Source organism: Amycolatopsis sp. (assembly GCF_025464955.1).
GTDB lineage: Bacteria > Actinomycetota > Actinomycetes > Mycobacteriales > Pseudonocardiaceae > Amycolatopsis.
In genome coordinates this window covers 1-51,214 of record NZ_JAODNM010000111.1, presented here as the reverse complement: position 1 = coordinate 51,214, position 51,214 = coordinate 1, and the positions used below count along the sequence as shown (strand labels likewise).

Here is a 51,214-nt window from a genome sequence, read left to right as displayed (position 1 = left end):
GATCTCAGCGAACTTCGCCGCCAGCGCGGTCCTGAACTCCTCGGTCATGCTCATGTCATCAGCATGCCACCCTACTCAACATATCCACGGTTAATTTACAGGCGAGCCCTTAGGGGTGTCGGGTGGTGTGGCGGGCTCGGCTTTACGGCAGCAAGGACCGGGGCGAGTTGGTGCATGCGCAAGGGGTCCGAGGGCCTATCGCGTCATGTCGGGTGACTGGCGGGGCTGATGTGGCAGGTGTGGCACTGCGGCTGGACGTGAAGGCCACCTTCACGGCGTAAGGCGTACTCAACTAGGCCTTGACGACGTCTCTGCCCTGCCGAAAGTGCTTTCGGGAGTCCCAACAGTCACATCGCCATCACCGGCGCCACCTGCACGGCGTGACTGGCCTTCAGTTCCGCTACCAGCACCCGTTCGCCCCGGTCCTTGCTGCGTCAGTCCTCGACGAGGCCGGCGGAGGTGATGCGGTGCAGGGGGTAGCGCTCGTTGTCCGTGCCTTCGAGGATGCCGCCGCCGACCCGCACCGGGGTCACGACGCGCTGGCTCGCGGTGCCCCTCGAGTCAACGAACCCGATCCACACCTCGCGCTGGTCCTGTGCGGCCGTCGCCAACAGCGCCAGCGTCGCCGAGGTGTCCGAGCCGCCGGTGCCAGGCTGCCGCACCACGGCGGCACCTCGACGCCGGCTGGCTGCCAGATCGCCCGCACGAAGGTGCGCCACCACCTGCCGGACCTGGTCCGCGCTCATTCCGTTGTGCTCGACCGGGACCCGCCTCGCGGGCCGCGGACGCGCCGGGAGCCGCCTGCCGCTGGGTCGGATGTCCAGCACCCGGCCGTCCGGGCCCTCCGCAGCCGGGGCGAATCCGGCCGCGCGCAGGCCGTCGAGCACCTCGCTCAGCGGGAGCGGGCTGACCAGGACGGTCGGCGCGATCAGCCTGAGCTCGTACTCGGCGGCGGCCGGGCTGCCGAGGACCTCCGCCAGCAGCACCTCGTCGTCGCAGCGCAGGAACGATCCGGCCACCCCGCCGCGCAACCGGCCGTGGCGTCGGGCTACGTCGTCGATCAGGTAGGTCAGTGACTGCGGGACGGACGTGGCCGAGCGGCTCGCGAACAGCGCGTGCAGTTCGCCCGCGGTGCGGCCGGTGTCGAGCGCGCGGCGGACGGAGGTCTCGGTGACCCGGTAGACCGTCGCGTGGCCGGCGGACTCGATGTCCGCCACGGCGGCCATGTCGGCCGCCAGCTCGGGCTCCAGCGGCCCCGGCGCGATGACCGTGAGGTCCGCCTGCACGAGCACCTTGTCGACCGGTTTGGGCAGCGCGTCCATCATCGCGACCACCGCGCCCGCCCGGTCGTCGGCGAGGAGCGCCTTCGCGGCGGTGGTGAGGCTGCCGAGCGCGATCAACCCGAGTGCCGAGCCCTCCGCCATCGTCCAGCGCACGGTCTCGTCGCGCAGCCGGCCGCCGCGCCGCGGGGCGCGCCAAGCGAGTACGGACACCAGCTCGTCGGTGCTTTTCACCCCTGTTCCGTCCGGCAGGTCGGCGAGTGTCTCGAGCACACGGCGGCGGGCGGCCGGGGCGAGCGGCCGCCGCAGTTCGTCGGCGAGCGGCGCGATGGGCTTGTCCTTCGTGTCGCGGCCGCCGGCGAGACCGGGCAGGCGCGGCAGCTCGAGCCAAGCCTGCGCGAGCGTGATCCACCGCTGTGCGGGCGCCGAGGCCGTCCAAGAGTCCATCAGCGTGGTCGGTGTCCACTCCGGCGTCGCCGTTTCGCTGTCGGCGACCAGGCCGGCGCCGACGGCCAGCTCCACCAGGAAGGTCGCGCGGACCTCGTCGATGTCGTAGTCCTTGGACAGCTTCCGTAGTTCCCGAACGCCGAGGCCGCCGGACTTCAACGTCGGCGCGGGCTGTTTCGCCCAGGCCACGAGCAGCGACTCGGTCTGCCGGAGCAACTCCATCGCCTCGCCGGCCGCGGCCTCGTTCACCGTCGACGGCTGGTGCGGGTGCGTGGGTAGCTTCGGCTCCCGCAGGCTGCCCGGGGTGAACACGTGCCCGCCCCGGAGGTGGATGCCCAGCTCACGGGGAAGCTCGACGGTCTGATCGTCGCGGCGCAGCAGCAGCTCGCGCGCGAGGAGTCGTTGGACCGGGGTGGTCGCCCGATCGAGTGGAACATCGATCCGGGCATCGCGGGTGCGGCCGACCGGCGGGCCGGCGGCCAGCGTGGCCAGCAGGGCCCGTTCGTCCTCGCCGATGGCCACCAGCACCGCGTCGAGATCGACGTCGGCGAGCGCTGCCAAGGAACCGCCGAGCCCTGCCGGGAACGCGCCGAGCGCGTCGCGGACCGCACGCGGAACCCGAAGCTCGTCCTCGTCGCCCCAGACCAGCGCTCGTCCCCGCAGCCGCTCCAGCGCAGCGGAAATATCCTGCTCGATCAGCGCCTCGACCGTTTTTCCGGTGACGGGGCCGGAGTCGGCGCCGGCCAGCAGCAAGGCGTCGAGAACGGCGAGAGTCAACGTGTCGAGGTCCTCCGAGGCGCGCACGACAGAGCCGGTGGTGCCGGCTCGCGTGGCGAGCACGGTGGTGTCGGAGGGCGCGGGCGTCGCCAAGTCGCGCCGGGAGCGCAGAAGCTCGGCGAGTGCGTCGTCGGACGCTGCGCGCAGCCAGTCCGCCAGAGAGGTCGCGGGCATCGTTGTCCCAGGATACCGGGCGGGTGATCGGCGGTGGAGGGAAGTCGGGCAGACTATGTGCGAACCGGCTGATTGCAGCTTCACGCAGTACCTAGGAGGGCGTCGTGGCGAAGGGCGAGAACGGCAAGACGAACAGGGTCGACCCGACCTGGCCGACGGGCGCCGAAGGCGAGCACCCGGTGACCGAGCTCGCCGCGGACCGTCAAGGTGCGTTGTCGCCGTTCGGTGATCTGACATTCCCGCTCGAAGCGGTGCCGTACACGCACCCCGAGACCGAGATCAACTGGAAGTAACCGGCCGCTGTTGTTACTGGTCAGTCACCCCGGCGGACCTCGGGTGGCCCCCATCACGGCGCTAGGGTTCTCGTTGTCCTAGTCGCCTCACTGCGGGGGTTCATGCCATGCCGGTTCCCGGTCCCGGATACTCGATCACCGTCCGGGTCGAGGCCCCTGCCTCGTCGAGCGCCGCGGGTGACCTCACGACCGCCGTCGGACGCGTCGGCGGGGTGCTTACGGCGTTCGACGTCGTCGAGTCGCACACCGAATCGATCGTCGTCGACATCAGCGTCAACGCGTTGTCGGAGAACCACGCGAAGGACATCACGACCGCGCTGGAGACGTTGCCCGGCGTGGTTGTCCGCAAGGTCTCCGACCGGACGTTCCTGATCCACCTCGGGGGCAAGATCGAGGTCACCCCGAAGGTCGCGCTGCGTAACCGTGACGACCTCTCCCGGGCGTACACCCCCGGCGTCGCCCGCGTCTGCCAGGCGATCGCCGCGAACCCCGAGGACGCGCGCCGCCTGACCATCAAGCGCAACACCGTCGCCGTGGTCACCGACGGCAGCGCGGTGCTCGGGCTGGGCAACATCGGCCCCGCGGCGGCGCTTCCGGTGATGGAGGGCAAGGCGGCGCTGTTCAAGAAGTTCGCCGACGTCGACGCCTGGCCGGTCTGCCTGGACACCCAGGACACCGAAGAGATCATCCGGACCGTGCAGGTGCTCGCGCCGGTGTACGCCGGGATCAACCTGGAGGACATCGCCGCGCCGCGCTGCTTCGAGATCGAAGCCCGGCTGCGTGAACTGCTCGACATCCCGGTGTTCCACGACGACCAGCACGGCACCGCGATCGTCGTCGTCGCGGCGCTGCGGAACGCGCTGCGCGTGGTCGGGAAGAACATCGAGGACTGCAAGATCGTGATCAGCGGGGTCGGCGCGGCCGGCTCGGCGATCATCCGGCTGCTGCTGCGCCGCAACCCGGACGACATCGTCGCCGCCGACATCAACGGCATCGTGCACGTCGACCGCGACAACCTCGACGACAACCTCCGCCACGTCGCCGAGACCACGAACAAGAAGAACGTGTCCGGCACGCTGCACGAGGCGCTCGTCGGCGCCGACGTCTTCATCGGCGTTTCGGCGCCCAACCTGTTCGGCGCGGAGCAGGTCGCGACCATGAACGACAAGGCCATCGTGTTCGCGCTGGCCAACCCGGACCCCGAGGTCGACCCGATGGAGGCACAGAAGCACGCCGCCGTCGTCGCCACCGGCCGCAGCGACTTCCCGAACCAGATCAACAACGTGCTGGCGTTCCCCGGTGTCTTCCGGGGACTGCTGGACGCGCACGCCCGCAACATCGACGACAACATGCTTCTCGCCGCCGCTGACGCGATCGCCGACGTCGTCGACGCGGGCAGGCTCAACGCGTCGTTCATCGTGCCGAGCGTGTTCGACAGCGCCGTCGCCCCCGCCGTGGCCGAAGCCGTCAAGTCGGCCGTCCGCAAGGAACGCGCCGCCACCTGAGCCCCACGCAACTCGCCGTCGAGTTGCGGTACTTAGCGTCCACAACGATCGCAACTCGACGGCGAGTTGTTCAGGGCGTAGGGAGTACCCAGGCTTGTACGCCGGGCAGTTCGTCGAATCGGGCTTTGCTGTCAGTGGTGACCAGTAGTCGCCCGGTGGCGCAGGCCGTTGCGGCGATGATGAGGTCGAGTGCTCCGCGAGGCTGGCCTGCGATGCGGACGTGCCAGGAGTTCAGCGTGGTGTTCGGCGATCGCCGGTGTGTAGTCCTCGACGGGAGTGACTTCGAGTAGGCGATCCAGAAAGCCGCGTTGCGCTGCCTGTCAAACGGTATCGCCGTCGCCGAGAATGCCGGACAGGAACTTGGCGATGACCACGGCGGGCAACGCGACGTCATCGTCGGTGTCGATCGTTCCGGCTGCGAGCCGGCCCCTTGCTGCCCTCACGAGTACGCCGGTGTCGAGGATCAGTCTTGCCACGGGTCGCTGTCCAGTTCGGTGGCCTCGATGCTGGCCGCTTCAGCCACTCGTGTCGCGAAGTCCTCGTCGAACTCGTTCCGTCCTGCCCAATCCTGGAACAATGACAGCAGGGCGCTGCCGTTTGCCCGTGGGGCAGGAATGATGAGAGCCACGCGGCGGCCGTTGCGGGTAACCACGATCGTTTCGCCGTGCTCGGCTTCGTCGAGCACGGCGGAAAAGTTACGCGACGCTGGCGTCGTGGTGGAAAGGGTGCCTCGTGTCGTCGGGGCGGATGGGGTGCCGCGTAGCCTTTGCGCGTGAGTGAACTGAGCCACTTGGACGAAGCGGGCGCGGCCCGCATGGTGGACGTTTCGGCGAAGACGGCCACCTCCCGGACGGCGCTGGCGGGCGGTACGTTGCGGACTACGGCCGAGGTGCTCGGGCTGTTGGTCGCCAACGGGCTGCCGAAGGGTGACGCGCTGGCCACCGCGCGGATCGCCGGGATCATGGGCGCCAAGCGCACGCCGGAGTTGATCCCGCTGTGCCACCAGATCGCGCTGTCCGGGGTCGACATCGAATTCGAGCTCGGCGAGGCCGAGATCCACATCCGGGCGACCGCCCGCACGACGGATCGCACCGGGGTGGAGATGGAGGCGCTGACCGCGGTCGCGGTCACCGGACTGACCCTGCACGACATGATCAAGGCCGTCGATCCGGCCGCGACGCTCGACGCCGTCCAGCTGATCCGCAAGGACGGCGGGAAGCACGGTACGTGGACGAGGCCAGAGGGAAGAGAACGCGCATGAAACGCACCGCGAGGGTGATCGTCGCCTCGAATCGCGCGGCGAGGGGCGTCTACGAGGACAAGACCGGCCCGGTCATCGCCGCTTGGCTGGATGCACACGGGTACGAGGTGCCCGACCCCATCGTCGTCGAGGACGGGGAGCCGGTCGGTGCGGCGCTGCACGCGTGCCTGGCCGACGAGGTGCGGGTGGTGATCACCACCGGCGGCACCGGGATCTCCCCGACCGACCGCACGCCGCAGGTCACCGCGGCCCTCTTGGACTACGAACTGCCTGGGGTCGCCGACGCGATCCGCGCGGCCGGAGTCGCCAAGGTACCGACGGCGGTGCTGTCGCGGGGCCTCGCCGGCGTCGCGGGGCGGACGCTGGTGGTCAACCTGCCCGGCTCGACAGGCGGCGTGAAGGACGGACTCGGTGTGCTCGACGGCATCCTGGACCACGCCGTGGACCAGTTGGCGGGTGGAGACCACCCGCGGGTGGCCGAGTCGGACGTCCAGGTGCGGGTGGCGCTGGTCAGCGTGACCGACACGCCGATCTCAGTGGACGAGCACGCGCGGTTGGTCGACGACGCCGCTGCGGGAGCCGTAGTCACCTTCGGCGGTGTCGTGCGTGACCACGACGGTGGACGGGCTGTCCACAACCTGTTCTACGAAGGCCACCCGAGCGCGCCCGAGGTGCTCGAGACCGTGGTGACCGAGCTGGCAGCACGGTGGACCGGCGTGCGGGCCGTGGCCGTGAGCCACCGGATCGGCGCGCTGGAGATCGGCGACGTGGCGCTGGCGTGTGCCGTGGCCGCCGAACACCGCGGGCAGGGCTTCGCGGCCTGCGCCGAGCTCGTCGACGAGGTGAAGGCCCGGCTGCCCATCTGGAAGCACCAGAAGTTCACCGACGGCACCGACGAGTGGGTCAACTCGCCCTGAGCCGCTGGAGAACGTGAGGAAGCCCCGCCGGGATCCGGGGGAATCGCGGCGGGGCATCCACGTCAAACGTGAAGCGCCTGACTCATGCTCTCAGTGAGCAAGGGTCACTTGGTGGCGAGCTTCTGGCCGACGAGAATCAGGTTCTCGTTCGGGACGTACTGGGCGTTCAGCTCCTGCAGCTTGTGGAAGCCGCCCTGGACGTTGAACTGAGCGGCGATCTTCGACAGGGTGTCGCCCGCGATGACGGTGTAGTCACCGTTCGGGTTGGACGAGGTCACACCAGCAGCCACGGGGGCGGCAGTGGTGGCCTTCGGAGCGACCTGGGGGGTGCTCTTCTTGGTCGAAGTGCTCTTCTTGCTCGAGCCCTGGGTGTTCGAGCTCTTGTAGCTCGAGGTGGAACCGGCGTGCTTGCTGCACACGGGCCACGCGCCGGGGCCCTGGGCCGCCATGACGCGCTCGGCGACGGCGATCTGCTGTTCACGCGACGCGCTGGACGCGCTGCCGGAGCCGCCGTACGCCTTCCAGGTGCTGGCCGTGAACTGCAGGCCACCCTGGTAGCCGTTGCCGGTGTTGATGGCCCAGTTGCCGCCACTCTCGCACTGCGCGATGGCGTCCCAGTTGGTGGTGGATGCCTGCGCGGGGGTCGCAGCGATCGCCAGTGGGGCGCCGACCGCGATGCCTGCGACAGCGACGCGGGCAATGTTGCGGGTGGCAGCGGACATCTTGCGGTGCTTGCCTCGGTAAGACATGACTGATTGAGTCTCTCCTCCTGCGCCGGCGAGCCTGAGCTGCGGGTCAGGCCGCATGGGCCTGGCCGACCGTGAAGCCGGCTCACTTTCGCGTCGCACGTCGCTCCGCGTCCGTTCCCTCGTCCCTGTCCAGAAGTGCTTTCGCTCGGGGTATGGGTCCGGGGATCCGCTGGACAGGTATTGGCGCTTCGGATTCCCGGTGTTGCGTGACTGGTCGGGGCCAGCCGAAAAGCGACGCTACGTAATTTCGAGCTTGATCGGAAATTAATCGGCCTGTGACCTACATCACAGTAACAGCACGCAACCTATAACGATTGGGTCCTTTCCGCAGGTCAGAGCGCCGTTATCAGACCGTTTTCTTCCCGAGATATTTCACTGATTGTGAGGCTTGGATCACGTGTCGGACGAGCGACTGACCCATTCGCGAGGCGCCCCTAAGTGAAGAAGCGGCGCACTCTATTGATCAGTGCCGCTCTTCGCCACCGGAAAAGCACGTTAAGGCCAGCTCAAGAGTGTTGCACTCGGTGTTCTGACTGTCACTCAATACACGCAATAGCAGTTCGCGTATAGCTGAATCATTAGCCTTTTGTCGCCGAGTTGCGTGCGAAAGGCATCAGAAAGGCGTCTTTCCGCAGGTCACGACCGCGACTTCAGCCGCCCGCGAAGGGGGGCAGGACGTCGAGTTCGGCGTCGTTGGGAACGGCGCGGGCCAGGTCACGGACGGCGACGCCGTCCAGGAGCAGGCTGACGGCGTCCAGGATGCGGGGGAGCGTGTCCGGGTGTAGGCGCCTGAGCTCGGTGACGACGTCGCTGACGGACGCGCCCGCCTCGAGCTGGACCTTCTCCTCTTCTACCCCGGCCGCGGCGCGCGCGGACGCGAAATAGCGGATCAGGACCGTCGTCGTGCCCGGTTCCGTGCCGTCTGGCGTCATCTCAGCCACCGATCGCACTCATCGGCCGGATCGGCTGCGCGAAGCCGGCCTCGTTGATCTCGTGCCCGGCGAGTTTGTCCCACATGGTCCGCCGCCAGGCGTCGGCGATGACCTCGTCCTCCGCGCCGGAGCGCAGCAGCGCCCGCAGGTCCGTTTCGTCGTTGCTGAACAAGCATGAGCGCACCGAACCGTCCGCGGTGAGCCGGGTCCGCTCGCAGTCGGCGCAGAACGGCCTGGTCACCGACGCGATGATGCCGACATCGCCGGGTCCGCCGTCGACGAGCCAGCGCTCGGCGGGCGCCCCGCCCCGCGCGGAAGGATAAGGCGAGAGCTCGAACTCGGTCTTGAGCAGGCCGAGGATCTCGTCCGCGGTGATCATGTCCGCGCGGTTCCAGCCGTGCTGGGCGTCCAGCGGCATCTGTTCGATGAACCGCAGGTGGTAGCCCTCGGCCAGGCAGAACCGCAGCAGCGGGACGGCCTCGTGGTCGTTGAGCCCGCGCATCAGCACCGCGTTGACCTTGACCGGCGTGAGCCCGGCGTCGCGGGCCGCGGCCATCCCGGCGAGCACGTGCGGCAGCCTGTCCCGGCGGGTGATCGTCTTGAACGTCTCGGGGTCGACGGTGTCCAGCGAGACGTTGATCCGGTCGAGGCCGGCCGCGACCAGTTTGGGGGCGCGCTTGGCGAGCCCGATCCCGTTGGTCGTCATCGACAGCCGCGGGCGCGGGTTCAGCCCGACGATCTCGGCTACGAGGTCCTCCAGCCCCGGCCGCAGCATCGGCTCGCCGCCGGTCAACCGGATGTCGGTGACCCCGAGGAGCTCCACCGCGATCCGGACCAGCCGCAGGAGCTCGACGTGGTTGAGGACCTCGTCGTCCGGTTGCCAGTCCAGTCCCTCGGCCGGCATGCAGTACGTACACCGCAGATTGCACCGGTCGGTGAGCGAAACCCTGAGGTCGGTGGCGATCCGGCCGAAACTGTCGACCAGCTCCGGGCGGTCGGGCCTGGGCACGCCGGAGGAGCCTCGTGTGCCGGGGACGCGAGGAAACCCGAGATCTACCGCTGTCATTGGGCCCAGCTTAACCCCGCCTCGGTAAAACGGGCCGAATGACTAGAATGTGCGGGGAGAAAATCGCTCAGTCAGTTCCAGACCGGTGAAAGGGTTTCCCGATGTCCGTCCGCGAAGCCGGGAAGTATCAGGTCGGCAACGACGTCCTCGCGCGGTTCGCCGCGCTTGGCCGTGAAACCGGCAGCCTCACCGCTGTCCGCCAGACCAGGCTCGCCGAACGGCTGGGGCTCTCCGGCACCGAGTACCGCACGCTGGACCTCGTGGCCCAGTCGTCCGGACCGCTGACCGCAGGCAGGATCGCCGAGCTCACCGGCCTGTCCACCGGCGCGGTCACCGGGGTCGTGGACCGGCTGGAACGCGCCGGTTTCGCCCGCCGCGTCCGGGATGCCGGGGACCGGCGCCGGGTGCTCATCGAGGTCGTCCCGGTCGAACTCGCTCGTGACGAACCCGCCGCCGACGCGCTGGGCAGTGTCCTTTCCCGCTTCTCGTCGGAGGAGCTGGAAGTGGTCGAGCGCTTCCAGGAGTCGATGCTCGCCGCGTTGCGTCGTGAAGTCCTTGGTGATTCAGCTCACGTATAGGCGGACGAACGGTCCGTTCGCTCGGGCCGCCGATGGAGTTTTTTCTTCCACAAAAGGTAAGAAGAGTTCCGTTCCAGTCACACCGGCCTCTGCGAATGGCTTTTCCTCATCTGCGGCGATAATCTTCCCGGCATGCCGCAATTCCGGTTATCCGAAGCAGCCGGCCTGCTCGGTGTCAGTGATGACACCGTCCGCAGGTGGGTCCGCGCGGGTCAGCTGACGGGGAGCGAGGACGCGGCCGGCCGGAAGGTCGTCGACGGCGCCGAGCTCGCCGCGTTCGCCCGCTCCCAGGCCGATGAGGCCACGGACCCGTCCACGGTCGGCAGGTCGGCCCGCAACCGGTTCGTCGGGCTCGTCACCGAGGTGATCGTGGACAAGGTGATGGCCCAGGTCGAGATGCAGTGCGGCGGACACCGCGTGGTGTCACTGATGAGTGCCGAAGCCGTCCGCGAGCTGGGGCTCAAGCCCGGAGTGCTCGCGGTCGCCGTCGTCAAGGCGACCACGGTCGTGGTCGAAACCCCTGAAGGAGCCCGATGAAGAGAACACTGCTCGCCGTCGCCGTGGCCGGCGTGGCCCTGGTGTCCACCGCGTGCAGCGCGAACGACACCGCTGCCCCGGCCAACGCGCCCCAGTCCTCCTTCCCGGCCCCGACGCCGGGCGGGAGTTCGGCGACGCTGACCGTGTACGCGGCCGCTTCGCTCACCGAGACCTTCAACGTGCTCGAGAAGCAGTTCGAAGCCGCGCACCCCGGCGTCACCGTCAAGTTCGACTACGAGGGCTCGCAGGCGCTGGTGCAGAAGCTGGTCAACGGCGCGAAGGTGGATGTCTTCGCCTCCGCGGACCAGGCCAACATGACCAAGGCTGTCACCGGCGGGGTGATCGACGGCCAGCCGACCGTGTTCGCCACGAACAAGCTGGCCATCGCGGTGGCCAAGGGCAACCCGAAGAAGATCAAGACCTTCGCCGATCTCGCCAAGAGCGGGCTGACCGTGGTCACCTGCGCGCCGGCGGTGCCGTGTGGTTCGGCCGAGCAGAAGGTCGAGACGAGCACCGGGGTCAAGCTGAAGTCGGCCAGTCAGGAGCAGGACGTCAAGTCCGTGCTGGCGAAGGTCGAGTCGGGTGACGCCGACGCCGGCGTCGTCTACGTGACCGACGCGACGTCCGCCGCGGACAAGGTCGACCAGGTGGACTTCCCCGAGTCTTCGGGCGCGATCAACAGCTACCCGATCGCCGTGGTCAAGGACGCCCCGCAGGCCGCGTTGGCCAAGGAGTTCGAGGACTTCGTCCTGGGTGCGGCCGGCAAGGCGGAGCTGAGCAAGGTCGGGTTTGGCGCGCCGTAAAGAGAACCAGCCGCAAGCGCGAGTGCCGTGGGTGCTGTGGATTCCCGCAGTGGTGGCACTCGCGCTTGTTGTGCTGCCGGTCGTCGGGCTGCTCACGCGGTCCGATCTGACCCGCTTTCCAAGCCTGGTCACGACGTCGGCGTCCTTACACGCGCTGGAGCTTTCACTCGAGACGGCTGTCATCTCCACGGTGTGCTGTGTCGTGCTCGGGGTCCCGCTGGCGGTCGTACTGGCCCGGTCACGTCTTCCCGGCATCCGGATGATGCGCTCGGTCGTGCTGCTGCCGCTGGTCCTGCCGCCGGTCGTCGGCGGGCTCGCGCTGTTGTATCTGTTGGGACGTAAGGGTTTCCTCGGCTACCTGATCGGCGTCACCACCGGGTACCAGGTGCCGTTCACCACCACCGCGGTCGTCATCGCGCAGACGTTCGTCGCGATGCCGTTCCTGGTGGTCAGCCTCGAAGGCGCGCTGCGCGGTTCGGGGGATCGCTACGAGCAGATCGCTTCGACGCTCGGCGCGCGGCCGTGGACGGTGTTCCGCCGGGTCACCATGCCGCTGCTGCTGCCCGCGCTCGGTTCGGGCGTGGTGCTCAGCTTCGCCCGGGCGCTGGGCGAGTTCGGCGCGACCATTACGTTCGCGGGCAGTCTCGAGGGCGTGACCAGGACATTGCCGCTCGAGGTCTACACGCAGTCCGAGGTCGACACGGACAGCGCTGTCGCGCTCGCGCTCCTGCTGATCATCGTCGCGATCGTGGTGATCGCGGTCGCCCGGCCGCGGGCGCTCGAAGGGGTCCGGTCGTGACGCTGCACGCCGAGATCGAGCTGACCAGGGACACCTTCGACCTGTCCGTGGCCTTCGACGTCCCGGCCGGCGGGGTGCTGGCGATCCTCGGTCCCAACGGCTCGGGCAAGTCCAGCGTGCTGAGCTGTTTGTCCGGGTTGCTCAGCCCGCGGCGGGCCGACATCCAGCTCGCGGGGCGCGTCCTCGTCGGCGGCCGCGTCGACCTGCCGCCGTACGCCAGGGCGATCGGGCTGCTGTCGCAGGACCCGATGCTCTTCCCTCATCTTTCCGTGCTGGACAACGTCGCGTTCTCGCCGCGGTCGAAGGGCACGTCCCGCGCGCGGGCCAAGGCGATCGCGCAGGACTGGCTGGGGAAGGTCGACGCCGCCGAGTTGAGCGCGCGCAAGCCTTCGCAGCTGTCCGGCGGGCAGGCCCAGCGGGTCGCGGTCGCGCGGGCGCTGGCGGCGGAGCCGGACCTGCTGCTGCTGGATGAGCCGTTCGCCGCGCTCGACGTCGGCTCCGCGCCGGCCATCCGAGGGCTGTTGCGCCGCGTGCTGCGGGCGCAGACCGAGCGGGCGACCGTCCTCGTCACGCACGACCCGCTCGACGCGCTGTCGCTGGCGGACCAGGTCGTAGTGCTGGCCGGTGGCCGGATCATCGAACGCGGGCCGACCCGCGAGGTCCTGTCCGCGCCGCGCGCCGCGTTCACCGCGCGGATCGCCGGGCTGAACCTCGTCGCGGGTACGGCCGTCGAAGGCGGCCTGCGCACCGGAGAAGGCCACCTGGTCGCCGGAATCCTGGCGGACGACGTCGTGCCGCACGAGCCGGCAGTCGCGGTGTTCTCGCCCAGTGTCGTCGCGATCTACCCGGACGACGACCACCACGGCAGCCCGCGGAACACCGTCGAAGCCGTGGTCGGCGCGCTGGAACCACACGGCCCGGTGGTCCGGGTCCGCGCGATCGGGGCCGGCTGGGCGAACGGGCTCGCCGCCGACCTGACCCCGGCGTCGGTCGCCGAACTCGCCCTCGAACCGGGCAGCCCGGTCACCCTTTCGGTCAAGGCGACCTCGGTCGCCGTGCATCCGGCGACCCGGTGATGAGCGCGACGATCGGCTTTCCTGGTGAGGATCGGGTGGTCATCGACGACCTGGATCAGACTCACCTGCCGGAGCTCATCGATGAACTGCGCGAACTCGAGCGCGACTACCCGGTGATCGGCACTCCGTGACCGCCGTGGCTACTGCGAGCGAGCCCGGTCATCTAGTCTTCGGCACATGACCGAGTCGAACGAGCGCCGATGGACCTACCTGACGGACATGGACGGCGTCCTGGTCCACGAGGAGCACCTCGTGCCGGGCGCCGACGAGTTTCTCAAGGAGCTCGCCGCCAACGAGATCGACTTCCTGGTGCTGACGAACAACTCGATCTACACCCCGCGCGACCTGCGGGCGAGGCTGCTGCGCACCGGGCTCGACGTGCCGGAGACGCGGATCTGGACCTCGGCGCTGGCCACCGCGAAGTTCCTGTCCTCGCAGCGGCCCAACGGGTCGGCGTACGTGATCGGCGAGGCCGGGCTCACCACCGCGCTGCACGAGGTCGGCTATGTGCTGACAGAGCGTGACCCGGACTACGTCGTCCTCGGAGAGACCAGGACGTACAGCTTCAGCGCGATCACCAGGGCCATCCGCCTGATCGAGGCCGGTGCCAAGTTCATCGCCACCAACCCCGACGCGACCGGTCCGAGCCTTGAGGGCTCGATGCCCGCCACCGGTTCGGTCGCGGCGCTGATCGAGCGCGCCACCGGCCGTTCGCCCTACTACGTCGGCAAGCCGAACCCGTTGATGATGCGCGGGGCGCTTCGGAGGCTGGGCGCGCATTCCGAGACCACGCTGATGATCGGCGACCGGATGGACACCGACGTGCACTCCGGGATCGAAGCCGGGCTGCAGACCATTCTCGTGCTCACGGGCATCTCGACGAGGGAGTCCGCGGAGCGCTACCCGTACCGCCCGACCCTGGTGATCGACTCGATCGCGGACCTGATCGGGCGTACCGGTGATCCGTTCGTCGAGGCCTGAGGGCCGGCGGGGACGAGGAAGGGCTTATCGTCGCGTGGTGGGTGAAGAGCAGCTTCCGGTCGAGGTGACAACCTCGACGTACGTCGTGGGCGACGTGCACGGCCATCGTGACGGCCTGGCGGAGGCTTTGCGCGCGAAGGGCCTGCTCGACGATTTCGACAACTGGGCGGGCACGTCCGACGAGCTGTGGTTCCTCGGCGACTTCGTCGACCGCGGGCCCGACGGTATCGGCGTGATCGACCTCGTCATGCAGCTGCAGGAGCAGGCCTCGGAGGCCGGTGGCGCGGTCCACACGCTGCTCGGCAACCACGAGATCCTGTTGCTGGGCATGTACCACTTCGGCGAGACCGAGGTCCCGTCCGATTTCGGGCCACGCAGCTTCGCCCGCAGCTGGGAGATCAACGGCGGCCTGCTGTCCGACCAGGACGGCCTGACCGACGCGCACGTCGAGTGGCTGACGTCGAGGCCGCTGGTCGCGATCGCGGCCGACAACCTGCTGATGCACTCGGACACCCTCGAATACCTCGACTGGGGGTCCGACATCGACGGGATCAACACTTCGGTCCGCGGGGTGCTGGAAAGCGACGACATCTCCGAGTGGTGGGAGGTGTGGCGCCGGATGACCACGCGATACGCCTTCCGCGGACCGGACGGTCCGGAGGTCGCGCAGCGCCTGCTCGACCAGCTCGGGGGCGCGCGCATCGTGCACGGGCACAGCGTCATCGCCGACCAACTCGGTATCCACCCCGCGCAGATCGAGGCGCCGTACCTCTACGCCGGCGGCAAGGCGCTCGGGATCGACGGTGGGCTGTTCGTCGGCGGGCCGTGCCTCGTCGTCGAGCTGCCCTACAACGCGGAGTCCTAGGCGTTCGCTAACTGGCTCTCAGGGAATCGGGACGATCTCCCGGCCCAGTGGCATCAGCGAGATCGGGATCATCTTGAAGTTGGCCACGCCCAACGGGATCCCGATGATCGTGATGCACAGCAGGCAGCCGGTGATGACGTGCCCGATGGACAGCCACAAGCCGGCGAAGATGAACCATATGACGTTGCCGAGCAGGGACGCCGCACCCGCGTCACGTCGGTCGACGACCGTGCGCCCGAACGGCCACAGCGCGTAGTTCGCGATCCGGAACGACGCCAGCCCGAACGGGATGGTGACGATCAGGATGCAGCAGACGACCCCGGCGACGCAGTAGCCGACGGCCATCCAGAACCCGCACAGCAGCAGCCAGACGATGTTGAGAATGAACCGCATCAGACGTACAACTCCCCACTCGCGACGGTGACGGCCTGGCCGGAGAGCCGGACGCGGTCGCCGGCCAAGGTCATCCGGACGGTACCGCCTCGACTCGACACCTGCCGCCCGATCAGTTCGGTGCGGCCGAGCCGCTCGCCCCAGTAGGACGCGAGCGTGCAATGCGCCGAGCCGGTCACCGGGTCTTCCCCGACTCCGGCGCCCGCCCCGAACACCCGGCTGACGAAGTCGAACTCGCCGCCGTGGCTGCGCGCGGTGACGATCACGCACCGCGTGCCGGGCAGGCGGACCCGGTCGAGGTCCGGCTTCAGCGTGCGGACCTGGTCTTCGTCGGTGACGACGACCATCACGTCGCTCACCCCGCGCGCGATGTGCTCCACGGTGAGGCCGGGCAGCACGTCGTCGAGCTCGGCCGTGGTGGGCGCCGGCGGGTCGGCGGGGAAGTCCATGGACACCCAGCCGTTTTCGGCGCGGCAGCGGAGTTCGCCGCTGCGCGTCGTGAAGACCTGGTCGCCACCCAAGGCATGCGCGGTGGCCAGCGTCGCGTGGCCGCAGAGGTCGACCTCGACCACCGGGGTGAACCAGCGCAGCGGCTGGGGACCTTCGACGGCGACCTCGACGAACGCGGTTTCCGAGTGCTTGAACTCGGCGGCCACCGACTGCATCCAACCGGCGTCGGCTGGTGAGTCGAGCAGCACCACGGCCGCCGGGTTGCCCGCGAAGGCGATGTCGGTGAAGGCGTCGACCACATGGAACTTCATGATCCCAACTTAGCCGTCCTAGACTCAGGAACGTCAGCGCAGACAGCAGTTGTGAGTCCCCTTCGGCCGCCGTCGCCCGTCACTTGTCGGTCGGGTTGAGGGCGCGGAAAGCGAGTCCGGCGATGACGCCGGCGACAAGTTCGGCCACCAGGTAGACCCACACCGTCGACCACCCGAACAGGCCCATGGTCGCGCCACCGATGGCCACCGCTGGATTGAACACGCCACCGGAGATCCCGCCGACCGCGAAGGCACCGACCATGACGGTGAACCCGATCGCCAGGCCGTAGAAGGAGTTGTCCGGGTGGTCCTTGCTGGTCGCCACGTTGAGCACGACATAGGCCAGGGCGAAGGTGAACAGCAGTTCCGCCACAAGGGCCGCCGGGACGTGACCGGTCAGGCTCAGCGTCTTGGCCGGCGCCGCCGGGGTGACCACCGCGTGAGCGACGGCCCCGGCGGTCACACCGGCGATGAGCTGCACAATCCAGTACCCGACAGCGTCACTGAGCCCGATCCGGCCGCGCACCAGTGCCGCGATGGTCACGGCCGGGTTGTAGTGGCCGCCGGAGATGTGCCCACCGGCGTAAACCATCACCATCAATGCCGAACCGATAGCCAGCGGCGCGAGCGCGCTGCCGCTCAACACGCTGGCGCCGACCGTGAAGACGAGGAAGAACGTCCCGATCAGCTCGACGATGTATTTGCGACTCGTCGCTGTCACAGCGAGAGCCCGCTTGCTTTCATGACTTGTGATGACCTGACCTGCGACGTCCATCTCAGTTCCTTCCGTTGCCACAGCTGGTTTCCCATGCGTCAGTGGTAGTCGTCCGGCACCGCCGTTCGGTTCCCGGGCGGTCACTATGGCTTGCGTCACTGCGTAACGGGCCGAGACCGCAAGAAGCCACTGTGGACAGTCCACAGTGGCTTCTTGAAGCGGGTGGTCAGGCCGCGGCGTCATCGGTTCGGCCAGGATCCCGAACTGCGTAGATCGTTGGATGCGGCTCGATGTCCGGGGAGACATCGGACCGCGCTCTAGCCGGCGGGAAGGTCGTCTCCGCGATACCGGCCAGCATGCCGCCGACGCCGGCGAACGGCCTGCGCCAGGCACTCGGCCAGCGGCGGCCCCGCGGGTGCTGGCGGGTTGGGTCCGATCCATCGGAATCATGCTGATCGGTGCGAGCCAAGGTGCGTAGCAACAGCCAGCCGGCGACCGCGACCACATGCGGCAACTCGGCCAGCAGAGTGGTTTCGTCGTACGCCGAGTCGACTACCGCGAGCAGGACCAGCGCCGCCGTCGCGGCGCCGACAACTGACAGCATGCCGCGGGCGCGGACCGGACGTTGGGCGGCTGCCGCGAACCCGACCGCAAGGGCGAGGTTGAACGCGCCGAGTTCCCGGGAGGCGTGCAGCGGAATCCCGATCCCGGCGTGACCCAGCACCAGCGAAGGAAGCAACAAGACGAGTTGGACGGCTGCGAGGGCGGCCAGGCCGGCGCGGGCCAGCAGCCGACTTCGATCCGGCCGGCGGTGTGCCGCGCGGTCGGCGAGCACGGCTTCGAGGATCTGCGGGGCCCGGTCCGGGATCGCTCTGGCGGAGGTCAGCCGAACCCGCCGGGTGACCTGATGGGCGGCATCCTGCCACTTCCGGCAGTCGGCACAGCCGGTCAAGTGTTCCGCGGCCTGCGCCGACGACTGGACGGACTGCTCGCCGTCCAGCTCGGCCGACAACTCGTCCCGAACGCTGTCACAGTTCATCGGACCGGGGTTGTCCGATCCGCCAGCCCTGTTTCTCACTGGGCACCAACCTCTCCTGGCAACCGCGTGGGCGGCGACATGTCCATCTCGTTCACCGTGTCCTCCGCGGTGGAGTCCTGGCCGCAGCCCGTTCGCTGTCCTGAGCGTCGCCGGCCGGCATCAGCCCGAGGGCCTCGATGAGATCGACGCGGGCCCTGGCCACCCGGGAGCGGATGGTGCCGATCGGGCAGTCGCAGGTTCTCGCCGCGTCCTCATACGACAGGCCGAGTATTTGCGTGAGAACGAACGCGTCCCGTCGTTCGATCGGCAGGTGGTCGAGCAGTTCCCGAATCTCGACCTGCTCCGCCTCGCCAGGTGTGGCCGGCTCGTTGCCGTCGAGCCCGAGCACCAACGTCTCCTGTCGCCGCAGCCTCGTCCGCCGGCGCAATTCGTCCATGCAGGCCCGTCGGGCGATGGACAGCAACCAGGTACGCGCCGAGGACTCCTGCCGAAAGGCCGGCAACGCGCGGAAGACCCGCAGATACGTCTCCTGGGTCAGGTCGTCGGCAGACTCCTGATCCACCAGGTGCGCGCACAGCGACCACACCTGACGCTGACCGGCCCGAATGAAGGCGGTCATCGTCTGTGCGTCGCCGCGGCGGGCGGCGACCGCGAGCTGGGTCAGCTCGTCCACGGCGCTACTACGCGACGTCGCATACAGACTCCCTCTACCCGGGCCGGCGGCCATGACCTGACTACGCACACTCGTTGATAGTCGCCACGACGCGAGCCCGAGTTCCGGGGCATGTTGTGACAGTACTCACGCCGGATCGTCTTCAGCTTCTAAGATCCCCCATGAGTGGCACGGCCGCGAACTGGCCATGGCGTGGGGTGGTTTCTAGACTCGGGCTGGTCACCGTCGACTTCTGGAGGCACCATGCCTGACGCCCTCGCCGTCCCCAGCTACGCCTCGGGGATCGCCGATGTTCCGCTACTGGGGGACACGATCGGTGACAACTTCGATCGGACGGCTGCGGCGTTCTCGGACAGAGACGCCCTGGTTGATCATTTCACTGGGCGTCGGTGGACTTATGCGGAGCTGGCGGCGGAGATCGACGCGCTGGCGCTGGGGTTGCTGGAGCTGGGGGTCGTCAAGGGGGATCGGGTCGGGATCTGGGCGCCGAACTTGCCGGAGTGGACGTTGACGCAGTACGCGACGGCGAAGATCGGGGCGATTCTGGTCAACATCAACCCGGCGTACCGGACGCATGAGCTGGAGTTCGTGCTCAACCAGGCTGGTGTGCGGCTGTTGGTGGCGGCGGAGAAGTTCAAGACTTCGGACTACGCGGGCATGATCGAGCAGGCGCGGCCCAAGTGCGCGCAGCTGGAGCACGTCGCGCTCATCGGTGGCGGCCTATGGAACTCCTTGCTGGACAATGGAAAACAGGGTTCTGCTGAGCTGCTGGCGAGCAAGCAGGCGGCGTTGTCCGCGGATGAGCCGATCAACATCCAGTACACGTCCGGCACGACTGGCTTCCCCAAGGGCGCCACGCTGTCCCACCACAACATTCTCAACAACGGGTTCTTCGTCGGTGAGCTGGTCAATTACACCGAGAACGACCGCATCTGCATTCCAGTTCCCTTTTACCACTGCTTCGGCATGGTCATGGGCAACCTGGCGGCGACGAGTCACGGCGCGTGCATGGTGATTCCGGCGCCGGCGTTCGATCCGAAGGCGACGCTCGAAGCCGTGGCCGCGGAGGCGTGCACCTCGCTGTATGGCGTGCCGACGATGTTCATCGCCGAGCTGGCCGATCCGTCGTTCGCCGACCACGACCTGTCGACGCTGCGCACCGGGATCATGGCGGGGTCGCCCTGCCCGGTCGAGGTGATGAAGCAGGTCATCGAGCGGATGGGGATGACCGAGGTGTCCATCTGCTACGGCATGACCGAGACCTCGCCGGTGTCCACGCAGACTCGCGCGGACGACTCCGTGGAGCGCCGGGTGTCCACTGTGGGCAGGGTCGGCCCGCATCTCGAGTCGAAGATCGTCGACCCCGACACCGGGTCGACCGTGCCGCGCGGTGTGCCCGGCGAGCTGTGCACGCGGGGGTATTCGGTGATGCTGGGTTACTGGGAGCAGCCGGACAAGACCGCCGAGGCGATCGACGCCGCGCGCTGGATGCACACGGGTGACCTCGGCGTGATGGACGACGAGGGGTACCTCAACATCACCGGGCGGATCAAGGACATGGTGATCCGCGGTGGGGAAAACCTGTACCCGCGCGAGATCGAGGAGTTCCTGTACACCCACCCCGACATCCTCGACGCGCAGGTGATCGGCGTGCCTGACGCGAAGTACGGCGAGGAGCTGATGGCGTGGGTGCGGATGCGTGAAGGCGCGACGCCGTTGACCGCGGAGTCCATCCGGGAGTTCTGCGCCGGGAAGCTCGCGCACGTCAAGATCCCGCGGTACGTGCACGTCGTCGAGGAGTTCCCGATGACCGTCACCGGGAAGGTGCGCAAGATCCAGATGCGTGAGGAGTCCGTCACCCTGCTCGGCCTCGAGTCCGTCGCCGCCACCCGCCACGCCTGACCGGGGGTGTACGTGAGTGGCAGATGCGTAAACAGGGTTGACGTTTTGGCGATGTGTGTCAAGATGAGGTGTGGGCGAGATCACTAGCTTCAGCGAGCGCACCAAGGCCTCCTTGCGGGCTGTGCTGCTGGACGCGGCCGCTGACCTGCTGCCGGACCGGGGGTACGCCGCGCTGCGCATGGCGGACGTCGCCGCGCGGGCCGGGGTGAGCAGGCAGACGGTCTACAACGAGTTCGGCAACAAGTCGGCGTTGGCGCAGGCCGTCGCGCTGCGTACGGCGTCCGAGTTCCTCGACGGGATGAAAGAGCGCGTCGAGAGCTCCGATGGCCTGTTGGCAGCGATCCACCACGCCGTCGTCTACACGATCGAGCACGCCAGGGAGAACCGCCTGGTCGCCGCCGCGCTCGGGACGGAAGCCGGCGAAGACCTGTTGCCGTTGCTGACCACCAAAAGTGAGCCGATCCTGACCGCCGCGGCAGAGCTGGCGGCCGAGCAGTACCGCGAGTTCGAGCCGAACCTGTCCGCCGAGTCGGCCGCGCTGCTCGCGGAAACCGTCGTTCGCTTGTCGTTGAGCCATCTCGTTTTGCCGACGCACTCCGCCGAGGACGCGGCGTCGGCGGTGACCGCTGTACTCGCTCCCACCATCAGGTATCTCACCTCTCAAGCCGACTGACACGAAGGGGACAGCTATGACCGAAACACTGCCCGAACTGCGGACCGGTTTCTCCTCGCTGCGCAAGGGCGGGTTGAACTGGGACTCGTTCCCGCTCCGGCTGTTCCTCAAGGGGAACAAGAAGTTCTGGAACCCGGCGGACATCGACTTCAGCCACGAGCGCGAGGGCTGGGACACCCTCAACCCGGAACAGCAGCGGTCGGCGATCTACCTCGTCGCGCAGTTCATCGCGGGTGAAGAGGCGGTCACCGAGGACATCCAGCCGTTCATGCGGGCGATGTCGGCCACCGGCCGGTTCGGGGACGAGATGTATCTGACGCAGTTCTGCTTCGAAGAGGCCAAGCACTGCGAGGTCTTCCGGCGCTGGATGGACTCCGTCGGGCTGACGGACGACCTGCACTCGTACGTCTCCGAGAACCCGCACTACCGCAAGCTCTTCTACGAGGAGCTGCCGCAGTCGCTGCGGGCTTTGGAAGACGATCCCAGTCCGCTCAACCAGGTCCGCGCGAGCGTGACCTACAACCACGTCATCGAGGGCAGCCTGGCGCTGACCGGGTACTACTCGTGGCAGCTGATCTGCACGCAGCACCAGATCCTGCCAGGCATGCAGGAACTCATCCGCCGGATCGGCGACGACGAACGACGCCACATGGCTTGGGGCACCTTCACCTGCCGCCGCCACGTCGCCGCGGACGACTCGCTGTGGGACGCCGTACAGCAGCGGATGGGCGAGCTGCTGCCGCACGCGCTCGGCATGATCCAGTGGGTCCAGGACCAGTTCGAGGAACTTCCCTTCGACAACGACCCGCAGGAGATCATCCAGTACGCGGCCGACCGTGCCCAGCGCCGCCTCGGCGCGATCGAGTCCGCGCGCGGGATGCCGGTCGAGCAGATCGACGTCGACTACTCGCCGGAGCAGCTCGAGGACACCTTCGGCGAGGAGGATGCCAAGGCCATCGCCGAAGCGGCCGCGGCCGTCTCCTGACTCCAGGGTCAGCAGCTACGGTGAGGGCGTGGCTGCTTTCACCGTGGGGTTCGACCTCGACATGACCCTGATCGATCCTCGGCCCGGCATGGTGGCGGTGATCACCGCGCTCAGCGAGGAATCCGGGGTCCCGCTCGATGGCGAGTACTTCGCGTCACACCTCGGGCCGCCGCTGGAGATCGGGTTGCACGCGGCGGGTGCGCCGGAGGACCGCATCGACGGGCTCATCACGCGGTATCGGGAGCTGTACCCGGAAATCGTGGTCGCGCAAACGCTTGCGCTTCCCGGGGCGGCGGCCGCGCTGCGTGCCGTGCACGAGCTGGGCGGCCGCACGATGGTCGTCACCGGCAAGTACGCGCCCAACGCGGCGCTGCACATCGAGTCGCTCGGGTTCGAGGTCGACGAGCTCTACGGGAACCTGTGGGCCGCCGGCAAGGCGCGGTCGCTGATGGACCACAACGCCGTCGCCTACGTCGGCGACCACGTTGGCGACGTCGTGGGCGCGCTAGCCGCCGGCGCCGTGCCCGTCTGCGTTCCCACTGGGCCCTGCACCCGCGACGAACTCGTCGAAGCGGGTGCGGCCGTGGTGTTCGACTCGCTGGAGGAGTTCCCGGCTTGGCTGGCTACTTACGTCGAGCTTCCCGAACCAGAGCGATCAGGCCCAGCAGCAGCCCGAGCGGAGTGATCACCCCGGCCGCGGCGCTCAGCCAGACCGGCAGGTTTCGCAGGCCGACCGCGAACATGATGAACACGGCCAGCACGGCGACCATGCCGACGGCGAACAAGCTGACGCCGAGGCGCATGAGCCACGGCGCGCCCGACGAGGCCGTTTTCGACGCCGGTTCGGCTTGAGTTTCCATGGTCAGAGCGTAGCCGCAGGTATCTGCTTCTCCCCAGGGTATGTGGCGAGATAGGCTTAGCGGAGCGCGTCCTGGGTACGCCCCGGGGCGCGTTCGTCGTGAGCAGACACAGAAGGAATGGTGAGGGCAGTGCCGACCGGCAAGGTCAAGTGGTACGACGCGGAAAAGGGTTTCGGGTTCGTCACCCAGGATGGTGAAGGCGACGACGTCTACATCCGGAAAGCCGCGCTACCGCAAGGCGTGGAGGGGCTCAAGGCCGGTCAGCGCCTGGAGTTCGGCGTCGCCGACGGCCGTCGAGGCCCCCAGGCGCTCTCCGTCCGGCTGATCGACGCGCCGCCGTCGGTCGTCGAGGCGCGCCGACGTCCGGCCGAGGAGCTGCACGGCCTGGTCGACGACATGATCAAGCTGCTCGAGATGAAGGTGCTGCCCGAGCTCCGGCGCAACCGGTACCCGGACAAGAAGTACACCAAGCAGATCGCCGAGATCATGCGCGCCGTCGCCCGGGACATCGATCCCTAAACCCGCGTCGCGTCCGTGTCAAAGACCCCTCGGGGCCACCCCCGTGGCGTTCAACGCCACTGCGGCGGCCGCCATCAGGATGGCCCCGAGGGAACGTCAGGAACCTGGGGTGACCTGCAGGGACCAGATCGACTGCACGACGAGCTGCGGGTTGCCGGCGGTGTCCGGGATGGGGTGGCCGCTCGCGTCCACCGGCGTCGCGACGCCCACCTGCTGGACCTCGACGACCACCAGCTGGTCGCTCGCGGTGGGCGGCGTCACGGTGTACGCGTAGGTGTCCCCCGAGGTGAACGTCTGCTGCTTGATGGGCTGCAGCTCGCCCTTCGAGTTCTGGAACTGGATATTGACCAGCCAGGGCGTCTTCGCGACCTCGGAGGGCACCGAGATCACCACGGACTTGCCCGGCCGCACCTTGAGACCGGCCTCGGCGTTCGTCTTCTGGCATTTCTGCACGGTGACGTCGCAGTGGATCAACGGTCCGGTGTTCACGGTGTGCCCGTCGGCGAAGAAGGTCACCTCCGGCAAATCGGGTGCCGAGCAACCGGTCAGCGCGAAAGCACCGCCCGCGAAAAGAGCCAGAAGACCAAGACGCCGCATGCTCGGAAGGTTACGATCCCGCCCGCCACGATGACGCAGCCGGTCCCCCCGTTGCGCCTCCCGAGGTGCCTCGGGGCGGGGTCGGGGTGGGGCCCGGACGCAGCGGCCGGTCGCCGCCGAGCCCCGGGATCAGCGAAGTCCCGCGGCGGACCAGGAACGTCTGCAGCAGACCGACGGCCAGCATGATCGACAGCACCAGGAACCCGATCCAGTAGACCGGCGGCAGCAGCAGGCCGACGGCGCCACCGATGCACCACGCCATCTGCAGCACGGTTTCCGACCGCCCGAACGCCGACGCGCGCGACTCCTCCGGCAGATCCTCCTGGATCACCGCGTCGAGGCTGATCTTGGCCAGCGCGCTGGCCGTCGCCCCGACAAGCCCGACGATCGCGGCCGTCGCGAGCCCGGGCAGCACGGTCGCGAGCACCGCGGACAGCAGCGCTCCGGTGACCGAGCCGACGATCACCTGGTCGGGTTTGCCGAACTGCATCCGGGCGCCGAGCGCGTTGCCGACGAACCCGCCGACCCCGGCGCCCGCGCCGATCACGCCGAGCAGCAGCAACTGCATGAACGGGCTCTTGCCGGAGCCCTCGGTCTGTGCCTTGATCGCGAACGCGGCGAACATCATCAGGAACCCGGTGAGCACGCGGATCGTCCCGTTGCCCCACAACGAGACGATGACATGGCGGCCCATCGGCTGGCGCTTCTTCTTTTCCCGCTTTTTCTTCTCCGGGTGCGCCGACAGCGACGCCGGCACCTCGCCTTCGGTGACCTCGACCCAGGCCGGGATGCGCATCGACTGAACGGCGGCCGCGACGCAGATCGCGGCGGTGAACCACAGCGCCCCCGCCGAGCCGAACACGCCGTTGAACCCGCTCGCGATGGCGCCGAACGCGCCGGCGGCGGCGAGGCCGAAGATCGTCAGCCGGGCATTCGTCTTCGACAGCGTGATGTCCGGTGGGACGACTCGCGGCGTCACCGCGGCCTTCAACACGGTGAACGACTTCGACAGCACCATCATGCCGAGCGCGGCGGGGTAGAGGCCCCAGTCGTCGAAGTGCATCGCCATGATCACGGCCATCAGCCCCTGGCCCACCGACGAGACGCACATGGCGAGCCGTCGTCCGCGCTGGATCTTGTCCAGTGCCGGCCCGATCACCGGCGCGACCAGCGCGAACGGCGCGATGGTGATCAGCAGGTAGAGGGCGACCTTGCTCTTGCCCTCCCCGGCCGCGGCGGCGAAGAACAGCGTGTTCGCCAGCGCGATGGCCATGGCCGCGTCGCTGGCGTAGTTGAGCATCACCGCGTACGTCAGCGCCGTGAGTCCGGACTTGTCGGCGCCGTCGGCCTTGGTGGCACGTTGGAACGCGCCGACGGCCTGCCCGGTCAGCTGACGGCCGCGCAACGCCGCGACGCGCGTGACGGTGATCTTCCGCGGGAGCTTGGGGATACTGCCCGGTCCAGGCGGGTGGACTTCGGTTTCGTCCCCAGGCGATCCCGGACGTCCGGGATCGCCAGGGTCGCCCGCGTACGGCTCGCCCGCGTAGCCGCCGGTGTCGTAGTGCTCGTACTCGTCCGTGCCCGGACGTCGCGGGGGCGGTGGACGGTCACGCCGGACCTGCTCGGTCCGGCGCAGCGACGGGTCCGACGGCGGGTACGGCCGGGCCCCGCGGTGTGGGGCGGCCGCGTACCCCAACGGGACCGCGCCGGTCGGGGCGTCGTCCGCGGTCGGCGTCCCCCGCGGGGGTGTCGGCGTCGGGCGCGGGCGCGGGGTGGGCTCAGCCGGAAGGTCGTCGTAGAACGAGTTGAGCGGCTGGGCCGGTTTGGCCGTGCGTGGCGGCGTCTGGGGCGGAGCGGACTGCTCGAACCGGGTCGACTGCTCGCTCCACGGTTTGGCCTGGGACGCGCCGGGTTCCGGGGTCCACTTGCGCTTGCTCTTCCGGCCCGCACGCGTCTTGCCCGTGCGGCCGAAACGAGAGCCGCCGGGTTCGGACTGCGAGCCGAAAGGTGCCACGCTGTCAATCTTGCCTTACCGGGCGTGGCTCCCGCCGCGTATATCGGCAGCCAGTTACGACACGGCGACGAACTTCACCCGGAACGTCTTCGGCCAGAGCTTCCCGGCGAGCAGGAACTCGTCGGTCCCGGGGATCGCGGCGATCCCGTTCAGGACATCGGCGTGCTCGGCCTCGTCGGCTGTGAGCAGCCCTGATGCGTCGATCGAGCCGGTGACCGCGCCGGTCGACGGGTCGATGGCCAGGATCGTGTCGGTCTGCCAGACGTTCGCGTAGACGGTGTCGCCGACACATTCGAGTTCGTTGATCTGGTCGTACGTCCGCGTGTCGTCGTGGACGGTCACGGTCCCGGTCGAGGCGAACGTCGTCGGGTCGCGGAAGGTCAGCGCGTTCGTCCCGTTGCTCATCACCAGCCGGTTCTGGTCCTTCTGGTCGCACAGGCCCCAGCCTTCGCCGGTGAACGGCACCTCCCGCAGCTCGGCGAGGCTCTTCTTGTCCCGCTGGATCGCGAAGCCGTTCTGCCAGGTGAGCTGCCAGATCGTGTCGCCGACGACGGTGATGCCCTCGCCGAACAGCGGGGCAGGCAGCGCGACGCGCACAGCCGGTGCCACGCCAGGCGCGCCCTCGCGCAACGAGGACTGTCCGGACAAACCGGTGCTTTCGTACAACGTGCCGCCGTCGAGCTCGAGGCCTTCGGTGAACGACGTGACGTCGTGGGGCAGCGTGCCGACCACCTCGACGCGCAGTCTCGGCACCGCGGCAGTGGTCGCGGTGGCGGCGGGAGTGGCCGCACAGCCGGACAAGACGGCCGCGAGGAGCAGAGCGGGGACAACTGGCTTGTGCACGCCGTACAGCCTGACACGACCCGTGTGAAGGCGTGCGGCACAATTGACCCCATGACCCTGCTGCTGACGCTCGACGACGGCTCGATCCGGCAAAAATTGGTCGACGCCGTTGACCAGGCGCGTGCGGCCGCGGCCAAGGAAACCGAGGTCGGCGGCGCCAGCTACGTCGGCGCGCACGCGGGCGTCGAGCGTGAGGACGCCGTCTCGGTAAGTCACCTGTTCGAGGCGAACGTCCCGGGTTACCAGGGGTGGCGCTGGTCGGTGACCGTGGCGACCGACCCCGACGCGGACGCGCCGGTGACGGTGAGCGAGGTCGTGCTGATCCCCGGCCCCGACGCGCTGGTCGCGCCGGCCTGGGTGCCGTGGGAACGCCGGGTGCAGGCCGGTGACCTCGGCGTCGGGGACATCTTCCCGACCGACGCCGACGACCCCCGGCTCGTGCCGGCGTACCTGTACTCGGACGACCCGGCGGTCGAAGAGGTCGCGCTCGAGGTCGGCCTCGGCCGGGTCAAGGTGCTGTCGCGCTTCGGTCGTGAAGACGCCGCCACCCGCTGGAACGACGGCGAGTTCGGCCCGCGGTCCGACATGGCCCGCAGCGCGCCCGCCCATTGCGGTACCTGCGGCTTCTACGCCCCGCTCGCCGGTTCCCTGCGCGGCAGGTTCGGCGCTTGCACCAACGACATCGCGCCCGCGGACGGTCACGTCGTCGACACCGAGTACGGCTGTGGCGCGCACTCCGAGGTCGAGGTCGAGGTCTCCAACTCGATCCCGGTCGCCGAGCTGGTTTACGACTCGTCGCTGCTGGACATGGTCGAAGCCCCCGCCACGGACACTGTGGACACTGAGGCGGCTGAGGTGACGGACGAGGTCGCGGCGGTGGTCGAGGTGCTCGCCGAGGACGAAGTCCCCGTCGCCGAAGGCCCGTTCGTGGTGTCGGCCGAGGGCGAAGTGGTTGTGGCTGCTGAGGTCGCTGAGGTCATTGAGGTCGCTGACGTCATTGAGGCTGAGGCGCCTGCGGTTGAAGAGCCGGTCGCCGAGGTCGCTGTCGCCGACGAAGCCGTCGTCGCCGAGCCTGCCGTTGAGCCCGCCGAGACCGTCGAGCCGGTTGAGGTTGCTGAAGCGGTTGTGGCTGAGACCGTAGAGGCTGAAGCGCCGGCGGTTGAAGAGCCGGTCGTCGAAGCTCCGGTGACCGCTGAGACTGAACCTGTCGTCGAGAACGAGACTGCCGAGACCGAGCTTGGGGCCGCGGACGCGAGTGATCGCACTGACGGCTGATCCGTTCGGGACCGAAGCTCTCCGCGCTTCGGTCCTGCGGGCCTGGCGTGACTCGCCGACCCGTTTCACCGAGGATACCAACGCGGAAACGGATCTCAAGGTCGGCGGCTACCGCGATCGGCTCTTCGTGGAGCTGGCGCAGAACGCAGCCGACGCGGCCTCCTCGGCCGGCACCCCAGGCACCCTTCGTGTGTCCCTTGTGGACGGTGAAGTGCGGGTTGCGAACACCGGCTCGCCGCTGGACACTGCCGGGGTCGCGTCGCTTTCTTCGCTGCGTGCGTCGGCGAAGCAGGGTGACACTGTCGGGCAGTTCGGCGTCGGCTTCGCAGCCGTGCTCGCTGTCACGAGTGAGCCGAGGGTGGTGTCGTCGAGCGGCGGGGTGCGGTTCTCCGCGGCCGAGACCCGCGCGGCCGCCGAACGTGACGGCGAGGTGCCGGTTCTTCGGCTGCCTTGGCCGGTCGCCGAGGACGAATCCCCGCTGCCGCAAGGCTTCGACACTGAAGTCCGGTTGCCTCTCGCCGAGGGTGTCGACGGCGTCAAGCTGCTCAGCCAGCTGACCGAAGACGTTCCCGACCTGCTTCTCGTGCTGCCTTGGCTGGCGTCCGTCGAGGTGGCGGACGCGCGGTGGACGCGGTCCGCGGTCGGCGAAGACGTCGTCGAGATCACGCCGCCCGCGGGGCCTGCCCAGCGCTGGCTGACCCACGTTTCGGACGCCGCGATGTGGGCCGTTCCAGTCACCGCGGACGGCGAGCCGGTGCCGCTTGAAGAGGACGTGCTGCACGCGCCGACGCCGACCGACGAGCGGCTTTCGCTGCCCGCGCGGCTGATCGCGTCGGTTCCGATCGAGCCGTCACGACGTCGAGTGCTGGCAGGCGACGAGCGGTTGCCCGTTATGTTCGACGCCGCGTGCCGTGCGTATCCCGAACTCGTGCGCAAGCTTCCGGCCGCGTTCCGGCCGCTGCTCGTGCCCGTCGCCGGGTTCCCGCTGTCCGAAGTGGACGGTGTGCTGCGCGAGGGTGTGGTGACTCAGCTGTCGCGGAGTCCGTGGCTTGCCGCCGCTCGGGGGCCCGAGCTCAACGGGTCGCGGGCACGGGTGCTTTCCGTCGACTCGCCCGAATTGGTAGACCTGCTCGCCGAACTCGTCCCGGGGCTGACCGCCGCGCCGCTGTGTGGTCCGGCCGCGGTCCGGACGCTCGCCGCGGTCGGTGCGGAGCCGATCGGGGTCGCCGACCTGATCGAGACGCTCACCGGCATCAATCGCGAACCGGCCTGGTGGCGCTCGCTCTACGAGGTCCTTTGGCCGCTGGTCGACTCGCACGAGGTGCTCGCCGACGAGCTGGGCGGGCTCCCGGTACCGCTGGCCGACGGTCGCACGCTGCCGGGTCCGCGCGGGACGCTGCTGGTCGGCGGCTCGGACGAGCTGCTCGAACTGCTGTCCGATGTGGACATCGCGGGCCTGCGCCTGATCCATCCGTCGGCGGCGCACCAGCTGCTGGAACGCTTGGGTGCCAAGCACGCCGAGGCGTCGGACTTGCTGGACGCGCCCGCGTTGCGGGAGGCCGTCGAACGCAGTGTCGAAGACGCACTGTCCGGTTTGGATGGAATGCAGCTCGCGGGCGCGGTGCTGCGGCTGGTTTCCGAGACCAGCCTTGACGATTCCGGTTGGCTGGGCGCACTGGCGCTCCCATGTGAGGACGGTTGGCGGCGTGCGAGCGAGCTGGTGCTCCCGGCTTCGCCGCTGTTGGAGATCTTCGACGCCGAGGTGTTCGACGAGGACGGTCCGTTCGGGGTGCTCGACGCGGACTTCGCCGAGGACTGGCCGACAGACACGCTGACGAGGGTCGGCGTGCTCGACAAGTTCGTCGTAGTGACGGATGAAGAGGCGATCGAGCCCGAGCACGGCCTCCCCGAAGAGCACGAGTGGTGGGACCTGTTCGACGAGCCACCGACGCGGGTTGTGGCCGTGCGCGATCTGGACCTGGTCGGCGACGACTCCTGGCCCGACGCGTTACGCCTGCTCGCCTCCGAACCGTCGACGTGGGCGGCGCTGACGCTCAACGGCGGCCACACGCGCTGGTGGCTTTCGCGGTATGCCCTGCTCAACGACCGTTCGCCGGGCGAGTGGCGGCTGCCGTCTGCGGTGTCGCTGGTCGGGCTGTACGACGAGGTACCGGACCTCGACCTCAGCGTCGACGTGCTTGCTGCCGTCGGTGTCCGGTCGACGCTGTCGGTCGCCGACCTCGAAGACGTCACGGATCTGCTGGAACGGCTCGGCGACCCGGCGAGGACCGTCGCGCCGGGGCTCACCGCGCGGGCATACGCCGTGCTGGCCGGATGCGACACAGTGGACCCCGGCGCGCTGGACGTCCCGACGCACGTGCGAGCGGCTGACGGCACGGTGGCCGACGCGGAGTCGGCCGTGGTACTCGACCTGCCGTGGCCGGTCGCTGTCGTCCCGAGCTCACGCCTGGTACCCGGGGCCGCCGGTGCCGCACGGCTGGCCGAGTTGCTCGACCTGCCGCTGGCGAGCGAACTGCCCGCCGAAGTCACCAGCGAGGGAGAGTACGTCCCCTGGACCGAACTGGCCGCGGTGCGTGTCGCGGCGGAACTGCTCGACTTCGCGCTGCCCGACGGCGGCCTGCTCGTCCACGACGGGCTGACCGTGTCCGCCGACGGCACCGAGCGCCCCGTGCCGTGGTGGTCGGACGGTCGGCTGCACGCGTCGGACACCCCGGAAGGCCTGGCGAAAGCGTTTGCGTGGGCCTCGGACCACTGGTCCGAGCGGCATCTGCTGACCGCCCTGCTGGACGACCCCGACCCCGCCACCTACCTGGGCTGAGGGCCGCAAGACTCGTGAGTGGCCAGGCGGTTAGAACCGGCCGGAACGCTCACGAGTCCGGGGCCGTTTCAGATGCCGCGCTGGGCGCCTTTGGCGCCGCGGCGGGAGGCGGTGCGCTGCCAGGCGATGATGCCCAGGCCGACGAAGCCGAGTACCACGCCGACCGCCGCCGTCCAGACCCAGACGCCGAGCGGGCCGCCCTTCGCCAGGCAGATCACCAACAGCACCACGAAGACGACCGCCCAGATGCCGGTGCCTACGATCACCACCGGTGACAGGTCGGTCAGCCTTTTGGGCAGTTCCGGCGTGGGCCGCAACGAGGCTGTAACTTCCCCGGAATTGTTCGAATCGGCCACGTCGGGAAGGGTAGCCCGGCAACGTCGATCACCCGAAGGCAGGCAACATGACGAGGTCCACCGAGGAACGCACCGGATCCGGGATGGACCGGTTCTTCAAGATCAGCGAACGCGGCTCGACGACGTCACGCGAGATCCGCGGCGGCATCGTCACCTTCGTCACGATGGCGTACATCGTGGTGCTCAACCCGCTGATCCTCGGCAGCTTCTCGACCAGCGACGCGGGCGCACACAAGGACGTCCTGGGGCACATCCTCCCGGTTTCGCAGGTCGCGGCGGTGACCGCGCTGGTCGCCGGTGTGCTGACGATCCTGATGGGCCTCGTCGCCAACTACCCGTTCGCGATCGCCACCGGCCTCGGCATCAACAGCCTGGTCGCGGTCACCATCGCCCCGCAGATGACCTGGCCCGAGGCGATGGGCCTGGTGGTCATCGAGGGCCTGATCATCGTGCTGCTGGTGTTCACCGGGTTCCGCACGGCAGTGTTCCGCGCGGTGCCGCCCGCGCTCAAGTCTTCGATCGCGGTCGGCATCGGGCTGTTCATCTGCCTGATCGGGCTGGTCGACGCCGGGTTCGTCCGGCGGCTGCCGGACGCCGCGCACACCACGGTCCCGGTCGGGCTCGGCATCGGCGGGTCGATCGCCTCGTGGCCGACCGCGGTGTTCGTCGCCGGCCTGCTGCTGACCGGGATCCTGGTCGCGCGGAAGGTGCGCGGCGCGATCCTGATCGGCGTACTGAGCTCGACCGTGCTGGCGATCGTCGTCGAGGCGATCGTGAAGGCTGGCCCGTCCAACGGCGTCGATCCGAAGGGCTGGAACCTCGGCTACCCGGCGCTGCCGAGCCAGATCGTCGGCCTGCCGAACCTTTCGCTGGTGGGGGACGTGTCGTTCGGCGCGTGGAGCAGGTTGCCGCTGATCACCGTCGTGCTGCTGGTGTTCACCCTGGTGCTCGCCGACTTCTTCGACGCCATGGGCACGATGACCGGCCTCGGTAAGGAGGCCGGGCTGATCGACAAGGACGGCCAGCTGCCGAACGTCGGCAAGGCGCTGTTCGTCGAAGGGCTGGCGGGCGCGGCCGGTGGGTTCGGCTCGGCGAGCTCCAACACGGTGTTCGTCGAATCGGCGTCCGGGATCGCGGAGGGCGCGCGGACCGGGCTGGCGAACGTCGTCACCGGTTTGCTGTTCATCGGCGCCATGTTCCTCACCCCGCTGTACCAGGTGGTTCCGGTCGAGGCCGCGGCTCCGGCACTGGTCGTCGTCGGCGCGTTGATGATGCGGCAGGTGAAGGACATCGACTTCCGCGACTTCACGATCGCGTTGCCGGCGTTCTTGACGATCGTGGTCATGCCGTTCACCTACTCGATCGCGAACGGCATCGGCGCGGGTTTCGTCAGCTACGTCGCGATCCACGCCGCGACGGGCAAGGCGAAGCAGGTCCACCCGCTGATGTGGATCATCGCGGTGGCTTTCGTCGCCTACTTCGCCGTCGGTCCGATCCAGGCGGCGCTGAACTAGCGATGGGATAGAACCGGAGGTCTTCCGCCTGCTCGAGCTGATGTTACGCCGAATGCCGAATTTTCCGGAGTTAATCGGCCCTGAACCCTGCCCCTTCGGTCGCTGACCGGGAAATAGAATCGCCGCAGACTCGATGGTATGGATCAGCTTCGAGTTCAAGGAGGATTCCGTCCTCCGGTAGACCTGACCCGGCCGTGGTCATTGAGTGATCAGGACCCCAATGACTGAAATCATGCTGCCCGAATGTGCTTCGGATCATCCCGAACTGACGGAGTTCTTCGACTGCCGGATTTTCGGCGGCCTGTCCGTGTGGATCGACGGCGGGAAGGTCGACCTCGGCGGACCAAAGCAGCAACTGGTCCTTGCTGTCCTGCTCTGCTTGGCGAATTCGACCGTCAGTGTCGACAAGCTGGTCGAAACCTTGTGGTCGGACGAACCGCCCGTTACCGCGCGGAAGAACGTGCAGGTCTACATCTCCAAGTTGCGCAAGATCTTCGGGAAAAGGTTGACCCATTCTTTACGTGGCTATCGGCTCAGGCTCGGGCCGGCGGAATTCGATCTTCTCCGGTTCGAACAATCGGTACAGGCCGGTCGCGATGAGATGCGGGCGGGAAACCGCGAGACCTGCATCGGGCTGCTGGCGGGCAGTCTCGAAATGTGGGACGACGGACCGTTGCCCGAATTCATCGGTGAGCCTTTTGTCAGCGGTCTGGTCGAATTGCTGACTGCGCGCTTCCTCGCTGTCTTGGAAGACTGGGCCGAGCTCGAACTCGACCGGGGCGGCTACCTCCAGGTCCTCGTCGAACTCGACAAGTTCGCCCGCGACCAGCCGCTGCGCGAGCGATGCGCCGCGATCTGGATCCGGGCACTGGCCGACGCCGGGCGGGTCAGTGAAGCGTTGGCCCACTACGACTTCGTCCGCCGGGCGCTCTCCCATGAGCTCGGGATCGAGCCGAGCCGGCGGCTCGCCGACTACCAGCAACGTCTGCTTCGCGGTGAACGGCTCGGGATCGCTGTGCCACCGGCCGCCGGGCGGCCGGTCAACGGTATGGACAAGGTGAACCAGCTGCCGCGCGATCTACCCGACTTCGTCGGCAAGGTCGTGGAAGTGGACGCGGTCGTCGCGGAGTTGGCCAGTGACCAGGGATGTGGCGTGGTCGTGCTGTCCGGACCGGTGGGTACCGGCAAGACGGCGCTGGCCGTGCATGCGGCACACCTGCTGGACGCGTCCTTCCCGGACGGTCGGGTGCTGCTCGAACTCAGCACTCTCCAGGGACGGCCGAAGTCACTGGACACCGTCCTCGATGAGCTGATGGGCATCATCGGTCTCGGCAGGCAACCGGTCCACAGCACCGCCCACGCACTCGCGCGGTGGCGTTCCTGGGTGCTGGATCGCCGGTTGCTCCTCGTACTCGACGCCGCTGATCGCGAGGACGTCGTCAAGGCACTCCTGCCGGGAAGCCGTCGAAGCCGTGTCGTCGTCACCAGTCGCCGGAGGCTGAGCGGGCTCGAATCGGTCATGCGTGTCGAACCGGCGCCGTTCGGCAGCGACGAGAGCGCGGAACTGCTCGGCCGGATCATCGGCGCCGACCGGCTGCACACGGATTCGTCGGCCGCCCGGCTGATCGTCGACCACTGCGCGGGTCTGCCTCTCGCGGTGCGCATCACGGGCACGAGACTGTCGGTACTCCGGCACGTCCGCCTCGGTGACTATCTCGACCAACTGGTGAACACGGAGTCGATACTCGGGGAAATGGCGGCGGGCGATCTCGACATCCGGTCGAGATACGAAAGGTTCTACCTTGACCTGCCGCAGCCGCAGCGTGCCGCCTTCCGCATCCTGGTAGCGCGCCTGACGCCACCGTTCGACCATGCGGCGGTGATGGGCGCCTTGGCCGCGATCACCCGTTCGCCCGGCACCATGCTCGAATCCCTGCTCGAGTGCTGCTTGCTTTCGGTGCCCAACGACGCGCTCGACGACCGCTCCACTCGATACCACATGCCGGACTTCGCCTACCTGTACGGCAGGGAACTCAACTCCGCGCCCGGCGAGGCCTGACTGCTTTCGTCACCGCCGGGCCTGCAGGAACTCCTGGAAAGCGTGGACCAGATCCTGGTCATCGTCGACCGGCTCGGTACTCGCCCGGCGGGTCGTCACCACGCGGAGCGCGATCGCCGCCTGGCAGGCGAACAGGGTCAGCAGTTCGAGCTCGTCGAGATTCGACCGTGACTGGGGGGCAGGGTCGAGTACCTCGAGTACCCCCAGCACGTCTTCCGCGTCGATCAGCGGTACCGCCATCAGCGCCTGCGGAAGGTAGCCCGTTCCGGCGGCCAGATCCCGCGCGAAGGATTCGTTCGACCGCAGGTCCTCGACCACCATCGCCTCGCCGGACCCCAGTACCCAGCCGGCGATACCCCTGGCTGGTATCCGGGTACCCACCAGGAATCCTTCGCCCTCCCCGGCCACGGCCTGGAAGACCAGCTCTCCGGTCTGCCCGTCGAGCAGGAAGATCGAACTCGCGGCGGCGCCGAAGATGGCGCGGGCCACGTTGACGATGGACTGCAGCAGGCCCCTCGCGTCCGCGTCGAAGGAAGCCGGCGTGGCCGGGAAGGGCAGGTGGGTGGTCATGAGATCCCTCGATTCTCGGTGCGGACGTTCGCCGCCGCCAGGTACAGCGCGGTCTTGAGCTCGAAGATGGTGAGCCGTGGATGCGCCGCGAGCGCCAGCGCGCACAGGCCGGCGATCCGCGGGGTGGCGAAGCTGTTGCCCGTCGTCTGCATCGTGCGACCGCCCAGCCAGGCGACTCGGACGTCCTGCCCCTTCGCGAAGAACTCCACCGGTGGCGAGGGGTTGTACAGGTAGAGACCCGGGTCGCTTTCCTGGTGCCCGCCGACCGAGATCACCGAGGAGAAGCTCCACGGAAAGCTCACGATGGGCGAGTTGTGAGCGGACGCAACCAGGGCGGTCCCGCGGAAGTAGGCGCGGTCGGCTATCTCTCGAAGTTCGTGCACGAAGCGTGCCCGGGTGGTGGACAGGCTCAGGTTGATGACGTCGAATCCCTGCTCGACAGCCCAGCTCAGCCCTGCGAGCAGGAAGTCGCCGGTGCCGGCGAAGTGGTTGCCGAGCACCCGCACGCTGTGCAGCTCGCAGTCCGGCGCCACTTCCCGGATGATGCCCGCGCACGCGGTTCCGTGTCCGCAGGTGTCGCCGTCCGCGGTCTGTTCCACCCGCGGCCCGTCCGCCCCCGGCACCACCGCGTAGGACGCAGCGACCGGGCCGACCAGCGGGTGCTCGAGATCGATCCCGCTGTCGACGACGCAGACCCGCACCCCGGCCCCGGTCGAGCCGCCGGTCGCCCAGCCGGGTGCGGGCCCCGCCGCGAACACCGGGATGTCTTCCGGGTGGCGTCCTCTCAGGCCCCAGCTGACCGGATTCGCGGTCGAAGTCATGACGTCGTTTCCTGTTCGGCCGAGCGGATAGCCGCGGCGAGCCGAGCCGCGCCGAGCAAACCGACCAGGTCTTCCTTGCGCCGGGACGTGCGTCCCGCTGCCGCGGCCGCGGCGCCGGCCTGCCGGTAGGCGCCCGCGGCCAGGTGGACGTGGGCGAGATCCGTCTGCGAGACGGCGAGGGTGACCGGTGAATCCGTCTTGGCGGCCTCGGCGACCGCGTGCAGCGCGAGCTCGGCAGCGGAGGCGTGGCGCCCTGCCGCGGCCTCCATGCGGGCACGGATCCCGAGCTGGTCCGCGGCGACCGCGGCCGGGACGGCTGAGGGAGTCCGCTCCGTGGGCAGTATTGCCGGGACGCGGCCGCGGGCCAGGCGTATCCGCGCGAGATCACGGGAAGCTGTTGCCAGCAAAGAGAGTTCGCCGGTCTTGCGGCCTTCGGAGATCGCTGCCCGCAGGAGCCGTTCGGCCGTTTCGAAGTCACCGGCCGCGGCCTCGACGCCGGCGGCGAAGATCGGGACGACCATCGCGGCTTCCGCGTAACCGAGTCCCTGGACCAGTTCCCCTGCGAGGGCAAGACATTCCCGGGCTTCGTCGAAACGCTGCCGCAGGGCGAGCAAGGACGCCAGTGGGCAGTTGATCGTCAGCTGTACCGCGCTTCGCCCGCTACCATGCTCTGCGAGGAGCTCGCGGCAGTTCCGGATGGCTTCTTCGGCAGGGAACGGCCCAAGCCAGAACGAAACGCCCATCGCGCCCAAGGTCAACGCACGCTCGGGTTCGGCGTCGGCGGCTACCGCCGCGTGCAGGGCGTCGGCCAGTAGCCGATGCGCGGCCCGGTTCCGGCCGAGGGACTGCTGTTCCTGGGCGAGCCTGATTCCGGCCCTGGCCAGGCCCAGGTCATCCCGGGCGGCACGGAAGACCGGGAGTGCCGCCCGGGCGACCTCGGCCGCGGAGCCGCCCGAAGCCGACCCCGGGTCCAGTGCTGCCAACTGGAGCCTGCCGTGCGCGGCGGCCAGTTGGTCACCGGTGTCCGCGGCCATCCTGACGACCTCGCGAAGCAGATCGCCGCCTTCGAGCGTGCGGCCGAGAGCCAGGCACGTCTCGCCGAGGCGCTGCGCGGTGGCCGCCCACCACGGATCGCCGGGAACCGAACACGCGAGCGCGCTCCGGTGCAGACTCTCCGACCAGGACAGGTCGGCCCGCGCCAACGCGACGCCGCCCGCCTCGCCGAGCGTCCGCGCGGCTTCACCGCGGAGCCGCTCGGTGCGTTCGTCCCGCAGGCCGAGGCTTGACCTGTGCCGATAGGCCTCTTCGAGGTGGCGGCCGGCGACGGCACGCCCGGTGCGGGGGCCGGTTGCCAGCAGTTCGTGCCATTCGGCTCGGCGTACCTTGGAAATGCCCTGGTAGGTGACTTCGCGGACAAGTCCGCTGCGGAACCGGTAGTGCCCGTCGTCGTCGACTGGTTCGATCAGCCGCCGCCGGACCAGCCCGCGCAGGATCCGCTGGTCCGGATCCGTGGCGGGCGCCGGCTCGAAGGCGTCGACCAACGGGCTGAGCTGAGCCGGGGCGAACTGGCGGCCGATCACGGCGGCGGCGTCCAGTACGACGCGTTCTTCCGAGGCCAGTGCGTCTATCCGGGCGGCCAGCACAGCGGTCACCGTGCCCGGCAGGTCGCCGGGTTCGGCGCCTTCGGTGAGCATGGCGGTGAGTTGTTCGAGGTAGAGGGGGTTGCCCTCCGCGCGCTCCAGGAGCGTCGGCGGTGGCGCGGTGCCATGCGACTGGACTTCGACCAGCTGTCCGGCCAGGGTGGCGGACTCCGCCGGGGTCAGCGGACCCAGTTCGAACGTGCCGGCGTCCGCGCTGTCTGTCCATAGTGGATGGTCAAGTAAGAGGTCGGTCCGGCCGGCGCAGACGAGGAACACCGGACTCGTCCCCAGCTTCGCGGCGATCAGTTCTATGGCGTCGAGCAGGGCCGCGTCCGCCCAGTGCAGATCGTCCAGTACCAGCACGACGGGGCGTTCGGCGGCAAGCCCGGCGAGCACGCCCGCCACAGCCGCGCGGCAGGTGTCCAGCGACGGACTCGGCGTGCCGTCGGCGAGCAGCCCCGAACTCAGGACGTCGTATGCCGAGCCGGCAGGCCCGTCGTCGAGTCGGAACCCCGCTTCCGCGGCGACGGCCAGTATCTGGCGCATCGCCGTGGCGAGCGGCATGAGACTTGCTTGGTCGCCGTGTGAATGACAGCGTCCGGTGCCGAGGAAGACGTCCGCGTCCGGCAGTTCGTCGAGCCATTCACGCAGCAGCCGTGTCTTACCGAGGCCGGCGTCCGCACACACCGTGAGCCGACGGCACGTCCCGGAACCGGTGACGCGGTCCCAGCGGGAACGCAATCGGGCGAGCTCGCTCTTCCTGCCGACGAAAGGCAGGTCGAGTCCGCGCGGCAGGTCTGCCGCTTCCGGCCGGAGACCGAGCAGTCGATGGACCGGGACAGCGGCGGCTTTGCCCTTGAACAGCATCGGCCCGAGCTCTGCGACGACGGCCGCGGTGCCCAGCGCGGCGAGGGTGTCCGGTCCGAGCAGGATCTGGTTCTCTCCGGCGTGCTGCTCGAGCCTCGCCGCGATATTGACGACTTCGCCGGACACCATCGTCTGTTGCCCGCCGTTCGCGGCCGTCACGACTTCACCGGTGTTGATGCCGAGCCGGACGCTGAGCCGGCAGCCGAGTGCCGGGGTCAACTCGCTGTTGAGCTCGCCGAGCGCGGCGATCATCTCCAGCCCCGCACTCGCCCCGCGCAGTGCGTCGTTCTCGTGGACCGCGGGCACGCCGAAGACGGCCATCACGGCGTCTCCGATGAACTTTTCGACGGTGCCGCCATGGGCTTCGATCCGTCCCCTCATCAGCTCGAAATAGCGGAGCATGACGATGCGGAGCATCTCCGGTTCCAAGGTTCCGGACAGGGCCGTCGAGGACACGAGGTCGCAGAACAGCACGGTCACGACCTTGCGCTTCTCCGCCTTGGGAGGGTCGCTGACCGCGGTGCCGCAGGACGGGCAGAACCGGGCGCCGGACGGCAGCGCCGACTTGCAGGCGGAACAGCGCGGAGCGCGCGTTTCCTCTTCCGGGGCAAGCATCAGAACAAAGCCGCCCCTGCCACCGCGGCGTGCGCCTCGACCTCCGGCGCGACAGCGTCCAGCCGGCCCTTGATGTCGACTACGAGCGCAAGTTCCTCGGCACTCAGGTCGCGGAAGACCGTGCGCTGCTCGTCAGTGAAGCCCTCGACCGGGAACCCGGCGGCTTCCAGCTCGGTGAGGTTGTCCACCTGATCGGTCATCGAGTCCACTTCCCTCCGGCCGCCGGTTCGCGGGCGATCTCGTGAAACAGGTCGGCCAGTCCGGCGACGGTCTGCAACGCGCTGACCCGTACCGCCTGCCTCTGTCCGGCGGTGGCCGGAAGTTCGTCGAGCAGGTCGTAGACGGCTCTGCTGTGTTCGGTGTCGACGACGGCGTGGTGATGCAGCGTCCGGAACGCGTCCGACGAGAACCCGGTCCTCGCGGCGAGCTCCCCGGCCAGGGTCGGGGCGGGTGAATTCCCTTCGAGGACGGCGATGTAGCCGAGGAGGCATACCGGGTCGTGGTGGCTGACCCAGTAGTACTGGGCGCCCACCAGCCGTGCGACCGTCGGCGAAGGGGCCGAGTCGAGGTCCGAGCCGAGCAGTCTCAGGTCTTCGCGCAGCCATTCGTCGTGATGTTGTTCTTCTTCGATGTGCTCGTCGAAGTACTCGCGGAGCCGCTTCCGACCGGTATCCGCGCAGCGCGACGCGGCCAGCTCCATGAGCGGCACCGATGCGCGGATGACCCCGTGCATCGCCGAAAGGTATTTGAGATACCGCTTGCGCAGGCCGTCCGGCCGCCAGATCGCCGCGGCGGTGACGTGGAGCACCGGACCGACGACGTCCAGCAGGGTCCGAACCTCCCGGCCGAGGGTGAGGCCGGCGGTGCGGGGTGGCCAGGTGAGGCCCTGGTCGGTGTTCATGGCTGGGTGGCCCCCGTTCCCGCGGCTCGGCCGTCGACGAGGTGGGCGTATCGGCTGCTTCCATATTCGGTGACCAGGCCGACGGGACCGGTCGACGCCCGCTGTTCGATCGCCGTCCGCTCAAGGAGTTCGCCCACCGGACCGGTACCGATCCGGCTTGCCCAGTTCGCGGCCGCGGGTTCGTCGCCGAGCCGGTGGCACGACGTGCAGTAGTCCGGTTCGCTTCCGGGCACGAGCTCGCCGCGGACACGGGCAGTGAGATGCAGCGGGCCGACGGTCCGGATGACGCGCAGTAGCGGCCGAGTTCGCGCGCGTTCGTGGACAGCGGCCCAGCCGTCGGTTGCGATGTGCCCGAGGGCCAGGTGATCGGGGGTCGACCGACCGTCGACGACGTCCTGGTTGCAGCAGGCCGAAATCCGCCCGTCGACACTCACGACCGGCCAGGCGGCCATCGCGCAGGGGGTGGCTCGCCCGGCATCGGCGTCGGCGAGAGCGAGAGCCCACCCCCGCGCCCGGCCGATCGGGCGAACCTCGCTGACCAGCATGGGAACGTCGGCGCCGAAGGTCCCGGAGACGGCGGTGGTGACTTCTTCGAGGTAGCTGTCGTCCGGACCGGTGCCGACGATGTGCAGGCTGGTGTCGGTGCCCTGCTTCAGGAGCAGTTTCAGCACCGCGAAGACGTCCGCTCTCGAGACTTCCCGTTCGTGGTAGGCGTCGAGGCTGATCGAGAAGTGGTCGACCGTGCGCGCGGCCTCCCGGACGGGTGCCGGGAGCCGGCCGCCGCGGGCGAAGAACGCGCCGGTCAGTACCGCGGTGCGGGTACCCGCCGTGCGTGCTTCGCGGGCTACCGCGCACACCAGGTCCGGCCGCATGAGCGGCTCGCCGCCGGTCAGCATCACGACGTCGGGCCGTTCGCCGGCGGTGAAACTGCCGACGAACCGAAGCAGCTGGTCGCTCTCGATGTCCTTGCCGCGCAGTGTCGAGGCCGACGAGCAGTGCGCGCAGCTCAGCGGACACCGGTCGGTCGTGGTGACCAGCAGGCCGGCGCACACCTGGCGGCGCAAGGCCATGATATCGGCCAAATGCATCCCCGTGCCTCCTCTCCTTGCTGTTCCCCGAGTCTCCCCCAGCCGGATCGGGTGCCGGTTTCAGCTCGGTATATTCCCGGCATATTTGCCCGAAAGTGCGGACGCTCGATCATTTTCCTGCTTTCACCGCGCCCATACCGCCTGTTAAGCGGCGCACGTTAGCGTCGCGTCGTCTCCGTTTTCCGGAGAATCTCCCGACTGTAGGAGGTCGTCGTTGTCCAGTGAGAGTGATCCCCAAGGTCAGGAATCCGCCGAGATTCCGAACGAAGCCGGTACGGACGAGGTCGAGGCGCATGTGGAAACAATGCCCGAGGCGCCGGTCTGGTGCGCCACCAACTCGTGGTGATGATCGCCTTTCACTGCGTTCATACCGTTCGTTAAGCAGTTCATCGTAGTGTTCCCGGCAACGTCGAGGACACGGCGAAAGAATCAACGCAAGGAGAAGTGAATGTCCGAAGAAAACGTCGCCCCAGAGCCTGAAGAGGTCGACCCGTCGGCGGTGAAGGATCCCGAGGTCATCGCCCACGCTGAAGAGTCCGAAGAGGACCCAGGCTTCTGCGTCGCGCACTGGTTCTGATCGACAACCGAGTTTTATCCAGTAGGAGGAAGAGAATGTCCGAAGAGAAGACCAACCCCGAGTCCGAAGAGAACGCGGCTGCGGCGGTGAGCGACCCCGAGGTCGTCGCCCACGCTGAGGGATCCGAAGAGGATGCCCAGTTCTGCCTCATCCACTCGTACTGAGAACGCCCGCAATCCGGCCGTCAGTCGGATTTGATCGCTGCTGAGTCCGGTCACCCGACGAAACTTCCTCGTTCGGTGACCGGACTCGGTTCCTCATGCTCGACACGGAAAACTGTCCACCGCGGTCGATAATGCCGCCTGCGCCCTCTTCGGGAGGTTGATGTGAATTCCAGCCAGTTAGCCGACGTGGCACCTCGCGAGCGGCTCATCAAGGGTGAAAAGAACTGGTGGTTCATCGGGCCACGAGGGATCGCCCGCCTTCAGGACGAGCATCTTGACGCGGAAGGCGCGGTGTTACCGCGAGTGGAACGGAGTCTGCGCGACCAGGGGCTGTTCGAGGTCCCGGCGTACGACTCGTATGCGCTGACGGTGCTCACCAGTACCGACTGCAATCTCGGTTGTGGGTACTGCTTCCAGAACACCGAACAGGATCCCTCCGGGGGAAACCGGCCGCCGCGTATCGCCCACGCCAGGCTCACCCCCGAGACCACGACGTCTCTCCTTGAGTTCACCGACGCGCGTATGGCCGAAGCCGGTCTGGACAAGCTGACGATCCTGCTGTTCGGCGGAGAGCCGATGCTGAACCCGAAGGGCTGCCGCGACCTGCTGTCCAGGGCCGCCGACCACGGCCTGGTCTCGGCCAGCATGGTCTCCAATGGAACACTCCTCACCCCGTTGCTGGCCAAGGAGTTGGCGGACCTGGGCCTGTCCTCGGTACAGATCACCTTTGACGGCGATCGCGAAGTGCATGACCACATCCGGATCAAACGATCGGGCGGCGGCACGTTCGACACCATCATCGCCAACATGGCCAAGGTTTCGGCGGTCACCTCGATCCGCTGGAGTCTTCGGGTGAATGTGTCGCATCACAATCACACCGGCCTCGACAAGCTGGTGGAGCAGCTCGGCGAGGCGATGGACACGTCGCGATGCAACATCTACTTCGCGCGGGTCGGCGATGTCGGGGTGGGGTACGAGAACGAGCTGCTGCACACCGGACTGCTCGCCGATAGCTTCCTGCGCTGGCAGCGTCGTGCGCTCGAGCTTGGCTTCACTGTCGCGCGACCTCGTGCGCAAGCCCCTTGCCAGACCTGTTCTTTCCGCGAGGGTCGGTTCGGCGCGGTGGTCAACGCGGATGGTGTGCTCGCCAGCTGCTGGGAAACGGCCGGCAAGCCCGGCTTGGAGGTGGGTACGACGGCGACCGGCTATCTGCCGTCAGCGGAGACCGAAGGCCGCTGGCAGTCCTGTGAGGACTTCTACCGGTTCTCGGATGAAGACCGGGGGCTGGCGAGTTTCCAGAACACGGTCGATGCCGCGCTGCTGGACCATTTGAGCGCTGTCGGGCGCCTGTAGACCAGGGAGAGCGAAGATGTCGGCGTCCGGTCTGGTGCGCAATCGGGACTTCTTACGGCTGTGGGTGGCCAGTTCGGTATCGCCACTCGGTTCGAGCCTTTCGGCGATCGCCTACCCGCTGCTAGTCCTTTCCTTCGGCGGGAGCGCGGCAGAGGCGGGTGCCGTACTTTCGGCTTCGCTGATCACCTCCACCGTGCTCCGCCTGCCCGGCGGGCACCTTGCCGACCTGGTCGATCCGCGCAAGTTGATGGTGTGGATGGATCTCGTCCGCTTGCTCGTGGTGGGAAGCGTGCCCACCACAATGGCGCTGGGGCACGTCTCGTTCCCTCAACTGCTTACGGTGGCGGCGGTCGAAGGCGTGGCGACGGCGTTGTACACCCCGGCGTATTCGGTACTGCTGCGGGATATCGTCCCCCAAGAGCAGCTTGCCCACGCGCTGAGCCGGTTCCAGGCGACGACCGGGACGATCATGATGGCCGGGCCGCCGCTTGGCGGCCTGCTGTTCGCCGTCGCCCCGATGCTGCCCTTCGTGGTCGACGCCGCGTCCTACGCGATCTCCGCGGCCGCCCTGCTCACCGTGCGAACACGTCAGCAGCCCCGGGCCGGCGACGTTGTGGACCGACGGCCCACAGCGGGAGTGCGATGGTTATGGGGCCATCCCCGTTTCGTCCGGCTGCTCGCGGTCGCGGCGGTGCTGAACCTGGCCGCGGCCGGGACGGAGGCGACCGTGCTGTTCGGGCTCCGCGGGGCCGGCGTCTCCACCGGCACCGTCGGCCTGGTCATCGCGTGTGCCGGAGTCGGCGCGGTCGCCGGCTCGCTGATCGCGGTGCGCCTGATCGCGCTGCTGGCCGAATCGGTGTTCTACGTGGCGATCGCGCTGGTGTGGGCTGCCGGGACCGCCGTGTTCGCGGTGGCCCATCAGCCATGGGTGATCGGACCCGTGCTCGTCCTGATGATGCTGCTCACCCCGGCGGCCGGGATCAGGTTGGGGCAGCTCATCTTCGCCAGTGTGCCGCGGGACCTGGTCGGCCGGGTCAGCACCGCGACCGGACTGGTCAACGCCGGTGTCGCGTCGGTGGGCCCAGCGCTGGCCGGGATCCTGCTCGGGGCTGCCGGGCTGTCGCTCACGTGGTCGTTGTTCGCGGCGCTTTGCCTGCTTGCCGCCGGAATCGTGGTCCTGCCCGGTGCGCGTTCGGCGCCGGCCCCGCTTCCGCAACCGGTGGCCGAACCCGATGTCCTTGCCCACGGCGAACCGGAGACCTCGTGAACCCGGTCGACCGCCGCTATCCGGACGCGCCACGCCAGGACCTCGTCGAGGAGCTGCATGGCATCGCCGTCGCGGATCCCTACCGGTGGCTGGAGGACGGCGACGCGGAGCGGACGGTGTCCTGGCTGGCGGCCCAGGAAGACCTGTTCATCGCGGAACGGGCCCAGTGGGCGGATACCGGAGACTGGCGCCGCAGGGTGATGGGACTGCTCCCGGAGGACGTCCATTCCCTGCCGGTGTTTCGCCGGGCCCGGACGTTCTACCGCTTCCGCCGAGGTGCCGAGGACCAGGCCGCGCTGTACGTCGAGGAGGACGGAATCCGGCGGACGCTCATCGACCCGGTCGCGCTCGATCCATCCGGCCGTACCGTGCTCGAAGCCTGGGAACCTTGCTGGGAAGGGGATTTCGTCGCCTACCAGTTGTCCGGTGGCGGTACGGAAGACTCGGTACTCCGGGTTCTCGACGTTGGCACCGGGCAGGTCGTCGACGGGCCGATCGACCGGGTACGCCGGTCGCCGATAGCTTGGCTGCCCGGCGGGCGCGCCTTCTACTACGTGCGGCGGTTGCCTCCCGAGCTGAACCCGGGTGAGGAGCGCTACCACCGCCGCGTCTATCTGCACGAAATCGGCGACGACACGCCGGCCGACGTACCGGTTTTCGGTGAGGGCCGGGACAAGACCACCTTCTACGACGTTTCGGTGACCGCGGACGGGCGGTGGCTGGCCATCACGTCCACGGTCGGGACCGATCCTGATACCGAGGTCTCGTTGGCTGATCTGCACGCCGGCCCGGTGCGCTCACCCGTCCTGATCCCAGTCGACCAGGACCAGCCGTCCACCACCCGGGCGCTCATCCCGCGCGGCACCGGTCCACACGACGTGATGGCGTTCAGAACGACGGACAAGGCGCCTCGGGGCCGCGTAGTCACCTGCACTCCCGCGGACCCGTCGGCGTCGGCCTGGATCGAGCTCATCGGCGAACGATCCGACGCGGTGCTGGACACCGTCACGGTGCTCGACGGCCCGGCGCCCGGCCGTCGCCTCGTGCTCGCAGTGTGGGCGCGGCACGCCACCGCAGAGGTCACCGTCCACGACCTTGCGGACGGCCGCGAACTCGCCGTCGTCCCGTTGCCCGGCAAGGGCGTGATCACCGGTGTGGCGACCAGGCCCGAGGGCGGTCACGAGGCCTGGCTCGGCTACACCGACCACGCCACGCCGTTGACCGTGCTTCGCTTCGACGCACTCTCGGGGGCTGTCGAACCGTGGCAGGCGCCGCGATTGCCCGCCGGGCCGCGGGTCCGTACCGACCTGGAGACCTACCGCTCCGCGGACGGTACCGAAGTCCGGATGTTCGTAGTCTCGCCGCACGGTCGACCGGACCGGCCGCGACCGGCCATCCTCACCGGATACGGCGGGTTCGGGGTCTCGATGTCCCCCGGTTACCTGGCCGACGCGCTGGCGTGGGCCAGAGCCGGCGGTGTCTACGCCGTCGCGTGTGTCCGCGGTGGCGGCGAAGAGGGCAGGCATTGGCACAGCGCTGGGACAGGGGCGGGCAAACCGAAGGTTTTCGAGGACTTCGCGGCCGCGGCCGACCACCTCGTCGACCACGGCTGGACCAACCGGGCGAAGCTCGGGATCATGGGCGGTTCCAACGGAGGACTGCTCGTCGGGGCGGTCGTCACCCGGCACCCGGACAAGTACGCGGCCGCGGTGTGCCTGGCTCCGCTGCTCGACATGGCCCGGTACGAACAGACCGGGCTCGGCCCGAGCTGGCGGCCGGAGTACGGCACCGCCGAGGATCCCGGGCAGTTCCGCACGCTGCTTTCCTACTCGCCCTACCACCACGTCCAGGTCGGCACGGCTTATCCGGCCGTCCTGTTCGGCGTCTTCGACGGTGACAGCCGGGTGGACCCGCTGCACGCACGGAAGATGTGCGCCGCGCTGCAGTACGCGTCCACCGGTGCCGGACCCGTGGTGCTCCGGACCGAGCCCGGCGTCGGGCACGGCGTGCGCCCGCTCACGAGCCAGCTCGGGCTGCTGGCGGACGTGCTGGCCTTCTTCGACAGGCAACTCGGCGGGCTGGAGAAGACATGAAAGAGCCGGAGTCCCTGCTGGGCGGCGCGTTCACGAATCGCCCGCATCCCGTACTGGAACAGCTGCGCGAAGGCTGCCCGGTGACGTCGGTTGCCGGACCGCGGAACCGGCACGCGTGGGTGGTCACCCGGGCCGACGATGTCCGCACGGCGTTGCTCGATCCCCGGCTCTCGCTCCAACCGAAGGACGTCGACCCGCACGCGGCGCTCCGGCGCGCGATGGATCTCACTTTGGTGGACTACGACCCGCCGGAGCACACCCGGATCCGGAAGATCGTCACCCCGTTGCTCACTCCGCGCCGGTTGGCGCGGTACCGGCCGCAGGTGGAAGCGGCCACGCGCGAACTGCTCGCGGCGATCCCGAGGTCCGGGCCAGTTGATCTGATGGCATCCTTCGCCGGGTTACTGCCCTTCAGGATCATCTGCGAACTGTTCGGTATTGCCGAAACCGGGCACGGAGAGCTGAATCGCAGGATGGCAGCGCTGGTCGACCGGTCCGGCCGACCCCGTACCGCCGTCGAGGAGACACTGGACTGGTTCGACGGGTTCGTCGCCGCTGAGATCGACCGGCGGCAGGGCGATCCCGGGGACGATCTCCTGTCCGCCATCACTGCGGCCTCGGCGGCCGCGGGGGACGTCAGCCGTTCCGAACTGATCTCCCTCTGCGCGACGATGATGATCTCCGCTGTCGATGGGGCCGCGCAGATGATCGGGATCTGCCTGGTCGCGCTGCTGACCGAACCGGCGTTCGCCGCGCGTGTTCGTGCCGATCCGGCCTTGGCGCCCCGAGCGGTGGAGGAGGTCCTGCGCTGGGATACCTCCAGCCCGTTCGCCACGATGAGGCGGGCCACTGAGGACTTCGAGCTGGCGGGGACGGTGATATCGGAGGGCGACGGCGTGTTGGTGGCACTGGCCGCGGCCAACCGTGATCCGCGCCGGTATGACTCGCCGGATCGGCTCGATCTCGACCGGCCGAACTCCGATCACTTCGGCTTCGGGTTCGGGCACCACTACTGCCTCGGTGCCTCGCTCGCGAGGCTGGAGCTGGAAGTCTTCGTGGCCGAGTTCGTGAAGTCCTGCCCGGGCGCCGTGCTGGCGATCCCGGCGGCCGAACTGACGTGGCGGGGCAGTTTCCTCCACCGCCGGCTCGAGAACTTGCCGGTCTCGTTGACCGGGTAGCCGTGCGTCACGTTCAGCGGGGTGGGGGAGTTCACCCGACCGGCGAGTGATCGTGAGGTACGCTAACGATATGCCGGACGACCTGCGTGAGCGCTCATTGGCGAGCCGTTTGCGGCTGGCCGTCGTTCGGCTCAACCGGCGGCTTCGCGCGCAGCGGGCCGGTCAGGGTGTCACGCTCACCCAGATCTCCGCACTGTCCACATTGTACAAATGTGGGGCGCTGACGCCGGGGCAGCTCGCTGCCAAGGAGGGGGTCCAGCCGCCGTCGATGACCAGGGTCATCGCCGCGCTCGAAGAGCTCGGTTACGTCGACAGGCGGCCCCACCCCACGGACGGGCGTCAAGCGATCGTCGAACTGTCCGAGGCAGGCTCGGGGTTCGTCCACGACGCGATTTCGGCCCGTGAGGCTTGGCTCGACCAACGGCTGGCAGAACTGACCGCCGAGGAGCGCGAACTGCTCTCCAAGGCCGCGGAAATCATCGACAGGATGGCGGGGAACTAAAACCGGTGACGAACACGGGTAGCGACACAGAGCGTCAGACGACCTTCACCGCTACCCGGGATCCGGCTCCACCGCCGCCGGCCGAACCGACCGGCACGGCAGGTCCGCCGTCGATCAAGCCGTCCATGTTCTCCTCCCTGAAGGTCCGCAACTACCGGCTGTTCTTCAGCGGCCAGGTGATCTCCAACATCGGCACCTGGATGCAGCGCATCGCCCAGGACTGGCTGGTGTTCACCCTCAGCGGGCACAACCCGATCGCACTGGGCATCGCGGTCGCGCTGCAGTTCACCCCGACCGTGCTGCTTTCGCTGTGGGCCGGGGTGCTCGCCGACCGCGTCGACAAGCGCCGGATGCTGATGGTCATCCAGAGCCTGAGCTGTGTGCAGGCCGTGGTGCTCGGGCTGTTGAACATCACCGGCGTCGTCCAGCTCTGGCACGTCTACGCGCTGTGTGTCGTGCTGGGTTGCCTGGGTGCGCTGGAGGTGCCGACGCGGCAGTCGTTCGTCGCCGAGATGGTGGGCCGGGAGCACATCGCCAATGCCGTGTCGCTCAACTCGTCGATCTTCAACATGGCCCGCATCATCGGCCCGGCCATCGCCGGGTTCGCGATCACCTGGGTCGGCACCGGCTGGTTGTTCATCGCGAACGGCGTCAGCACGATCGCGGTGATCACCGGCCTTGCGTTGATGAACCCGGACCACCTGTTCCGCGGGCCGGCGATCGTCCGGGCGAAGGGGCAGCTTCGCGACGGGCTGCGCTACGTCCGGCGGCGTTCCGACCTGGTGACGGTCATGGTGTTGGTGCTGTTCGTCAGTATGTTCGGCCTCAACTTCTTCACCTCGATCGCCATCGTCGCCGGGAACGTGTTCGGCACCGGCGCGGACGGCTACGGCCTGCTGTCGACGATGGTCGCGCTCGGGACGTTCACCGGCGCGATGATGGGCGCGCGGCGCGGCGTCAAGCGCGAGCCGCGGGTGCGGTTGCTGCTGATCTCGGCGTTCAGCCTCGGCGCGCTCGAATGCGTCGCGTCGGTCATGCCGACGTACCTCTCGTTCGGGATCGCGCTGGTGCCGCTCGGGTACGCCACGATCACCTTCCTCAACACCGCCAACTCGCTCGTGCAGACCGCGGTCAGCCCGGAGATGCGCGGGCGCGTGATGGGGCTGTACGTGCTGGTGCTGATCGGCGGCAACCCCATCGGCGGCCCGATGACGGGCTGGCTGGCGAGCAACTTCGGCGGCCGTTCGACGTTCTACGTCGGCGGTGTGATCTCGGTTCTCGCCGCCGTGGTCTGCGCCGTTGTCCTCATCCGCCGCGGCGGCGTCAAACTCCCCGTCCGCCGCTTCGGCCGTCAGCGTGTCCTGGCCCGGTAGGGCGGTTCGGCTTCTGTGCGTGGCCCTGAGGGGCCACCCCTGTGGCGTCTTTTGCTGCGCCGCACAGAGGGGACTTGCGGAGTGTGTGAGGGTAGGCTAACCTTTGTCTTGTCCGCTTCGTGGTGGGAGCGGCAGTCAGTTCGGGAACGGACGAGGCCCTGCAACCGGGAACCCCGGGAGCAGGGCTTCGTTCATTTTTGCCCGACGACCGGCACCCGCTCCAGCTCGAAGCCGAACACCGTCCGGTAGGTCGCCAGGATCTCGGCGTCGCCGGAGAGGAGCCGCTCGGTGCGATCGTCGCCGGCGGTCTCGATCAGCCGGTCGCCGGCGAGGGTCACCTGCCGGTCGGCCGTGAGCAGCGAGCAGACCAGCCGTTTCGTGAAGTTCGAGCCCGGCGACGTCGTCTGCCACCAGCAGGTCGGCTCGAACTCGTGCAGCTCACGCGCGCGTCTCTCCAGCCGATACGCGGGCTCGCCGTCGCGCAGGATGTCGATGTCGCCGCCGGGCGCGTCGAGGATCAGGAAGTCCCCGGCGTCGTCCTGCTGGGCTTCGGTGGCGTTCAGCCGCAGCGGGTGCACCGAGTGCCGCCCGAACCCGACGTCCACCAGCCACGGCTCGTCGAGGTCCACCCGCAGCGCCAGGTGGTCGAACGGGGGCCCCAAGCTGCCCCCGCGGAACACTTTGGCGCCGAGCAGTGTGACCTCGAACCCCACCTCGCGCAGCAGCCAGGCGAACAGGCCGTTCACCTCGTAGCAGATACCCCCGCGCCGGCGGTCCACGATCTTGGCGAACAGGTCCTTCTCCTCGAGGCTGACCCGCTCGCCGAGGTGGATGGCCAGGTTTTCGAATGGCACCGTGGCCAGATGCCGTTCCTGCAGGTGCCACAGCGTTTTGAGGTCGGTCGTCGGGGACGGGCGCGCGCCGATGCGGTGGAGGTAGGCATCAGGATCCATGCTCCTACCGTGTCACCTGGACCATGGTCGAGGTCAAGCCCGAAAATCGGGACCCGGCGTTGGGCGCTTTTGTACAAAAGTCGGTCTTCCGCCCTGGCGGGCGGGTTGGTGAGGGGTGAAAATCGGGTTAGGTCGCCTGCCGACGTCGTCGCACTGTGGTCCACGAGGCCGTGCAAAAGTCGGGCGCTGGGAACC

The 51,214-nt window shown here is 68.6% G+C and carries 53 protein-coding genes; 30 read left to right on the top strand and 23 right to left on the bottom strand.

What is annotated here, in order from left to right; translation table 11 throughout:
- Window positions 1-434: 434 nt before the first annotated feature.
- Window positions 435-2,678: a helicase-associated domain-containing protein gene (locus JWQ81_RS26460; protein ID WP_297545610.1), complete on the bottom strand. Its 2,244-nt coding sequence runs from the start codon at window positions 2,676-2,678 to the stop codon at window positions 435-437.
- A gap of 104 nt (window positions 2,679-2,782) precedes the next feature.
- On the opposite strand from JWQ81_RS26460, the gene JWQ81_RS26455 reads away from it, so the two are divergent.
- On the top strand, window positions 2,783-2,971 hold the full coding sequence (locus JWQ81_RS26455) for a hypothetical protein (protein ID WP_297545608.1): 189 nt from the start codon (window positions 2,783-2,785) through the stop codon (window positions 2,969-2,971).
- Window positions 2,972-3,078: 107 nt separating this feature from the next.
- Window positions 3,079-4,476 (top strand): NAD-dependent malic enzyme, encoded by a 1,398-nt coding sequence (locus JWQ81_RS26450; protein WP_297545606.1) that lies wholly within the window; start codon window positions 3,079-3,081, stop codon window positions 4,474-4,476.
- Between the two features lie 320 nt (window positions 4,477-4,796).
- Here JWQ81_RS26450 and JWQ81_RS26445 read toward each other — a convergent pair whose 3' ends face one another.
- Window positions 4,797-4,952 (bottom strand): hypothetical protein, encoded by a 156-nt coding sequence (locus JWQ81_RS26445; RefSeq protein WP_297545604.1) that lies wholly within the window; start codon window positions 4,950-4,952, stop codon window positions 4,797-4,799.
- Window positions 4,940-5,266 carry a type II toxin-antitoxin system Phd/YefM family antitoxin gene (locus JWQ81_RS26440; protein WP_297545602.1) on the bottom strand — a complete coding sequence of 109 codons (327 nt, stop codon included), beginning with the start codon at window positions 5,264-5,266 and terminating at the stop codon, window positions 4,940-4,942. The genes JWQ81_RS26445 and JWQ81_RS26440 overlap by 13 nt, the downstream gene beginning before the upstream one ends.
- On the opposite strand from JWQ81_RS26440, the gene moaC reads away from it, so the two are divergent.
- Window positions 5,249-5,737 carry a cyclic pyranopterin monophosphate synthase MoaC gene (gene moaC / locus JWQ81_RS26435; protein WP_297545600.1) on the top strand — a complete coding sequence of 163 codons (489 nt, stop codon included), beginning with the start codon at window positions 5,249-5,251 and terminating at the stop codon, window positions 5,735-5,737. The genes JWQ81_RS26440 and moaC overlap by 18 nt on opposite strands.
- Window positions 5,734-6,654, top strand: a complete 921-nt coding sequence (locus JWQ81_RS26430) for a molybdenum cofactor biosynthesis protein MoaE (RefSeq protein ID WP_297545598.1) — start codon at window positions 5,734-5,736, stop codon at window positions 6,652-6,654. The genes moaC and JWQ81_RS26430 overlap by 4 nt, the downstream gene beginning before the upstream one ends.
- A gap of 104 nt (window positions 6,655-6,758) precedes the next feature.
- Here JWQ81_RS26430 and JWQ81_RS26425 read toward each other — a convergent pair whose 3' ends face one another.
- The 3 genes from JWQ81_RS26425 to moaA all read right to left on the bottom strand — a co-directional run bounded on the left by JWQ81_RS26425 (window position 6,759) and on the right by moaA (window position 9,401).
- Entirely contained in the window at window positions 6,759-7,403 is a 645-nt protein-coding gene (locus JWQ81_RS26425) for a transglycosylase family protein (RefSeq protein WP_297545596.1), read from the bottom strand.
- A 650-nt stretch (window positions 7,404-8,053) separates the two neighbouring features.
- Window positions 8,054-8,335 carry a MoaD/ThiS family protein gene (locus JWQ81_RS26420; RefSeq protein WP_297545624.1) on the bottom strand — a complete coding sequence of 94 codons (282 nt, stop codon included), beginning with the start codon at window positions 8,333-8,335 and terminating at the stop codon, window positions 8,054-8,056.
- Window position 8,336: 1 nt separating this feature from the next.
- Complete coding sequence (moaA, locus tag JWQ81_RS26415) at window positions 8,337-9,401, bottom strand: GTP 3',8-cyclase MoaA (RefSeq protein ID WP_297545595.1); 1,065 nt, start codon at window positions 9,399-9,401, stop codon at window positions 8,337-8,339.
- A 101-nt stretch (window positions 9,402-9,502) separates the two neighbouring features.
- Here moaA and JWQ81_RS26410 point away from each other — a divergent pair, with 101 nt between their 5' ends.
- The 8 genes from JWQ81_RS26410 (at window position 9,503) to JWQ81_RS26375 (ending at window position 15,040) form a co-directional block, all read left to right on the top strand.
- A complete protein-coding gene (locus JWQ81_RS26410; RefSeq protein WP_297545593.1) occupies window positions 9,503-9,979 on the top strand; it encodes a MarR family transcriptional regulator in 477 nt (158 codons plus the stop codon).
- 132 nt (window positions 9,980-10,111) lie between these two features.
- Complete coding sequence (locus JWQ81_RS26405; protein ID WP_297545591.1) at window positions 10,112-10,516, top strand: TOBE domain-containing protein; 405 nt, start codon at window positions 10,112-10,114, stop codon at window positions 10,514-10,516.
- Window positions 10,513-11,319 (top strand): molybdate ABC transporter substrate-binding protein, encoded by an 807-nt coding sequence (modA, locus tag JWQ81_RS26400; RefSeq protein WP_297545589.1) that lies wholly within the window; start codon window positions 10,513-10,515, stop codon window positions 11,317-11,319. The genes JWQ81_RS26405 and modA overlap by 4 nt, the downstream gene beginning before the upstream one ends.
- Window positions 11,320-11,350: 31 nt before the next feature.
- Window positions 11,351-12,118: an ABC transporter permease gene (locus tag JWQ81_RS26395; protein ID WP_297545623.1), complete on the top strand. Its 768-nt coding sequence runs from the start codon at window positions 11,351-11,353 to the stop codon at window positions 12,116-12,118.
- Window positions 12,115-13,194 (top strand): ATP-binding cassette domain-containing protein, encoded by a 1,080-nt coding sequence (locus JWQ81_RS26390; protein ID WP_297545588.1) that lies wholly within the window; start codon window positions 12,115-12,117, stop codon window positions 13,192-13,194. The genes JWQ81_RS26395 and JWQ81_RS26390 overlap by 4 nt, the downstream gene beginning before the upstream one ends.
- Entirely contained in the window at window positions 13,194-13,325 is a 132-nt protein-coding gene (locus tag JWQ81_RS26385; RefSeq protein ID WP_297545587.1) for a hypothetical protein, read from the top strand. The genes JWQ81_RS26390 and JWQ81_RS26385 overlap by 1 nt, the downstream gene beginning before the upstream one ends.
- Before the next feature lie 46 nt (window positions 13,326-13,371).
- The gene (locus JWQ81_RS26380) at window positions 13,372-14,175 is read left to right on the top strand and encodes an HAD-IIA family hydrolase (protein ID WP_297545585.1); all 804 of its coding nucleotides are present in this window, start codon (window positions 13,372-13,374) and stop codon (window positions 14,173-14,175) included.
- 64 nt (window positions 14,176-14,239) lie between these two features.
- Window positions 14,240-15,040 carry a metallophosphoesterase family protein gene (locus JWQ81_RS26375; RefSeq protein ID WP_297545622.1) on the top strand — a complete coding sequence of 267 codons (801 nt, stop codon included), beginning with the start codon at window positions 14,240-14,242 and terminating at the stop codon, window positions 15,038-15,040.
- A gap of 18 nt (window positions 15,041-15,058) precedes the next feature.
- Here JWQ81_RS26375 and JWQ81_RS26370 read toward each other — a convergent pair whose 3' ends face one another.
- The 5 genes from JWQ81_RS26370 to JWQ81_RS26350 form a co-directional block, all read right to left on the bottom strand.
- Window positions 15,059-15,433 carry a YccF domain-containing protein gene (locus JWQ81_RS26370; protein WP_297545583.1) on the bottom strand — a complete coding sequence of 125 codons (375 nt, stop codon included), beginning with the start codon at window positions 15,431-15,433 and terminating at the stop codon, window positions 15,059-15,061.
- Window positions 15,433-16,194 carry a PhzF family phenazine biosynthesis protein gene (locus JWQ81_RS26365; protein ID WP_297545582.1) on the bottom strand — a complete coding sequence of 254 codons (762 nt, stop codon included), beginning with the start codon at window positions 16,192-16,194 and terminating at the stop codon, window positions 15,433-15,435. Before JWQ81_RS26365 ends, JWQ81_RS26370 begins: the two co-directional genes overlap by 1 nt.
- Window positions 16,195-16,273: 79 nt before the next feature.
- Window positions 16,274-16,915, bottom strand: a complete 642-nt coding sequence (locus JWQ81_RS26360) for an aquaporin (RefSeq protein ID WP_297545580.1) — start codon at window positions 16,913-16,915, stop codon at window positions 16,274-16,276.
- 220 nt (window positions 16,916-17,135) lie between these two features.
- Window positions 17,136-17,948 carry a zf-HC2 domain-containing protein gene (locus tag JWQ81_RS26355; RefSeq protein WP_297545578.1) on the bottom strand — a complete coding sequence of 271 codons (813 nt, stop codon included), beginning with the start codon at window positions 17,946-17,948 and terminating at the stop codon, window positions 17,136-17,138.
- Window positions 17,949-18,039: 91 nt separating this feature from the next.
- Window positions 18,040-18,675 carry a sigma-70 family RNA polymerase sigma factor gene (locus tag JWQ81_RS26350; RefSeq protein ID WP_297545620.1) on the bottom strand — a complete coding sequence of 212 codons (636 nt, stop codon included), beginning with the start codon at window positions 18,673-18,675 and terminating at the stop codon, window positions 18,040-18,042.
- Window positions 18,676-18,864: 189 nt separating this feature from the next.
- Here JWQ81_RS26350 and JWQ81_RS26345 point away from each other — a divergent pair, with 189 nt between their 5' ends.
- From JWQ81_RS26345 to JWQ81_RS26330, 4 genes are all read left to right on the top strand, one after another.
- Complete coding sequence (locus JWQ81_RS26345) at window positions 18,865-20,523, top strand: AMP-binding protein (RefSeq protein ID WP_297545576.1); 1,659 nt, start codon at window positions 18,865-18,867, stop codon at window positions 20,521-20,523.
- 79 nt (window positions 20,524-20,602) lie between these two features.
- Window positions 20,603-21,196, top strand: a complete 594-nt coding sequence (locus JWQ81_RS26340) for a TetR family transcriptional regulator (protein ID WP_297545618.1) — start codon at window positions 20,603-20,605, stop codon at window positions 21,194-21,196.
- Between the two features lie 16 nt (window positions 21,197-21,212).
- Window positions 21,213-22,181 (top strand): R2-like ligand-binding oxidase, encoded by a 969-nt coding sequence (locus tag JWQ81_RS26335; RefSeq protein ID WP_297545574.1) that lies wholly within the window; start codon window positions 21,213-21,215, stop codon window positions 22,179-22,181.
- Window positions 22,182-22,242: 61 nt separating this feature from the next.
- Window positions 22,243-22,866, top strand: a complete 624-nt coding sequence (locus JWQ81_RS26330) for an HAD hydrolase-like protein (protein ID WP_297545616.1) — start codon at window positions 22,243-22,245, stop codon at window positions 22,864-22,866.
- Here the strand turns inward: JWQ81_RS26330 and JWQ81_RS26325 are convergent.
- Window positions 22,805-23,041: a hypothetical protein gene (locus tag JWQ81_RS26325; protein WP_297545572.1), complete on the bottom strand. Its 237-nt coding sequence runs from the start codon at window positions 23,039-23,041 to the stop codon at window positions 22,805-22,807. The genes JWQ81_RS26330 and JWQ81_RS26325 overlap by 62 nt on opposite strands.
- A 129-nt stretch (window positions 23,042-23,170) precedes the next feature.
- On the opposite strand from JWQ81_RS26325, the gene JWQ81_RS26320 reads away from it, so the two are divergent.
- Window positions 23,171-23,560: a cold-shock protein gene (locus JWQ81_RS26320; RefSeq protein ID WP_297545615.1), complete on the top strand. Its 390-nt coding sequence runs from the start codon at window positions 23,171-23,173 to the stop codon at window positions 23,558-23,560.
- Window positions 23,561-23,656: 96 nt separating this feature from the next.
- Here the strand turns inward: JWQ81_RS26320 and JWQ81_RS26315 are convergent, their stop codons facing one another.
- Genes JWQ81_RS26315 through JWQ81_RS26305 form a run of 3 tightly spaced genes read right to left on the bottom strand, consistent with a single transcriptional unit; the run spans window position 23,657 to window position 27,014 of the window.
- Entirely contained in the window at window positions 23,657-24,157 is a 501-nt protein-coding gene (locus JWQ81_RS26315; protein ID WP_297545571.1) for a DUF2771 family protein, read from the bottom strand.
- A 10-nt stretch (window positions 24,158-24,167) separates the two neighbouring features.
- The gene (locus JWQ81_RS26310) at window positions 24,168-26,171 is read right to left on the bottom strand and encodes an MFS transporter (RefSeq protein ID WP_297545569.1); all 2,004 of its coding nucleotides are present in this window, start codon (window positions 26,169-26,171) and stop codon (window positions 24,168-24,170) included.
- 54 nt (window positions 26,172-26,225) lie between these two features.
- Window positions 26,226-27,014, bottom strand: a complete 789-nt coding sequence (locus tag JWQ81_RS26305) for a glutaminyl-peptide cyclotransferase (protein ID WP_297545567.1) — start codon at window positions 27,012-27,014, stop codon at window positions 26,226-26,228.
- A gap of 51 nt (window positions 27,015-27,065) precedes the next feature.
- On the opposite strand from JWQ81_RS26305, the gene JWQ81_RS26300 reads away from it, so the two are divergent.
- Together JWQ81_RS26300 and JWQ81_RS26295 are read left to right on the top strand one after the other, a co-directional pair.
- The gene (locus tag JWQ81_RS26300) at window positions 27,066-28,289 is read left to right on the top strand and encodes a DUF3027 domain-containing protein (protein ID WP_297545565.1); all 1,224 of its coding nucleotides are present in this window, start codon (window positions 27,066-27,068) and stop codon (window positions 28,287-28,289) included.
- The gene (locus JWQ81_RS26295; RefSeq protein WP_297545613.1) at window positions 28,279-31,128 is read left to right on the top strand and encodes a molecular chaperone Hsp90; all 2,850 of its coding nucleotides are present in this window, start codon (window positions 28,279-28,281) and stop codon (window positions 31,126-31,128) included. Before JWQ81_RS26300 ends, JWQ81_RS26295 begins: the two co-directional genes overlap by 11 nt.
- Before the next feature lie 68 nt (window positions 31,129-31,196).
- Here JWQ81_RS26295 and JWQ81_RS26290 read toward each other — a convergent pair whose 3' ends face one another.
- On the bottom strand, window positions 31,197-31,445 hold the full coding sequence (locus JWQ81_RS26290) for a DUF2530 domain-containing protein (protein ID WP_297545612.1): 249 nt from the start codon (window positions 31,443-31,445) through the stop codon (window positions 31,197-31,199).
- An 86-nt stretch (window positions 31,446-31,531) separates the two neighbouring features.
- On the opposite strand from JWQ81_RS26290, the gene JWQ81_RS26285 reads away from it, so the two are divergent.
- A complete protein-coding gene (locus tag JWQ81_RS26285; RefSeq protein WP_297545563.1) occupies window positions 31,532-32,998 on the top strand; it encodes an NCS2 family permease in 1,467 nt (488 codons plus the stop codon).
- 220 nt (window positions 32,999-33,218) lie between these two features.
- Window positions 33,219-35,057, top strand: a complete 1,839-nt coding sequence (locus tag JWQ81_RS26280) for a BTAD domain-containing putative transcriptional regulator (protein WP_297545561.1) — start codon at window positions 33,219-33,221, stop codon at window positions 35,055-35,057.
- Between the two features lie 9 nt (window positions 35,058-35,066).
- Here JWQ81_RS26280 and JWQ81_RS26275 read toward each other — a convergent pair whose 3' ends face one another.
- The 6 genes from JWQ81_RS26275 to JWQ81_RS26250 are packed head-to-tail and all read right to left on the bottom strand — an operon-like array spanning window position 35,067 to window position 41,559.
- Window positions 35,067-35,627 carry a GAF domain-containing protein gene (locus JWQ81_RS26275; RefSeq protein WP_297545560.1) on the bottom strand — a complete coding sequence of 187 codons (561 nt, stop codon included), beginning with the start codon at window positions 35,625-35,627 and terminating at the stop codon, window positions 35,067-35,069.
- Window positions 35,624-36,448, bottom strand: coding sequence for a S8 family serine peptidase (locus JWQ81_RS26270; protein ID WP_297545558.1), 825 nt, complete (start codon window positions 36,446-36,448; stop codon window positions 35,624-35,626). The genes JWQ81_RS26275 and JWQ81_RS26270 overlap by 4 nt, the downstream gene beginning before the upstream one ends.
- Entirely contained in the window at window positions 36,445-39,570 is a 3,126-nt protein-coding gene (locus tag JWQ81_RS26265) for an adenylate/guanylate cyclase domain-containing protein (protein WP_297545556.1), read from the bottom strand. The genes JWQ81_RS26270 and JWQ81_RS26265 overlap by 4 nt, the downstream gene beginning before the upstream one ends.
- Window positions 39,570-39,770: an aroma-sacti cluster domain-containing protein gene (locus JWQ81_RS26260; protein WP_297545555.1), complete on the bottom strand. Its 201-nt coding sequence runs from the start codon at window positions 39,768-39,770 to the stop codon at window positions 39,570-39,572. The genes JWQ81_RS26265 and JWQ81_RS26260 overlap by 1 nt, the downstream gene beginning before the upstream one ends.
- On the bottom strand, window positions 39,767-40,471 hold the full coding sequence (locus JWQ81_RS26255) for an iron-containing redox enzyme family protein (RefSeq protein ID WP_297545553.1): 705 nt from the start codon (window positions 40,469-40,471) through the stop codon (window positions 39,767-39,769). Before JWQ81_RS26255 ends, JWQ81_RS26260 begins: the two co-directional genes overlap by 4 nt.
- A complete protein-coding gene (locus JWQ81_RS26250) occupies window positions 40,468-41,559 on the bottom strand; it encodes a radical SAM protein (protein WP_297545551.1) in 1,092 nt (363 codons plus the stop codon). Before JWQ81_RS26250 ends, JWQ81_RS26255 begins: the two co-directional genes overlap by 4 nt.
- 214 nt (window positions 41,560-41,773) lie before the next feature.
- Here JWQ81_RS26250 and JWQ81_RS26245 point away from each other — a divergent pair, with 214 nt between their 5' ends.
- From JWQ81_RS26245 to JWQ81_RS26205, 9 genes are all read left to right on the top strand, one after another.
- Window positions 41,774-41,905 (top strand): hypothetical protein, encoded by a 132-nt coding sequence (locus JWQ81_RS26245; RefSeq protein WP_297545549.1) that lies wholly within the window; start codon window positions 41,774-41,776, stop codon window positions 41,903-41,905.
- A gap of 102 nt (window positions 41,906-42,007) precedes the next feature.
- Window positions 42,008-42,136 carry a hypothetical protein gene (locus JWQ81_RS26240; RefSeq protein WP_297545547.1) on the top strand — a complete coding sequence of 43 codons (129 nt, stop codon included), beginning with the start codon at window positions 42,008-42,010 and terminating at the stop codon, window positions 42,134-42,136.
- A gap of 35 nt (window positions 42,137-42,171) precedes the next feature.
- Window positions 42,172-42,300, top strand: coding sequence for a hypothetical protein (locus JWQ81_RS26235; protein WP_297545545.1), 129 nt, complete (start codon window positions 42,172-42,174; stop codon window positions 42,298-42,300).
- A 162-nt stretch (window positions 42,301-42,462) separates the two neighbouring features.
- On the top strand, window positions 42,463-43,653 hold the full coding sequence (locus JWQ81_RS26230) for a radical SAM protein (protein WP_297545543.1): 1,191 nt from the start codon (window positions 42,463-42,465) through the stop codon (window positions 43,651-43,653).
- 16 nt (window positions 43,654-43,669) lie between these two features.
- Window positions 43,670-44,920: an MFS transporter gene (locus JWQ81_RS26225; protein ID WP_297545541.1), complete on the top strand. Its 1,251-nt coding sequence runs from the start codon at window positions 43,670-43,672 to the stop codon at window positions 44,918-44,920.
- A complete protein-coding gene (locus JWQ81_RS26220; protein ID WP_297545539.1) occupies window positions 44,917-47,013 on the top strand; it encodes a prolyl oligopeptidase family serine peptidase in 2,097 nt (698 codons plus the stop codon). The genes JWQ81_RS26225 and JWQ81_RS26220 overlap by 4 nt, the downstream gene beginning before the upstream one ends.
- Window positions 47,010-48,191, top strand: a complete 1,182-nt coding sequence (locus tag JWQ81_RS26215; protein ID WP_297545537.1) for a cytochrome P450 — start codon at window positions 47,010-47,012, stop codon at window positions 48,189-48,191. Before JWQ81_RS26220 ends, JWQ81_RS26215 begins: the two co-directional genes overlap by 4 nt.
- 70 nt (window positions 48,192-48,261) lie before the next feature.
- Window positions 48,262-48,693, top strand: a complete 432-nt coding sequence (locus JWQ81_RS26210) for a MarR family transcriptional regulator (protein ID WP_297545535.1) — start codon at window positions 48,262-48,264, stop codon at window positions 48,691-48,693.
- 125 nt (window positions 48,694-48,818) lie between these two features.
- On the top strand, window positions 48,819-50,066 hold the full coding sequence (locus JWQ81_RS26205; RefSeq protein WP_297545534.1) for an MFS transporter: 1,248 nt from the start codon (window positions 48,819-48,821) through the stop codon (window positions 50,064-50,066).
- A 191-nt stretch (window positions 50,067-50,257) separates the two neighbouring features.
- On the opposite strand, the gene JWQ81_RS26200 is transcribed toward JWQ81_RS26205, so the two are convergent.
- Entirely contained in the window at window positions 50,258-51,019 is a 762-nt protein-coding gene (locus tag JWQ81_RS26200; protein ID WP_297545532.1) for an arylamine N-acetyltransferase, read from the bottom strand.
- Window positions 51,020-51,214: the final 195 nt, after the last annotated feature.

Coding starts and splice junctions, on each gene's coding strand:
- JWQ81_RS26460 (WP_297545610.1), bottom strand. CDS start 2,678: ATGCCCGCGACCTCTCTGGCGGACTGGCTGCGCGCAGCGTCCGACGAC.
- JWQ81_RS26450 (WP_297545606.1), top strand. CDS start 3,079: ATGCCGGTTCCCGGTCCCGGATACTCGATCACCGTCCGGGTCGAGGCC.
- JWQ81_RS26430 (WP_297545598.1), top strand. CDS start 5,734: ATGAAACGCACCGCGAGGGTGATCGTCGCCTCGAATCGCGCGGCGAGG.
- JWQ81_RS26425 (WP_297545596.1), bottom strand. CDS start 7,403: ATGTCTTACCGAGGCAAGCACCGCAAGATGTCCGCTGCCACCCGCAAC.
- JWQ81_RS26420 (WP_297545624.1), bottom strand. CDS start 8,335: ATGACGCCAGACGGCACGGAACCGGGCACGACGACGGTCCTGATCCGC.
- moaA (WP_297545595.1), bottom strand. CDS start 9,401: ATGACAGCGGTAGATCTCGGGTTTCCTCGCGTCCCCGGCACACGAGGC.
- JWQ81_RS26410 (WP_297545593.1), top strand. CDS start 9,503: ATGTCCGTCCGCGAAGCCGGGAAGTATCAGGTCGGCAACGACGTCCTC.
- JWQ81_RS26405 (WP_297545591.1), top strand. CDS start 10,112: ATGCCGCAATTCCGGTTATCCGAAGCAGCCGGCCTGCTCGGTGTCAGT.
- modA (WP_297545589.1), top strand. CDS start 10,513: ATGAAGAGAACACTGCTCGCCGTCGCCGTGGCCGGCGTGGCCCTGGTG.
- JWQ81_RS26385 (WP_297545587.1), top strand. CDS start 13,194: ATGAGCGCGACGATCGGCTTTCCTGGTGAGGATCGGGTGGTCATCGAC.
- JWQ81_RS26380 (WP_297545585.1), top strand. CDS start 13,372: ATGACCGAGTCGAACGAGCGCCGATGGACCTACCTGACGGACATGGAC.
- JWQ81_RS26370 (WP_297545583.1), bottom strand. CDS start 15,433: ATGCGGTTCATTCTCAACATCGTCTGGCTGCTGCTGTGCGGGTTCTGG.
- JWQ81_RS26365 (WP_297545582.1), bottom strand. CDS start 16,194: ATGAAGTTCCATGTGGTCGACGCCTTCACCGACATCGCCTTCGCGGGC.
- JWQ81_RS26355 (WP_297545578.1), bottom strand. CDS start 17,948: ATGAACTGTGACAGCGTTCGGGACGAGTTGTCGGCCGAGCTGGACGGC.
- JWQ81_RS26350 (WP_297545620.1), bottom strand. CDS start 18,675: ATGGCCGCCGGCCCGGGTAGAGGGAGTCTGTATGCGACGTCGCGTAGT.
- JWQ81_RS26345 (WP_297545576.1), top strand. CDS start 18,865: ATGCCTGACGCCCTCGCCGTCCCCAGCTACGCCTCGGGGATCGCCGAT.
- JWQ81_RS26335 (WP_297545574.1), top strand. CDS start 21,213: ATGACCGAAACACTGCCCGAACTGCGGACCGGTTTCTCCTCGCTGCGC.
- JWQ81_RS26330 (WP_297545616.1), top strand. CDS start 22,243: ATGACCCTGATCGATCCTCGGCCCGGCATGGTGGCGGTGATCACCGCG.
- JWQ81_RS26325 (WP_297545572.1), bottom strand. CDS start 23,041: ATGGAAACTCAAGCCGAACCGGCGTCGAAAACGGCCTCGTCGGGCGCG.
- JWQ81_RS26315 (WP_297545571.1), bottom strand. CDS start 24,157: ATGCGGCGTCTTGGTCTTCTGGCTCTTTTCGCGGGCGGTGCTTTCGCG.
- JWQ81_RS26300 (WP_297545565.1), top strand. CDS start 27,066: ATGACCCTGCTGCTGACGCTCGACGACGGCTCGATCCGGCAAAAATTG.
- JWQ81_RS26285 (WP_297545563.1), top strand. CDS start 31,532: ATGACGAGGTCCACCGAGGAACGCACCGGATCCGGGATGGACCGGTTC.
- JWQ81_RS26280 (WP_297545561.1), top strand. CDS start 33,219: ATGACTGAAATCATGCTGCCCGAATGTGCTTCGGATCATCCCGAACTG.
- JWQ81_RS26275 (WP_297545560.1), bottom strand. CDS start 35,627: ATGACCACCCACCTGCCCTTCCCGGCCACGCCGGCTTCCTTCGACGCG.
- JWQ81_RS26270 (WP_297545558.1), bottom strand. CDS start 36,448: ATGACTTCGACCGCGAATCCGGTCAGCTGGGGCCTGAGAGGACGCCAC.
- JWQ81_RS26265 (WP_297545556.1), bottom strand. CDS start 39,570: ATGCTTGCCCCGGAAGAGGAAACGCGCGCTCCGCGCTGTTCCGCCTGC.
- JWQ81_RS26260 (WP_297545555.1), bottom strand. CDS start 39,770: ATGACCGATCAGGTGGACAACCTCACCGAGCTGGAAGCCGCCGGGTTC.
- JWQ81_RS26255 (WP_297545553.1), bottom strand. CDS start 40,471: ATGAACACCGACCAGGGCCTCACCTGGCCACCCCGCACCGCCGGCCTC.
- JWQ81_RS26250 (WP_297545551.1), bottom strand. CDS start 41,559: ATGCATTTGGCCGATATCATGGCCTTGCGCCGCCAGGTGTGCGCCGGC.
- JWQ81_RS26240 (WP_297545547.1), top strand. CDS start 42,008: ATGTCCGAAGAAAACGTCGCCCCAGAGCCTGAAGAGGTCGACCCGTCG.
- JWQ81_RS26235 (WP_297545545.1), top strand. CDS start 42,172: ATGTCCGAAGAGAAGACCAACCCCGAGTCCGAAGAGAACGCGGCTGCG.
- JWQ81_RS26225 (WP_297545541.1), top strand. CDS start 43,670: ATGTCGGCGTCCGGTCTGGTGCGCAATCGGGACTTCTTACGGCTGTGG.
- JWQ81_RS26215 (WP_297545537.1), top strand. CDS start 47,010: ATGAAAGAGCCGGAGTCCCTGCTGGGCGGCGCGTTCACGAATCGCCCG.
- JWQ81_RS26210 (WP_297545535.1), top strand. CDS start 48,262: ATGCCGGACGACCTGCGTGAGCGCTCATTGGCGAGCCGTTTGCGGCTG.
- JWQ81_RS26205 (WP_297545534.1), top strand. CDS start 48,819: ATGTTCTCCTCCCTGAAGGTCCGCAACTACCGGCTGTTCTTCAGCGGC.
- JWQ81_RS26200 (WP_297545532.1), bottom strand. CDS start 51,019: ATGGATCCTGATGCCTACCTCCACCGCATCGGCGCGCGCCCGTCCCCG.